The following is a 57,671-nucleotide window of genomic DNA, read 5'->3' as shown; positions in this document are numbered from 1 at the left end:
CCGGGCATGCGCATCTGTCTGGCGATCAAGGCGCCTGCGGCCAGTGAAGAGATTTCCCTGCGTAACGGCCCCGTGAGATTGGGCACATTCCGCTCGGTCGCCAACAACGATACGCCAGGCGAGTGGCCGCCCGAACTGCCGGCCAATCCGGTCGCCGAGCCTGACCTGGCCAACGCCGAGAAGCTCAATTTCAATTTCGAGTGGGTCGGTTCGGTGTCGGTGAATGTCGACAACGGCAAGCCGCCCAGCTTGTGGCAAATCAACGGCCAGGCGTGGGACATCACCGATAAGACCTGCGCGGACCGGCCGATCGCCAAGCTTGAACGCGGCAAGAGTTACATCTTCGAGCTAAAGAACATGACGCAGTATCAGCATCCCATTCACTTGCACGGGATGAGTTTCAAAGTCATCGCTTCCAATCGAAAGAAGGTGGTTCCGTATTTTACGGACACCTATCTGCTGGGGCGCAACGAGCGCGCGCGCGTTGCCTTGGTCGCGGATAATCCCGGCGTGTGGATGTTTCACTGCCATGTGATCGATCACATGGAAACCGGCCTCATGGCCGCTATCGAGGTCTCCTGATGCGTCAGCCGCCCATCATCGATCGCAGTCGCGATCAGCATTTCATGCGCGAAGCCCTGGCGCTGGCGGCGGAAGGTGCGTTGCTGGGCGAGGTGCCGGTCGGCGCGGTGGTGGTTCAGGACGGCGAAATCATCGGTCGCGGTTTCAACTGCCCCATCAGCGGCAGCGATCCCAGTGCCCACGCCGAGATGGTCGCCATTCGCGCGGCGGCGCAGTCACTCAGCAATTACCGTCTGCCAGGCAGCACGCTCTACGTGACGCTGGAACCCTGCAGCATGTGCGCGGGGTTGATCGTCCACTCACGTATCAGCCGCGTCGTGTATGGCGCGACTGAACCGAAAGCAGGAGTAGTGCAGAGTCAGGGGCAGTTCTTCACGCAGCCGTTTCTCAATCATCGCGTGCTATTCGAAGGCGGGGTGCTGGGGGAGGAGTGCGGGACGATGCTGAGCGAGTTTTTCAGGATGAGGCGGGCGAAGGGGTAGTTTAGTGCGACGGCGAGCGGATCCCTTGGCGCTGACTAAAGCGGCGCTTTCTCTTCCGACGGCTTGGTCTTGTCCACTCCGGGCACATGCAACGAGCCTTCCGCGACCTGACCGCCTTCCATCTGCGGCTGCGTCACCCACGTCAGGATGTCGTAATACCGGCGGATGTTGGCAACGAAGCTGACCGGTTCGCCGCCCCGGGCATAGCCGTAGCGGGTCTTGCTGTACCACTTCTTCTGCGCCAGACGCGGCAGCATCTTCTTCACATCCAGCCACTTGTTCGGGTTCAGGCCTTCGTTTTCCGCCAGCTTGCGCGCGTCATCCAGATGGCCGCTGCCGATGTTGTAGGACGCCAACGCCAGCCAGGTGCGATCAGGCTCCTGAATCGAGTCGTCGAGCTGTTCTTTGACGTAGGCAAAATACTTGGCGCCGCCCTGAATACTCTGTTTTGCGTCGAGCCTATTGGACACACCCATGGCCTGGGCCGTGCTCTGCGTCAGCATCATCAAGCCGCGCACGCCGGTCTTCGACGTCACCCCCGGCTGCCACAATGACTCCTGATAACCGATTGCGGCCAGCAGCCGCCAGTCGACCTGCTCAGACTTGGCAGCGGCCTGGAAGTGCTTTTCGTACTTGGGCAGGCGTTCCTGCAAATGCTGGGCGAAGGTGTAGGCGCCGACATAACCGAGAACGTCAACATGCCCGTAATAGCGGTCTTTGAGCCGCTGCAGCATGCCGTTCTTCTGCATCTTGTCGAGGTAGGCGTTGATCTCGTTGAGCAGGCTGTTGTCATCGCCTAACGCCACGGCCCAACGCTGGTCGCGGCCATCGCCGAGGTCGAAGCCGACGCGAACGTTGGGGAAATACACCTGATTCATCGCCAGTTCGTTGGAATCCACCAGGGTCAGGTCGATCTGCCCCTCATCCACCATGCGCAGCAGGTCGACGACTTCGACCTGATCGGATTCTTCGTAGTTAATGGCGGGGTACTTGACCTTCAGCGCCGCCAGTTGCTCGGCATGGCTGCTGCCTTTAAGCACGAGGATGCGCTTGCCGACCAGATCACCCGGATCGGTCGGCCGCGACTGGCCGTTGCGGTAAATGACCTGCGGGGTGACTTCCAGATAGGAGTGGGAAAAGCGTACCTGCTTCGCGCGGTTTTCGCTGCTCACCAGGCCCGCCGCCGCCAGCACCGGGCCGCCGGGCTTGCCCATCTGATCGAACAGGTCGTCCAGGTTGTCGGCGGTTTCTATTTTCAGTTCAACGCCCAGATCGTCGGCGAAACGCTTCACCAGTTCGTACTCGAAACCGGTTTCACCGTTGCGGTCCTGAAAATAGGTCGCCGGGCTGTTGCGGGTGACGACGCGCAGAACGCCATCCTCCTTGACTCGTTCAAGCGTGTTGGGTTTCTCCACACACGCGCCGAGCAGCAGGAAGATTCCGGTTGCGATGAGCCACTTGGCACAGCGTGGGCGGAAATCTGATTGGGAAAACATCGGTGCAGTATACGCAAAGGAGCCATACCGCCATATCTCGACAGCGCGGGTCGCGTCTGATAGAGCAGAGGATTTTTTACCTTCCGGCGCAGGCAAGCGCCCGGAGCCGACATTCGGGTGCATTCCGCGCCGTGGTTTCGGGTGCCGACGCAGACTGATTAGGCTAGAATGCACGGCCTCAAAGCACACCCCCTTCCCGAGGCTGTCCCGACGATGTTGATCCTGCGTGGTGCTCCCGCCCTTTCCGCCTTCCGCCACAAGAAATTACTTGCGCAGCTGAACGATAAAGTTCCGGCTGTCAGTGGCCTGTACGCTGAATTCGCCCACTTCGCTGAGGTCAATGGCGTTCTGACCGAAGACGAGCAGCAAGTCCTTGCCCGCCTGCTGAAATACGGTCCGAGCGTACCGGTTCAGGAGCCAGCGGGCCGCCTGTTCCTGGTCCTCCCGCGTTTCGGCACCATCTCGCCGTGGTCGAGCAAGGCCACCGACATCGCGCGCAATTGCAGCCTGACCAAAATTCAGCGCCTTGAGCGCGGCATCGCCTTTTATGTAGAAGGCCAGTTCAGCAACGCCGACGCACAGCTGATCGCCGACGCGCTGCACGACCGCATGACCCAGATCGTCCTGGGCGCGCTGGAAGAGGCCGCCAGCCTGTTCAGCCACGCCGAGCCCAAGCCGCTGATCGCCATCGACGTACTGGGTGGCGGCCGCGCTGCGCTGGAAAAGGCCAACGTCGAACTGGGTCTGGCCCTGGCCGAAGACGAAATCGATTACCTGGTGAACGCGTTCACCGGCCTCAAGCGCAACCCCCATGACATCGAACTGATGATGTTTGCGCAGGCAAACTCCGAGCACTGCCGTCACAAGATCTTCAACGCCAGTTGGGACATCGATGGCCAGAGCCAGGAAAAAAGCCTGTTCGGCATGATCAAGAACACCTACCAGATGCACAACGAAGGCGTGCTGTCCGCTTACAAGGACAACGCTTCGGTGATCGTCGGCAGCGTGGCCGGCCGCTTCTTCCCGAATCCTGAAAGCCGCGAGTACGGTGCGGTTCAGGAGCCGGTGCACATTCTGATGAAGGTCGAAACCCACAACCACCCGACGGCGATCGCTCCGTTCCCCGGCGCAGCCACCGGTTCCGGCGGCGAGATCCGCGACGAGGGCGCGACCGGCCGTGGTGCCAAGCCGAAAGCCGGCCTGACCGGTTTCACGGTGTCCAACCTGAACATTCCGGGTTTCGAGCAGCCGTGGGAGAAGCCGTACGGCAAACCCGAGCGCATCGTCACGCCGCTGGACATCATGATTGAAGGCCCGCTGGGTGGCGCGGCGTTCAACAACGAGTTCGGTCGCCCGGCGCTGACCGGCTACTTCCGTACCTTCGAGCAGTCGATCAGCACGCCCCACGGCGATGAAGTTCGCGGCTACCACAAGCCGATCATGCTCGCAGGCGGCATGGGCAACATCCGCGAAGGGCACGTACAGAAAGCCGAAATCACCGTCGGCGCCAAGCTCATCGTGCTCGGCGGCCCGGCGATGCTGATCGGTCTGGGTGGCGGCGCGGCTTCCTCCATGGCCACCGGCACCAGCTCGGCTGACCTGGACTTCGCTTCGGTACAACGTGAAAACCCGGAAATGGAACGCCGCTGCCAAGAGGTCATCGACCGCTGCTGGCAGCTGGGTGAAGCCAACCCGATCGCGTTCATCCATGACGTCGGCGCGGGTGGTCTGTCCAACGCTTTCCCTGAACTGGTCAACGACGGCGGTCGCGGCGGCCGCTTCGAGCTGCGCAACGTGCCGAACGACGAGCCAGGCATGGCCCCGCTGGAGATCTGGAGCAACGAGTCCCAGGAACGTTACGTTCTGGCGGTCAGCGCTCCGGATTTCGAACGCTTCAAAGCCATCTGCGAACGTGAGCGTTGCCCGTTCGCGGTGGTCGGTGAGGCGACTGAAGAGCCGCAACTGACCGTCACTGACAGCCACTTCGGCAACAACCCTGTCGACATGCCGCTGGAAGTGCTGCTGGGCAAGGCGCCGCGCATGCACCGTTCTGCCGAGCGTGAAACAGAGCTGGGCGACGACTTCGACCCGAGCGCGCTCGACATCGAAGAAAGCGTGCAGCGCGTGCTGCATCACCCGGCAGTGGCGAGCAAGAGCTTCCTTATTACCATTGGCGACCGCAGCATCACCGGTATGGTCAATCGCGATCAGATGGTCGGTCCGTGGCAAGTGCCCGTGGCAGACGTCGCCGTTACAGCAACCAGTTTCGACGTGTACACCGGCGAAGCCATGGCGATGGGCGAGCGCACGCCGCTGGCATTGCTGGATGCCCCGGCATCCGGCCGCATGGCCATTGGCGAGACCCTGACCAACATCGCAGCGTCGAGCATCGGCAAGCTTTCCGACATCAAGCTGTCCGCCAACTGGATGTCCGCAGCCGGTCATCCGGGCGAAGACGCGCGCCTGTACGACACCGTGAAAGCCGTCGGCATGGAGCTGTGCCCTGAGCTGGGCATTACCATTCCGGTGGGCAAGGACTCGATGTCCATGAAGACCCGCTGGAGCGACGAGGGCACCGAGAAAACCGTGACCTCGCCGCTGTCGCTGATCGTCACCGGTTTCGCACCTGTCACCGATATTCGCAAGACCCTGACCCCGCAACTGCGCATGGACAAGGGCCTGACCGATCTGATCCTGATCGATCTGGGCCGTGGCCAGAACCGCATGGGCGCGTCGATTCTCGCCCAGACCCACGGCAAGCTCGGCAGCGTTGCGCCGGACGTCGATGACGCTGAAGACCTGAAAGCTTTCTTCGCCGTGATCCAGGGCCTGAACGCCGACGACCACCTGCTGGCCTATCACGACCGTTCCGACGGTGGCTTGATGGCGACCGTGCTGGAAATGGCGTTCGCTGGGCACTGTGGCCTGAACCTCGAACTCGACACGCTGACCGGCACCCGCGAAAAAGTCGCGGCCATTCTGTTCAACGAAGAGCTGGGTGCAGTGATCCAGGTTCGCCAGGACGCCACGCCGCTCGTGCTCGCGCAGTTCAGCGCCGCCGGCCTGGGCGAGGACTGCGTCGCCGTGATAGGTAAGCCGATCAACAACAGCGATGTGATCATCAGCCTGAGCGGCGACACCGTGTTCAAAGGTGATCGCCGCCTGCTGCAGCGTCAGTGGAGCGAAACCAGCTATCAGATCCAGCGCCTGCGCGATAACGCCGATTGCGCCGATCAGGAATTCGATGCGCTGCTGGAAGAAGACAATCCAGGCCTGAACGTGAAGCTGGGCTATGACGTCAACGACGACATCGCTGCGCCTTACATCAAGAAGGGCGTTCGCCCACAAGTGGCGGTGCTGCGCGAGCAGGGCGTCAACGGTCAGGTCGAAATGGCGGCTGCGTTCGATCGCGCCGGTTTCGCCTCGGTTGACGTGCACATGAGCGACATCCTCGCCGGTCGCGTCGACCTCAACGACTTCAAAGGTCTGGTGGCGTGCGGTGGTTTCTCCTACGGCGACGTGTTGGGTGCCGGCGAAGGCTGGGCCAAGTCTGCGCTGTTCAACAGCCGCGCACGGGATGCGTTCCAGGGCTTCTTTGCCCGCAGCGACAGCTTCGCCCTGGGCGTTTGCAACGGTTGCCAGATGATGTCCAACCTCAGCGAGCTGATTCCGGGCAGCGAATTCTGGCCGCACTTCGTCCGCAACCGCTCGGAGCAGTTCGAAGCGCGCGTGGCGATGGTCGAAATCCAGAAGTCGGCGTCGATCTTCCTGCAAGGCATGGCCGGTTCGCACATGCCGATCGCCATCGCCCACGGGGAAGGTCACGCCGAGTTCAAGACCCCTGAGTCGCTGATTGAAACCGATCTGTCCGGCACCGTTGCTGTGCGTTTCGTCGACAATCACGGCAAGGTCACGGAAAACTATCCGGCCAACCCGAACGGTTCGCCACGAGGCATCGCCGGTCTCACCACGCTCGACGGTCGCGTCACCATCATGATGCCGCACCCCGAGCGCGTGTTCCGCGCCGTGACCAACTCGTGGCGTCCGGATGAGTGGGCTGAAGATGGCGCGTGGATGCGCATGTTCCGTAACGCGCGCGTCTGGGTTAACTGACCGTTGATGTACAAGCTGGCCTTCTTTGTGCCACCGAGCCATGTGGAGCAGGTCAAAAATGCGTTGTTCGCCGCCGGTGCGGGGCGAATCGGCGCGTATGACTGCTGCTCATGGCAGGTCCTTGGCCACGGCCAGTTTCGTCCGCTGGACGGCAGTCAGCCGTTCATCGGTCAAGCCGGCGAGGTCGAGCAGGTTCAGGAATGGAAGGTCGAGCTTGTGGTGTCAGACGAGCTGATCAGGCAGGCGGTTGCTGCGCTGAAGGACAGTCATCCCTACGAAGTGCCGGCTTATGACGTGTGGAAGCTGGAAGATATCTAGCCTCCCTTCAGCATTACTCGAAATTAAAGCGTTCTGCATCACCCGCAGAACCTTACGGCCGAATCTCTATCATCGTGCCGTCCTTCACGAGATCCCATACCTCCCGAATATCGCTGTTGCGCATGGCGATGCAGCCGTTCGTCCAGTCCAAGGTGTGGAAATACCACTCCGGGTAATCGTCATTGATCGGCGTACCGTGGATCATGATCATGCTGCCGGGCTTCACGCCTTCGCGTCGGGCGCGTGCGGCATCGGAGATGTTGGGGTAGGAAATGTGCATCGACAGGTTGTAGGCATCGCTGGTCTTGCGCCAGTCCAGCCAATAGAAACCCTCCGGTGTGCGCTGGTCTCCCTCTTGCAGCTTGGGTCCGTTGGGCGCCTTGCCCAGTGAGATCCGGTACGTCTTCAGCGCCTCGCCACGACTGATCAGCTGCAACTGATGCGCAGATTTGAGCACCAACACCTTATCGATGGTCCGGTCCGCGATGTTCTGGGTGTCGACGACCTTTCCGCCAACGAACTTCTGTTCGCTGCCTTTGGGCACGATGGTCTGCGTGAACGCAGCCTGGGACAACGGCACAACCGACAGGCATAAAACGGCGAGCAACCAACGCATGAAAAGGGTATCCCTGAAGCCTGCGCGGCAATCGCGCGCCGTCGTCTTGATCAAGTGGTTTTGAGAGGGGGTGTAACGGACAGGCAATCGGTGCGCACCTGGAAATCCTGATGCCGCCGGTCGCGGAAAAAGCATTCTAGGGTACGTCTGACGGTCTGGAAAGCCAGCTCCGACCACGGGATATCGGCTTCGTCGAACAACTTCACTTCCAGACTTTCGATGCCGGCCGCGAACTCCGGTTTGACCAGGTTCGAGCGGTAGAAGATATGCACCTGATTGATGTGCGGCACGTCGATCATCGAATACAACTGCAGGTCCTCGACTTCAGCGCAGGCCTCTTCGAACGTTTCCCTGCGGGCGGCCTGCTCGACGCTTTCGCCGTTTTCCATGAACCCGGCAGGCAGCGTCCAGTAGCCCAGTCGCGGCTCGATGGCTCGACGGCATAGCAACACCTTTTCGCCCCACACCGGCACGACGCCGGCGACGATGTTGGGGTTCTGGTAGTGGATGGTGTCGCAATGTTCACACACGTACCGCGGGCGGCTGTCGCCCTCGGGGATACGCTGGATGACCTGTTCGCCGCAGTTGCTGCAGAATTTCATGATCGAATCGGGTTCCTGTTGGCAGCGGCTATCTTGAGCCGTAGCGCGGGTGGACGGCAAGAGGCGTCTTGCACGGGTGGCTTGTCCTACAAGACTTGGGCGCGTCGCCGCTTTGGTGCATGATGCCGGGCAGGCAACCGATCGAGAATTCCCATGCTGGATGAGCTACTTCACCGTATGAGCAGCCACACGCCGGTGATGCTGGAAACGGACGCGCGCTTCCCCGAGGCCGCCGTGCTTCTCCCCATTACCCGCAATGCCGAGCCCGAACTGGTGCTGACCCTGCGCGCCAGCGGCCTGTCGACCCACGGCGGCGAAGTGGCCTTCCCGGGCGGCCGGCGTGACCCGGAAGACCCGGACCTGATCTTCACCGCACTGCGCGAAGCCCAGGAGGAAATTGGCTTGCCACCTGGTCTGGTGGAAGTGATCGGCCCGCTGAGTCCATTGATCTCCAAGCACGGTATAAGAGTGACGCCTTATGTCGGCATCATTCCCGATTTTGTTGAGTACACACCCAATGATGGCGAGATCGCGGCGGTCTTCAGCGTGCCGCTGGACTTCTTCCGTCAGGATGCCCGCGAACACACCCACCGCATCGACTATCAAGGGCGCAGCTGGTACGTGCCGAGTTACCGCTTCGGCGAGTACAAGATCTGGGGTCTGACGGCGATCATGATCGTTGAGCTGATGAACCTGTTGTTCGACAGCGCCATCGACCTCAACGAGCCGCCAAAGCGATCGATCATCCACACGCTGAAATCCTGACCCGCCGCCGCGTCGCAGCAAGGGGACCGAGCCATGAGGGCCGAACCATGAGGAGCAGACCATGAAATACCGCCTGGGTGATGCCCGCGTCGACGCGCACACCAGCAGCTGGATCGCGCCGACAGCCACTGTCATCGGCAATGTGCGCTTGCAGGCCAACGCCAGCGTCTGGTTTGGCGCCGTGTTGCGCGGCGACAACGAGCTCATCGATATCGGCGAGAACAGTAACGTGCAGGACGGCACCGTCATGCACACCGACATGGGTTCGCCGCTGACCATCGGCCGCAACGTGACCATCGGCCACAACGCGATGCTGCACGGTTGCAGCGTGGACGACAGCACACTCATCGGCATCAACGCGGTCATCCTCAACGGCGCGAAGATCGGCAAACACTGCATCATCGGCGCGAATTCACTGATCGGCGAAGGCAAAGTCATCCCTGATGGTTCCCTGGTCATGGGCTCGCCGGGCAAAATCGTCCGCGAACTCACCGATGCGCAGAAGCAGATGCTCGACGCCAGCGCCGCCCATTACGTCCACAACGCCCAACGCTACGCGCGTGACCTGGCCCCACAGGAAGACTGATGTCCAGCGCCATTCCCCCGATCCATGAAGCAACCATTCATGACAAGCCGATTCATGAAAAGCCCGTCCGCTCGCCCTGCGTGAGCATCTGCGCATTGAACGAGGCGGACATCTGCACCGGCTGCCAGCGCACCGTGGCCGAGATCACCGGCTGGAGCCGCATGGACAATCAGGCGCGCCGTGCCGTGTTGGTTGCCTGCGATGAGCGGGCGAGGACGAGCGGGATGATGTTTCAGGTGAGCGACAGCAGCCCTCGACGTTGAATCAACCCTGCGCCGCTGCATCCCATTCCTTGGCCTTCATGGTAAATTGCGCGCCTTTCTCCCCTGCGGTTGCTTGCACATCGCGAGCAACCCTCGACCTGCTCCACGAGGACCTGAGATGACTCAAATCGGAACTCCACTGTCGCCGACCGCGACCCGCGTTTTGCTCTGCGGTTGCGGCGAGCTTGGCAAGGAAGTCGTGATCGAGCTGCAACGGCTGGGCGTTGAAGTGATCGCCGTCGACCGTTACGCCAATGCTCCGGCGATGCAGGTCGCGCACCGCAGCCACGTGATCAATATGCTCGACGGCGCAGCGTTGCGTGCGGTGATCGAGTCCGAGAAGCCCCATTACATCGTCCCGGAAATCGAAGCGATCGCCACCGCGACCCTGGTGGAGCTGGAGTCCGAAGGCTTCACGGTCATTCCGACGGCCCGCGCTGCGCAGCTGACCATGAACCGCGAAGGCATTCGTCGTCTGGCCGCTGAAGAGCTGGACCTGCCGACCTCGCCGTATCACTTTGCCGACACCTTCGAAGATTACAAGAAAGCCGTCGAAGACCTCGGCTTCCCGTGCGTGGTCAAACCGGTGATGAGCTCGTCGGGCAAGGGCCAGAGCCTGCTGAAAACCGACGCGGACATCCAGAAGGCCTGGGACTATGCCCAAGAAGGCGGTCGTGCTGGCAAAGGTCGGGTGATCATTGAAGGCTTCATTGATTTCGATTACGAAATCACTTTGCTGACCGTGCGGCACGTCGGCGGCACCACCTTCTGCGCGCCGGTCGGCCATCGTCAGGAGAAGGGCGACTACCAGGAATCGTGGCAGCCCCAGGCCATGAGCCCGGTGGCATTGGCCGAGTCCGAGCGCGTCGCCAGAGCGGTAACTGAAGCGCTGGGTGGCCGTGGTCTGTTCGGCGTCGAGTTGTTCATCAAGGGCGATCAGGTCTGGTTCAGCGAAGTCTCGCCGCGCCCCCACGACACCGGTCTGGTTACGCTGATCTCCCAGGACCTGTCGCAGTTCGCGCTGCACGCCCGGGCCATTCTCGGTCTGCCGATCCCGCTGATTCGCCAGTTCGGCCCATCGGCGTCGGCAGTGATTCTGGTGGAAGGTCAATCAACCCAGACGGCGTTCGCCAATCTGGAGCAAGCCCTTAGCGAACCGGACACCGCGCTGCGTCTGTTCGGCAAGCCCGAGGTCAACGGTCAGCGCCGCATGGGCGTTGCCCTGGCCCGTGACGAGTCGATCGAAGCGGCCCGCCGCAAGGCTACCCGCGCGTCGATCGCGGTGAAGGTCCAGTTGTAAGCTTTACGCTGAATACAAAACGGCGCCCTCAGGGGCGCCGTTTTTGTTTGGCTGTCAGGCAATAGCCCTTTGTAGGAGCGCGCTTGCCCGCGATTGCTGTGTGTAAGGTTCGGATGCAGTGACTGACACACCGCATTCGCGCTCCTACAGGTTCCGGCGTGATCAGGCAATCGTATCCAGATCCGCGTGCCGGGTTTCTTTCAGGCACAGCATGGCGATCACGCTGATCAACGCTGCCGCCGAGACATACCCGCCGACCCAGCTCAGGCCGCCCATTTCCACCAGCTTCTGTGCGAAGAAAGGCGCGACCGAGGCACCGACAATACCGCCGATGTTGTAGGCCGCCGACGCGCCGGTATAACGCACCCGCGTAGGAAACAGCTCCGGCAACATCGCCCCCATCGGCGCGAACGTAACCCCCATCAGAAACAGCTCGATCGAGAGGAACAGCGTCACCGCCCAGGTCGTGCCGTGGGTCAGCAAGGGCTCCATCAGAAAGCCGGACAGGATCGCCAGCACTCCGCCGACGATCAGCACCGGCCTGCGGCCAAATCGGTCACTCGCCAGCGCGGACAGCGGCGTGGCGAGGGCCATGAACAGCACCGCAAAACACAGCATCGCCAGAAACGACTCGCGGCTGTAACCCAGCGTTTTCACCCCGTAGCTCAGCGAGAAGACTGTGGAGATATAGAACAGCGCGTAGCACACCACCATCGACGCTGCCCCCAGCAGCATCGGCTTCCAGTACTGCCCGAAGAGCTCGGCAATCGGCAGTTTTACCCGCTCGTGGCGGGCGATGGCCTTGGCGAAAACAGGCGTTTCCTCAAGCTTCAGGCGCACATACAGCCCGATGATGACCAGCACGGCACTGAGCAGAAACGGCACACGCCAGCCCCAGGAGCGGAATTGCTCGTCGTCCAGTGTCATGGCCAGCGTCAGAAACAGCCCGTTTGCTGCAAGGAAACCGATCGAAGGACCCAGCTGCGGGAACATGCCAAACCATGCTCGCTTGCCCTTGGGGGCGTTCTCGGTCGCCAGCAGCGCCGCGCCGCCCCATTCGCCGCCCAGTCCAAGGCCCTGGCCGAAGCGCAGCACGCAGAGCAGGATCGGCGCCCATGACCCGATGGCGTCGTAACCTGGTAACACGCCGATGAGCGTGGTGCAGACCCCCATGAGCAGGAGTGAGGCGACCAGTGTCGATTTGCGCCCGACGCGATCACCGAAGTGGCCGAACAACGCAGAGCCCAAGGGACGTGCGAGAAAAGCGATCCCGAACGTCAGAAACGCCGACAGCATCTGTGCGGTGCTGGAGGTTTGCGGGAAGAACACCGGCCCGATCACCAACGCGGCGGCGGTGGCGTACACGTAGAAATCGTAGAACTCGATGGCGGTGCCGATGAAACTGGCGGTGGCGACGCGTGCCGCAGAATTGGCGGGGCGGGCCTCGCTCTCGTCGCGGGTTGGAGAGGCAGAAGTCGTGGTCATGCGGATATCCCTGGCAGTCGCATCGCCTGTCAGCGGAATACGATGATTCGTACGCGCGCCGCGGCAATCGTTAATTGTTGTTTTGGTCCAGCGCTGAACAGACTAGCCCGGATGTGGGCAAAGGCGCGTGGCGTGCTCGGGATGGGAGCGAAGGCCAGGGTGTCGCGTGAGCGGTCAGGCTGTGTGACTGGCCGGATCGCGCATTGTGCGGGTAGCACGCGGATCGGCGGGGCTGGGTAAGCGGATCGATTATAGGAAGGTGGTCGGCGCGGAAACAAGTGTTTCAGGGCGCCGCCTGCCTTTTCAGATCACGTCTTTGGTGCGGGTGTTCAACCACATCAGCACCCGGCTGACGCGGTTGTCTTCAGTTTCGAGAATTTCCAGACGGTAGGGGCCGATCTTCAGGCAGACCGCGCTGTTGGGGATTGTCTCCAGCGCTTCGGTGATCAGGCCGTTGAGGGTTTTGGGTCCGTCGGAGGGCAGATGCCAGCCAAGGCTTTTATTCAGATCGCGAATCGACGCCGCGCCTTCGATCACCAGTCGCCCGTCAGGCTGCGGCTGAATGTGCGGGTTATCGAGGGCCTGCTCGCTTTCGAACTCGCCGACGATCTCTTCCAGAATGTCTTCGAGGCTGACGATGCCCAGCACTTCGCCGTACTCATCGACCACCACGCCCATGCGCCGCTGCTGTTTGTGGAAGTTGAGCAGCTGCATCTGCAGCGGGGTGCTTTCAGGCACGAAATACGGTTCGTAGCAGGCGGCTCGCAGCGCTTCTTTGGTCAGCTCGTTGCGCGGCAGCAGGTGGCTGATCATCCGCGTGTTGAGCACGCCTTCCACCTGATTGATGTCATTGTGGTAGACCGGCAGACGGGTGTGGCGGGAAATGATCAGCTTGTCGATGATCTCCTCGATGGTGTCGTCGAGGTTGATGCCGTCGACTTCGCTGCGCGGCACCAGGATGTCATTCACGGTCATGCGGTCCAGCGCGTAAATCCCGGAGATGACATGGGCGCGGCCATATTGGCTTTCATTGTCCTGATAGACCGTCGGGCGTGTGTCGTCTTCGTCATCGATGGTGTCTGGCCGACGCTTCGACAGAAAAGGGCGCAACAGCGTCTTGGCGATGTTCTTGTAGACCCAGGTCAGCGGCTGCAGCAGCCGGACCGGGATGCGCAGCACGTTGTTGCCCAGCAGCAGGATTGACTCGGGACGACGGGCGGCCAGCTTTCGCGGTATGAACTCGGTTACCACCACCAGCACGCTGGCGACGCCCAGCCAGGCAATCAGCGGGCCGTGAAAATACCAGTGCCCGATGGCCAGCAAGGTGGCGAGGATGGTAATCAGCGCCTTGAGCAGCGTGTTGCCGAGAATGAGGCTGTTGAGGTTGAACGCCAGAACCGGCTTCGGTGGCTCGTTGGAGCGGGGATTGACCGGCGTCGCCCGGAGATTGTGATGCGCCGCCTCGACCGCGCTGAACAGCGCAGACCACAACGTGAGCAGGGCAAGCAACGCAAGCATTGTGCCGACCGGCAGATTATCCATGATCAACGCCCGTCAGATGTGCAGGATGTATTCACGAACGAGCTTGCTGCCGAAGTAGGCCAGCATCAGGAGCACGAATCCGCCCAGCGTCCAGCGGATTGCCTTGTGGCCGCGCCAGCCCAAATGGTGGCGTCCCCACAGCAGCACACTGAAGACAATCCACGCGAGGATCGACAGCAGGGTTTTGTGCACCAGATGCTGGGCGAACAGGTTTTCGACGAACAGCCAGCCGGAGATCAGCGACATCGACAGCAAGACCCAGCCGGCCCAGAGAAAGCCAAAGAGCAGGCTTTCCATGGTCTGCAGTGGCGGAAAGCTTCTGATCAGGCCAAGTCGGTGCTTGTGCTTCAACTGGTGATCCTGCAGCAGCAGGAGCAAGGACTGGAACACCGCGATGGTGAACATTCCGTAGGCGAGGATCGACAGCAGGATATGGCTGATGATGCCGTGTTCTTCAATGATCGATTGCTGGGTACCGGAAGGCGCGAACTGCGCCATCAGGCTCGTGAGCAGCCCTAGCGGGAACAGGAGAATCAGCAGGATTTCGACGGGGAGGCGAATACACGCGAGCATGGTCACGATGATCACCGAAACAGCGATCAGGCTGGCGGCACTGAAAAAGTCCAGACCCAGGCCGATAGGGCGCACCAGTTGGCCGAACAGCGCACTGGCCTGGCAGGCGACGGCAAGGGTGCCGATCAGGCACAGCAACCATTTGTCGGCCTTTTGGCCCTGACGCAGGCGCATACCCTGGTAGACGGTCGCAGCGGCGTAAAAGACGGCGGCGGCGAGGCTGAAGAGCAAACTCGGTGACAAGGGGGACATAGATCCTGTTGGGCGTGCTCGGAAGCCGGTGAGTTTGGCATAAAAGGCGCATTTCACGAAAGACCACAGAAGCAGACGCCGTGGTGTCCGTGCGCGGGAGTCTTCGCTATAATCCGCGACCTGCTCAAGCCACAGGCTAGTCGATCGCTGTTTCAGCCGCCTTTATAGCGTCCCTATTATTAATAGCGATCCTGTGAAGAGCAGGCGTCGCGATTCGCCAGCCGACTGAAAAGGCCGCTACGGGCCGGGCCGCATCAATCGGGGTTCAGCACGAACCCAAAGGATCACGCATGTTTGAAAATCTGACAGATCGTCTCTCGCAGACGCTGCGCCAGGTCACTGGCAAAGCCAAGCTGACCGAGGACAACATCAAGGACACACTGCGTGAAGTGCGTATGGCGCTGCTTGAAGCCGACGTCGCCTTGCCGGTTGTCAAAGACTTCGTCAATCGCATCAAGGAGCGCGCCGTCGGCACCGAGGTGTCGCGCAGCCTGACGCCGGGCCAGGCGTTCGTGAAGATCGTCCAGGCCGAGCTGGAAGAGATGATGGGGGCGGCCAACGAAGAGCTTACCCTCAACGTCACGCCGCCGGCGGTCATCCTGATGGCGGGTCTGCAAGGTGCGGGCAAGACCACCACTGCCGGCAAGCTCGCCCGATTCCTGAAAGAACGAAAAAAGAAAACCGTGATGCTGGTCTCGGCGGACGTCTATCGTCCAGCAGCGATCAAGCAGCTGGAAACCCTGGCAAACGACATCGGCGTGACGTTCTTCCCGTCCGACATCAGCCAGAAGCCGGTGGACATCGCCGAAGCAGCTATTAAAGAAGCCAAGCTCAAGTTCATCGATGTCGTGATCCTCGACACCGCCGGTCGTCTGCACATCGACGCCGAGATGATGGGCGAGATCCAGGCGCTGCACGCAGCGGTCAAACCGGCCGAGACGTTGTTCGTGGTCGACGCCATGACCGGCCAGGATGCTGCGAACACCGCCAAGGCGTTTGGTGATGCACTGCCGCTGACCGGTGTGATCCTGACCAAGGTCGATGGCGACGCCCGTGGCGGTGCTGCGCTGTCGGTGCGCGCCATTACTGGCAAGCCGATCAAGTTCATCGGTATGGGCGAGAAGAGCGAGGCACTGGAGCCGTTCCACCCGGACCGTATCGCATCGCGCATCCTCGGCATGGGCGACGTGCTCAGCCTGATCGAGCAGGCCGAACAGACCCTCGACAAGGACAAGGCCGACAAACTCGCCAAGAAGCTGAAGAAAGGCAAGGGCTTCGACCTCGAAGACTTCCGCGATCAGTTGCAACAAATGAAGAACATGGGCGGCCTGGGCGGGCTCATGGACAAGCTGCCAAGCATCGGTGGCGTGAACCTGTCGCAGATGGGCAACGCACAAGGCGCGGCCGAAAAGCAGTTCAAGCAGATGGAAGCCATCATCAATTCGATGACCCCGGCCGAGCGTCGCGACCCTGAGCTGATCAGCGGTTCACGCAAGCGCCGTATCGCCATGGGTTCCGGCACCCAGGTGCAGGACATCGGTCGTCTGATCAAGCAGCACAAACAGATGCAGAAGATGATGAAAAAGTTTTCGACCAAGGGCGGCATGGCCAAAATGATGCGCGGCATGGGCGGAATGTTGCCCGGCGGCGGTATGCCCAAAATGTAAATTGCATCGCGCGGGCGTTATTCCCGCGCGTTCTTCATTGGGGCAACCGTCCCGGTGGCCTGCTCAGGCAGGCACTCAACGCCGTCATCCCTGACGGCTCCATGGCAGATCTAGGTGGCCCGACGGCGTACGCCGGAAAAAGTCATTTGCAAAAATCCGGATATTCCTTAGAATATGCGGCCTTTCGGGCACCCATGCCCGCTGTGCATCTTAGATTTGCAGCACCGACTACAGGAAAATTGTTCAATGCTAACAATCCGTCTTGCCCTTGGCGGCTCTAAAAAGCGCCCGTTCTACCACCTGACTGTCACCGACAGCCGCAACCCACGTGACGGTTCCCACAAGGAACAAATCGGTTTCTTCAACCCGGTTGCCCGTGGTCAGGAAATCCGTCTGTCCGTGAACCAAGAGCGTCTGGCCTACTGGCTGAGCGTTGGTGCACAACCTTCTGAGCGTGTTGCTTCGCTGTTGAAGGAATCTGCTAAGGCTGCGGCCTGAGCAATATGAACGCGACGCCAGCTTCCGCCGACGATCTGATCGTCATCGGCAAGATTTACTCGGTACACGGCGTTCGCGGCGAAGTGAAGGTGTATTCCTTTACTGATCCAACCGAAAACCTGTTGCAGTACAAAACCTGGACGCTCAAGCGCGAAGGCAATGTGAAACAGGTCGAGCTGGTCAGTGGACGCGGGAACGACAAGTTCCTGGTCGCCAAGCTCAAGGGTCTTGATGATCGTGAAGAAGCTCGTCTTCTGGCCGGTTATGAGATCTGCGTGCCACGCAACCTGTTCCCTGAATTGACCGACGGCGAGTACTACTGGTACCAGCTTGAAGGTCTGAAGGTCATTGACGGTCTTGGGCAATTGCTCGGGAAGGTCGATCATCTTCTGGAAACCGGCGCCAACGATGTAATGGTGGTCAAACCCTGCGCAGGCAGTTTGGATGATCGCGAACGCCTTTTGCCCTATACGGAGCAATGCGTGTTGGCAGTTGATCTGGTTGCAGGCGAGATGAAGGTGGAATGGGACGCGGATTTCTAAGCAATGGCCAGCCTGCGCATAGAAGTCATCACGCTGTTTCCCGAGATGTTTTCCGCCATCAGCGAATACGGCATTACCAGCCGTGCGGTGAAACAGGAGCTGTTGCAGCTCACCTGTTGGAATCCGCGGGATTACACCACTGATCGACATCACACTGTGGACGATCGCCCGTTTGGCGGTGGCCCTGGCATGGTGATGAAGATCAAGCCCCTCGAAGATGCTTTGGCTCAGGCCAGGCAGGCGGCGGGGGATGCGGCGAAGGTGATTTACCTGTCGCCACAAGGCCGCAAGCTGGATCAGTCTGCGGTACGCGAACTGGCGCAGGAAGAAGCACTTATCCTGATTGCCGGTCGTTATGAAGGCGTCGACGAGCGTTTTATTGAAGCTCATGTCGATGAAGAGTGGTCAATTGGCGACTATGTGTTATCTGGCGGTGAGCTGCCGGCCATGGTCCTGATAGATGCGGTTACGCGACTGCTGCCTGGAGCTTTAGGGCATGTAGATTCCGCGGAGGAAGATTCCTTCACGGATGGTCTGCTGGATTGCCCGCACTACACCCGACCGGAGGTGTATGCGGATCAGCGTGTTCCCGACGTATTGCTTAGTGGCAATCACGCACACATCCGGCGTTGGCGTTTACAGCAGTCCCTTGGGCGGACCTATGAACGACGCGCCGATCTTCTGGAAAGCCGCTCGCTTTCTGGAGAAGAGAAGAAGCTGCTGGCGGAATACCTCCGCGAGCGGGACGATAGTTAACGTATCGATGGTAAATCCAACCGGTTTACCTTAGGAGCACAGCATGACTAACAAAATCATCCTTGCACTCGAAGCAGAGCAGATGACCAAAGAGATCCCTCCCTTTGCCCCGGGCGACACCATTGTCGTTCAGGTGAAAGTGAAGGAAGGCGACCGCGCTCGTCTGCAGGCGTTCGAAGGCGTTGTTATCGCCAAGCGTAACCGTGGTGTGAACAGTGCTTTCACTGTTCGTAAAATCTCCAACGGTGTCGGCGTTGAACGTACTTTCCAGACCTACAGCCCGCAAATCGACAGCATGGCTGTGAAACGTCGCGGCGACGTTCGCAAGGCCAAGCTGTACTACCTGCGTGACCTGTCCGGTAAAGCAGCTCGCATCAAGGAAAAACTGGTTTAATCCCAGTCTTCCCATGCGAATGAAAAAGCAGCCTACGGGCTGCTTTTTTGCTTTCTGGCATTCGGGTTTTGTCCCGCCTTCGCAGGTATGAAAAACTGCCTCCGCTTTCCACCACTCAAGTCAGAACCCATGCCCGCCATTGACCATCCCATGATCGACCGCTTCCTCGACGCCCTGTGGCTGGAGAAAGGGCTGTCGGACAACACGCGCGACGCCTATCGCAGCGACCTGGCGCTATTCAACGGCTGGTTGCAGGAAAAGGGCGTGGACCTGATGAGTGTCAGTCGGGAAGCGATTCTCGACCACCTGGGGTGGCGGGTCGACAATGGCTACAAACCTCGCTCGACGGCGCGACTGCTTTCCGGGGTACGCGGCTTCTACCGCTATTTGCTCAGAGAAAAGCTGATCGCGGTCGACCCGACGTTGCAGGTCGACATGCCGCAGCTGGGTAAGCCGCTTCCCAAATCCTTGTCCGAAGCTGACGTCGAAGCGTTGCTCGCCGCGCCCGATCTGAGCGACGCCATCGGCCAGCGCGACCGGGCCATGCTCGAAGTGCTCTACGCCTGCGGACTGCGCGTGACCGAGCTGATCAGCCTGACACTGGAGCAGGTCAACTTGCGCCAGGGCGTGTTGCGCATCATGGGCAAAGGCAGCAAGGAGCGGCTGGTGCCGATGGGGGAGGAAGCCATCGTCTGGGTCGAGCGCTACATGCGCGACGCTCGCCACGAATTGCTCAATGGCCGGCCCAGCGACGTGCTGTTTCCCAGCCAGCGCGGCGAACAGATGACCCGCCAGACCTTCTGGCATCGCATCAAGCATCAGGCCAAAGTCGCCGGCATCGGCAAATCCCTGTCGCCTCACACCCTGCGTCACGCCTTTGCCACCCACCTGCTCAACCACGGCGCCGACCTGCGCGTCGTGCAGATGCTTCTCGGCCACAGCGACCTGTCGACCACGCAGATCTACACCCATGTCGCCCGCGCGCGGTTGCAGGAAATGCATGCGAAGCATCACCCGAGGGGATAGATGACCTCGGTAATTTACGATCTGTCTTACATCGGCGGGCGTCGGCCTCGGGAGCCTTATGTGATAGGCTTTGCCGGTTTCGCAGATCAAGGCCCTGAAAACCTGCCGGCGCTTTTTCGCCACCCGTTTTCAGCCCGGCCCGTCTGCTCACCGCTCGAGGAGTTTTCATGCGCGTCACTCGTTTTCTCGGTGCTGCCGTTGTAGCGCTGGCCAGCTCTTTCAGCCTGTTTGCCCACGCCGATGAGGCGTCCGACAAAGCCATTCGCAAGACCCTGGAATCGCTCAATCTGGAAATTCCCATCGAGAGCATTTCCAGCAGTCCATTGAACGGCCTCTATGAGGTCAATCTGAAAGGCGGCCGCGTGCTCTACGCCAGCGCCGACGGCCAGTTCGTCATGCAGGGCAACCTGTATCAGATGCAGGGCGGCAAGCCGGTCAACCTGACCGAGAAGGTTGAGCGTCAGGCGATTTCCAAGACCATCAATGGCATTCCCGCTGCTGAAATGGTTGTCTATCCAGCCGTTGGCGAAACCAAGTCACACATCACGGTGTTCACAGACACTACCTGCCCGTACTGCCACAAACTTCACGCCGAAGTGCCGGAGCTGAACAAGCGCGGCATCGAAGTGCGTTACGTGGCGTTCCCGCGCCAGGGCCTGGGTTCGCCGGGCGACGAGCAACTTCAGGCCGTGTGGTGCTCGAAAGACCGCCGCGCTGCCATGGACCGCATGGTCGACGGCAAGAATATTCAGGCGCCCAAGTGCGACAACCCGGTCACCAGGCAATTTGAAATCGGCCAGTCCATCGGCGTGAACGGTACACCGGCCATCGTGTTGGCCGACGGTCAGCTGATTCCGGGCTACCAGCCGGCGCCACAAGTCGCCAAACTGGCGCTGAGTGCCAAGTAATTTCGTTTATCGCAGCCTCCTGCGGTAGACATTGAAGCGGCCTGTGAGCAGCGCTTCATCAATAGCGAGCCGTGTTGAATGCGGCTGATTCCACGGCCGGCCTCGCGTCGGCCGTTTTATGGGGAGTTCATAGTGAAACCGGTCAAAGTAGGCATCTGTGGGCTGGGTACTGTCGGTGGCGGTACCTTCAATGTGCTAAAGCGTAACGCCGAGGAAATTGCCCGCCGTGCCGGGCGTGGAATCGAAGTGGCGCAGATTGCCATGCGTACACCAAACCCCAATTGCCAGATTACCGGTACCCCGACCACGACCGACGTATTCGACGTGGCGAGCAACCCTGAAATCGACATCGTCATCGAGCTGATCGGTGGTTACACCATCGCCCGCGAACTGGTGCTCAAGGCCATCGAAAACGGCAAGCACGTGGTCACCGCCAACAAGGCGCTGATCGCCGTGCACGGTAACGAGATTTTCGCCAAGGCCCGGGAGAAGGGCGTCATCGTTGCTTTCGAAGCGGCAGTGGCGGGCGGTATCCCGGTGATCAAGGCCATTCGTGAAGGCCTGTCGGCCAACCGCATCAACTGGGTCGCCGGCATCATCAACGGTACCGGCAATTTCATCCTCACCGAGATGCGTGAAAAGGGCCGTACCTTCCAGGACGTTCTTGCCGAAGCGCAGGCGCTGGGCTATGCAGAAGCCGATCCGACCTTCGACGTCGAGGGCATCGACGCCGCGCACAAGCTGACCATTCTGGCGTCCATCGCCTTTGGCATCCCGCTGCAATTCGACAAGGCCTACACCGAAGGCATCACCAAGCTGACCACCGCCGACGTCAATTACGCCGAAGCACTGGGTTACCGCATCAAGCACCTTGGCGTTGCCCGCAGCACGCCGAGCGGTATCGAACTGCGCGTTCACCCTACGCTGATCCCGGCGGATCGCCTGATCGCCAACGTCAATGGCGTGATGAACGCCGTGATGGTCAACGGCGACGCCGCCGGATCGACCCTCTTCTACGGCGCGGGTGCCGGCATGGAGCCGACCGCTTCATCCGTGGTGGCCGATCTGGTCGACGTGGTCCGTGCCCTGACCACCGACCCTGAAAACCGCGTCCCGCATCTGGCCTTCCAGCCCGATTCGCTGTCGGCCCACCCGATCCTGCCGATCGATGCGTGCGAAAGTGCGTACTACCTGCGCATCCAGGCCAAGGATCATCCGGGCGTGCTGGCGCAGGTGGCGAGCATTCTGTCCGAGCGCGGCATCAACATCGAATCGATCATGCAAAAAGAAGTCGAAGAGCACGACGGCCTGGTGCCAATGATTCTGCTGACCCACCGCGTGGTCGAGAAACGCATGAACGATGCGATCGAAGCGCTGGAAGCGCTGGAAGATGTTGCCGGGCCGGTTGTGCGCATCCGCGTCGAGCATCTGAACTGAAAGCAGCGATAAGTCCAAAGCGGCAAGCTGCAAGTGAGAGCAAAATCATATCGCGGTGAGCTTCGTGCTCCGGGCGGCAGGGGGAAGGCGAATCGTCTTGACCTGCAGCTCGCCACTTGAAGCTTGCCGCCCAAACCGAAGGTTTGAAAAATGCGCTATATCAGTACCCGCGGCCAGGCACCGGCCCTGAATTTCGAAGACGTGTTGCTGACCGGTCTGGCGAGCGACGGTGGTCTGTACGTTCCAGAGAACCTGCCGCGTTTCACTCAGGAAGAAATCGCGTCCTGGGCCGGTCTGCCTTACCACGAGCTGGCATTTCGCGTCATGCGCCCGTTCGTGACGGGCAGCATTCCCGACGCGGATTTCAAGAAGATTCTCGAAGAAACCTACGGCGTGTTTTCCCACGCGGCGGTCGCCCCACTGCGTCAGCTGAACGGCAACGAGTGGGTGCTGGAGCTGTTCCATGGCCCGACCCTTGCGTTCAAGGATTTCGCCCTGCAACTGCTGGGTCGTCTGCTGGATTACGTGCTCGAGAAGCGCGGCGAACGCGTGGTCATCATGGGCGCAACGTCGGGTGACACCGGCTCGGCCGCCATCGAAGGCTGCCGTCGCTGCGACAACGTCGACATCTTCATCCTGCACCCGAACAATCGCGTTTCCGATGTTCAGCGCCGCCAGATGACCACCATCTTCGGCGAGAACATTCACAACATCGCGATCGAAGGCAACTTCGACGACTGCCAGGAAATGGTCAAGAACAGCTTCGCCGACCAGAGCTTCCTCAAGGGCACGCGTCTGGTGGCAGTGAACTCGATCAACTGGGCGCGGATCATGGCCCAGATCGTTTACTACTTTCACGCGGCGCTGCAGTTGGGTGGCCCGGCGCGTTCGGTGGCGTTCTCCGTGCCGACCGGCAACTTCGGCGACATTTTCGCCGGCTACCTGGCCCGCAACATGGGCTTGCCGATCAGCCAGCTGGTGGTCGCGACCAACCGCAACGACATCCTGCACCGCTTCATGAGCGGCAATCAGTATGTCAAAGAGACCCTGCACGCAACGTTGACCCCGTCGATGGACATCATGGTGTCGTCCAACTTCGAGCGTCTGCTGTTCGACATGCACGGTCGCAACGGCGGCGCGATTGCCAAGCTGATGGACACCTTCAGGCAAGGCGGCGGTTTCAGCGTGGATGAAGAACGCTGGACCGAAACCCGCAAGCTGTTTGATTCCCTGGCGGTCAGTGACGAAGACACCTGCAAAACCATCGCCGAAGTCTTCGCCAGCACCGGCGAGCTGCTCGATCCGCACACCGCGATCGGCGTGAAGGCCGCGCGGGACTGCCGCCGCAGCCTGGACACGCCGATGGTGATTCTGGGAACGGCGCATCCGGTCAAGTTCCCGGACGCAGTGCTGAAGGCCGGTGTAGGAAAAGCGCTTGAGCTGCCTGCACATTTGTCTGATTTGTTTGAGCGAGACGAACGCTGCACCGTCCTGCCGAACGACCTCAAGGCCGTGCAGGCCTTTGTCAGCCAACACGGTAATCGTGGCAAACCCCTCTGACCGTATCGCCGTGTAACAACTAAGGCCCGCCTCGCAGCGGGCCTTGTTTTTTCTGCGTGCCACACTTCCGAAGAATTTCAATTTCTCGGATAAGCCTGTGGTTGTTAAACATTTTTACTCAGCGGCATTGAATGGCCGTCAGCTTGATATCGGACCGGCGCTGTGGGCACTCCTGCTGCTCGTGTGCCTCTACAGTCGCGCTGGTCACGCCGGTGAAAACCTGCCGTTCGCCTTGGGCGCACCTTTCCTCCCGCAGCAGCCCCTCGCCCTCGATGACGCGGACCGCCAGTGGCTGGACGCACGCAAGGCACTCCGTGTCGGCATTTCCGTCGCCGATCACGAGCCCGTCGACATCACCACCGACCGCAATCGCTATCAGGGCATCAGCGCGGATTACCTCAGCGTGGTCAGCGCCCGGTTGGCAATTCCCGTTCAATTGCGAGGGTTCGCCAAACGTGAGAAGGCCGTGGAGGCATTACTGGCGGGTGACATCGACGTGCTGACCAGCGCCAGCGGATTCGAGCGAAACAAAGCCGGGCTGGCGTTGACGCGCGAGTACGTGCCGGACCGGGCGGTGGTGTTCGGGCGGGCCAACGACACCAGCCTCAAGCCTACGCTGGAAGGTAAACGCGTGCTGCTGCTGGACGGCTATGCCGATGCTGCGGTTGTGCAGCGTATCTATCCCGAAAGCAATATCGTACTTGCCCCCACGCTCTACAGCGCCATGGAGGCGTTGGCCCACGACGACGCCGACGCGCTGATCGCCAACGAACTCGTGGTGCAGTCCTACAGCCTCTTGCGGCCCTACCTTCGGCTGCACAGAAAGTTCGACAGTCTGTTGCCAGCCGTTGGTTTTTCGTTCGCCCTTCGCGAGAAAGACTCCAGACTTAGCCTGCTGTTCGACCGCGTGCTGGCAGACATGGACGAGTCCTTGCATCGGGAAATTCTCGGGCGATGGACCGTCGGGCTTGGCGCTGACCCTGCTCGTCGGCAAGTCAGCCTTAATCCTGCTGAACAGTTATGGATTCGCAAGCATCCGCGGGTAGTGGTAGCGTCAACTCAGCACCCTCCCTACATTTACAAAGACGCTCGTGGTCAATGGGCCGGGTTGAATGTCGATCTGTTGGCGCGGATTTCGCGTCTGACCGGGTTGCAGTTTGTGTATCAGGAAACGCCTTCCACCCATTCGCTGCTTGAAACCTTGGCCCACGGCGGCGCGCACATGAACACCACCCTGGCGGAGAACCCCGAGCGCAAGAAACTGCTGTATTTCACCTATGCATTTGGAGGCAATAGCTGGGTGTTTCTGGAGCGCGCCGACAGCGACGCGTCCCTTCAGCTGGCGGACATGACCGGCAAGGTACTTGCGCTTCCGTCGCGACATGCGTTGCTGGAGTTTATTCAGACACGCTATCCGCAAATCCGTCTGCGGCTCGTGCCCACCTACGCCGAGGCCCGGCAGCTCGTGGAGGAGGGTGAGGCGCACGCCACTATTCAGAACGAGGCAGGCGCCTGGCTGTATCCGCCAGGCGAGCTGAAAGTGGGGCGCAGCGTCGAAGGGTTGTGGTCTCCCGACCGGTTTTCCGTGGTCAAGGGCCATCCTGAATTGCTCGGCATCTTGAACAAGGCCCTGGAAGAGTTTTCCGTGACGGAGATGCGTGCCATTCGCCTCAAATGGCTCGGTGCGGCAGCCGCTCCGCCTTCGGTCTGGAACCGCATTCCTTACTGGGTTTACTGGGTTACGAGCGCCTCACTGCTGCTGGGCCTGGTGTCGCTGCTCTGGAGTAGCCGCCTGAGGTATCAGATCCATCAACGGCAGCGAGCCGAAGCACAATTGGGTGATCAGCTCGCCTTCAAGCGAACCCTGCTTGATGCCTTCCCGAACCCTGTTTATGTGCGTGACCTGCAAGGCCGGCTCGTCGCCTGCAACCGCAGTTATGAGGAGAGCTTCGGGATCAGTTACGAACAGATGCAGGGCCGACGCCTGATCGATGTGGATCTCGTTGACCGTGAAATGGCCGAGCAAATGCACGCCGATTACATGCGTCTGCTGGAGACGCAGGAGCCCGTGTTTACCGAGCGCGCCCTTACGCTGGCCGGGCGAGTGGTCCACGCCTGGCAATGGGTGGTGCCCTACCATCGCGCCGACGGACAGATGCAGGGACTGCTCGGCGGCTGGATGGACATCAGCGAGCGCAAACGCCTGGAGAGCGAGTTGCGCGAAGCACGTCAAGCCGCGGAGCAGGCGGCAGGGCAGCTGAAGGGCCTGCTCGACGAATTGGGGCAAGCGAAGGCATCGGGGGTGTAAATTTTGCCTGTCACATTCGGCAGGCATGCTCCGGAGTCAAGCTGTTGCAGTCAGTGCGCATGTGTCAAAGCGCCACAGTGCTCAGAACTTTCCACTGCTGCCAATGGTCATTGGTTAGCACCTTTGCATTCAAACTGTTGAGTGGTGATCCGGATGGAAAATATCAGCTTGCTACTGAGCGAAGCGCTGTCCCCTTATCAGGTGAGCATTGGCCCTGCCGGTATTCTGGGTGAGCGTCTGGTGACGCTGAAAAACCCAGTGGGTGCGATTGTGATTGAACGTGTTTTTTCTGCATCGCAATTGGGCGACAAGCGTCAGCTGACTGACGTGGTAGATGGTCTTCACCGTGATTTGATGGTGGCAGAAGGGCGCATCGAGCCTTGTGTGATCGCCGCCATGCGCAATGTTTCTCAGTCTGCTGCTTACGCTGCCGCCCGACCTTTCGTCTGAGCCGCAGGGAACCTTCTCGATTCAGTAGGCTCCTATCAGTTACGGCAGGCGCAGGCATTGTGCTCCGGTGTTCATGCTGCCTGCCGTACGGGTCCAAGATGGGCCACGGTTGACCCCGAGTAGTCTCCCCGCTGCTCGGGGTTTCTTTTTGCCTGAAATTCAGCGCCTCAATGCCGGGCCTGGATTTGACTCGGCGTCAGTTCGGCACTTCATCGAAGAATGTCTGGGCGTCGCGCAGGTATTCCTCCTTCTTGACCATCCACTCCGCGTAAAACCCCACCAGCCGCGTCACTCGCAGCACACGCATTTCCCGGTTGATGATCTCCATCGCCGCGCGGCCCTTATCGGTCTTTGAACAGGCAATGTGAGCGAACTGGTATTTGGGCACGTCTTTGACCGGCAGGAACTCCAGCTCCGTTAGAGGAATGCCCTGTTGCTGCGCGTGAAAGCGCGCTTCCGGCCAGTAACTGATGATCGCCTGAAAGCGATCCAGCCGTTCCATCTCCAGCATGCTGCCCACCGCTGAATTGCCGTAGTGCAGGACCAGACGTTCGGGGTGAGGGGTCTCGCGCAGCACGTTATCGATGACCGGGCCGTAGCTGCGTTCGCCGACGATGCCGACATCGATACTGTCGCTGGCCAGCAAGGCGGCAAGGTCGAGGCGACCGTCAGCATCGATGAACGGCGCGAACAGTGCGTGTCGCCTGCTCTCGATCGTTACGCCGTTACTGGGGGTCGCATAGGAAGGGATGGAAAACAGAATGGTTTTGTCGCGCTCGGGCGTCCACAGCAGGGTCGGGTCGCAGGCGAACACGTCATGGTCATTGAGCATCTGCGTTCCGCGCGCGCGGTTGACGTGCATGATCTGGTGATCGTATTCCGGCATCCTGGCAGTCAGCTCAGGCATCAGCTTGTCGATGGCCCCCTGGCCCGCCAACGGTCCGGAAAATATGGTCAGGGGCGGGAAGTCGCGCAGCAGCCAGATCAGCGTTTCACGTGCCGACGCCTTACCGGGCAGGCAGGCGAACACACCTGCGATCAGCAAGGCGCGCATTCGGGAACCGGTGACATGCATGGAAGCGTTGAGCTTCATCGACAGCGTCTCGCAGCAAGGAATCGGTGATGTGCTTCATTTATTTAACACATGTCATGGGGGCATGAGTAACGCCTCGCGAACGTTGTGCCCCATCTCCCATTTGAGGGGCCAGCCGCATCGCTCATCGAGTTCGGTCGTTCAACGGTGCTGCATCGGGTAGACTTGTCGCCTTTCCCGTCTCTCTAGAAGCCCGTTCATGGCCCAGCCGTCCACGACCTACAAGTTCGAACTCAATCTCACCGACCTTGATCGCGGGGTCTATGAAACCGTCAAGCAGACCATCGCCCGTCATCCTTCGGAAACCGAAGAGCGCATGACCGTGCGCCTGCTGGCCTACGCCTTCTGGTACAACGAGCACCTGTCGTTTGGCCGGGGTCTGTCGGACGTCGACGAACCTGCTTTGTGGGAAAAGAGTCTGGACGATCGCGTTCTGCACTGGATCGAAGTGGGCCAGCCCGATGCCGATCGCCTGACCTGGTGCTCACGCCGCACCGAACGCACGAGCTTGCTGGCCTACGGCAGTCTGCGGGTGTGGGAAGGCAAGGTCATACCGGCGATCAAGACACTGAAGAACGTCAATATCGCTTCGGTCCCCCAGGAAGTGCTGGAAGTCCTGGCCAAGGACATGCCCCGGGTGATCAAGTGGGACGTGATGATCAGCGAAGGCACGATCTTCGTCACAGATGATCGCGGCCAGCACGAAGTGCAACTGCAGTGGCTGGCGGGCGAGCGGGGCTGATTCGGTCCGCACCACGACTGTCGCGCGACGCTACTGGAACATTACTGGTGTGGCATCGCGACGGCAGCGCCACTTCCCGCCAGTCCCAACGAGAACACCAGCGGAACCTGAATGCGCATCGAACCACGCGAGTTACCTGACACCCTGCCATTTCTTGGCGATCTGCCTCCCTTGCTCACCCGGCTGTACGCGGCCCGCGGCGTCGCGTCGGAGGCGGAACTCGACAAGGGCCTCGCCCGGTTGATTCCGTATCAACAGCTCAAGGGCATCGACGCCGCCGTCGATTTGCTGGTGACGGCGTTGCAGCAGCGCCAGCGCATCCTCATCGTCGGAGACTTCGATGCCGATGGTGCGACGGCCAGTACGGTTGGCGTGATGGGCCTGCGCTTGCTCGGTGCGGCGCATGTGGACTATCTGGTGCCGAACCGTTTTGAATTCGGCTACGGCCTGACGCCGGAAATCGTCCAGGTCGCCCTTGAGCGCCAGCCTGATTTGCTCATGACCGTGGACAACGGCATTTCCAGCGTCGAGGGCGTTGCGGCGGCGAAGGCGGCAGGCTTGCAGGTGTTGGTCACCGATCACCACTTGCCCGGGCACGAATTGCCGGCGGCTGATGCCATCGTCAATCCGAACCAGCCGGGCTGCACCTTCCCGAGCAAGTCGCTGGCCGGTGTCGGCGTGATCTTTTATGTGCTGATGGCTTTGCGCGCGCGACTGCGGGACATCGGCTGGTTCGAGGGCCGCGCTCAACCCAACCTGGGCGAATTGCTGGATCTGGTGGCCTTGGGCAGCGTCGCCGACGTGGTGCCGCTCGATGCCAACAACCGGATTCTGGTGCACCAGGGGCTGATGCGCATCCGCGCCGGACGTGCACGTCCAGGGTTGCGTGCCATTCTTGAGGTCGCCCGGCGCGAGGCGTCGCGTATCACCTCCACCGATCTGGGGTTCATCATCGGCCCGCGTCTGAATGCGGCCGGGCGTCTGGATGACATGAGCCTGGGTATCGAATGCCTGCTGTGCGATGACGAGACCGAGGCGCGGGAAATGGCCGTGCGTCTGGACGAACTCAATCAGGACCGCAAATCCATCGAGCAGGGCATGCAGCGCGAGGCGCTCGCTCAGCTCAAGGACCTGCCGCTGGAGTCGATGCCGTTCGGTCTGTGCCTGTTCGAACCTGAATGGCACCAGGGCGTGATCGGCATTCTGGCCTCGCGTCTGAAAGAGCGTTATCACCGTCCGACCATTGCGTTCGCCAGTGCAGGTGAAGGCGTGTTGAAGGGCTCAGCGCGTTCGGTACCGGGCTTTCACATCCGCGACGCACTCGATGCCGTGGCGGCGAAACATCCCGAGCTGATCAGCAAGTTCGGCGGTCACGCGATGGCGGCCGGGCTGTCGCTGCCTGAAGGTAATTTCCCGGCATTCGCCGAGGCCTTCGACGCCGAGGTCCGCCGTCAGCTCAAGGAAGAGGACCTGACCGGCCGGTTGCTTTCCGACGGCACCCTGGCGGTAGAAGAGTTTCACCTGGAGCTGGCCCGTGCGTTGCGCAACGCCGGCCCGTGGGGACAACACTTTCCCGAGCCGTTGTTCCATGGCGTGTTCCAGCTGGTTGAACAGCGAGTGGTCGGCGAGCGCCATCTGAAGATGGTACTCAAGACTGAATGCGGCAGCGTCAGGCTTGAAGGCATCGCCTTCAGCGTCGACCGCGATGTGTGGCCCAACCCGACCGTGCGCTGGGTCGAGCTGGCGTACAAGCTGGACCTGAACGAATTTCGCGGCAACGAAACCGTGCAACTGATGGTGGTTCACCTTTCAGCGCGTTGAGCCACGATCAATTCGCGGTGTGCCTACTGACGCCTTCCCGGCTAAAGCCGCTCCCACAGGGGGACGCGTTCTTTCAGTGGGGCCGGCTTTAGCCGGGAAGAGGCCCGCGTGGGCACCCTCAACCTGATCGTTCCCACGCTCCGCGTGGTAATGCATGCTACGACGCTCTGCGTCGCAGCGATGGACGCGGAGCGTCCAGGGCTGGCATCCCCACGCGGAGCGTGGGGACGATCATTCAAAGCGAGTCCTACAGGTGTATGCGGTGTTTCAGCTGGACCGGCTTCAGCCGGGAAATGACTGAACCCTCACTTCGCTCGGGTTGTCGACTAGGCTCAAGGTTCGCACGTAAGGAACCTGCCACACGATCTGAGAGGTCCCCCATGAGCCTGCTGCTTGAACCCTTTACCCTTAGCCAACTGACCCTGCGCAACCGCATTGTGGTTTCACCGATGTGTCAGTACTCCTGTGTCGACGGCCTGGCCAATGACTGGCATCTGGTCCACCTGGGCAGTCGCGCGGTCGGCGGTGCCGGGCTGATTTTCACCGAAGCGGCGGCAGTTACCCAGGACGGGCGTATCACCCCGGAAGACCTCGGCCTCTGGAACGACGAGCAAATCGAGCCGCTGCAACGCATCACTCGATTCATCAACGCCCAAGGCGCGGTCGCCGGCATTCAGCTGTCCCACGCTGGACGCAAGGCCAGCACATGGCGTCCGTGGGTGAGCCAGAGCGGCGCCATCCCTGCCGACCAGGGCGGCTGGGCCACCTGGGGCCCCTCGAAGATCGCTTTCGACCCGACCTACACCGTGCCTACGGCGCTGGACGAAGCCCAGATTCAGGACATCATCAAGGCGTTCGTCGATGCCGCCAAACGTGCCTTGACCGCCGGTTTCAAAGTGGTCGAAATCCACGCCGCCCACGGTTACCTGCTGCATCAATTCCTGTCGCCGCTGAGCAACCAGCGTCAGGATCAGTATGGTGGCTCGTTCGACAACCGCATCCGCCTGACCCTCGAAATCACTAAAGCCGTGCGCGAAGTCTGGCCCGCAGACTTGCCGTTGTTCGTGCGCGTCTCTGCCACCGACTGGGTGGAAGGTGGCTGGAACGCGGATGAAACCGTTGAACTGGCCAAGCGCTTGAAAGAGCTGGACGTCGACCTTGTTGACGTGTCTTCCGGCGGCACTGCGGCGAAAGCCGAGATCCCGGTGGGCCCGGGTTATCAAACCGAGTTTGCCGCTCGCGTGCGCAACGAGTCCGGCATCGCCGCCGGCACCGTAGGCATGATCACCGAGCCCACCCAGGCCGACACCATCCTGCGTACTGGCCAAGCGGACCTGATCTTCCTCGCCCGTGAACTGCTGCGCGATCCGTACTGGCCGCTGCAAGCGGACGAGACCCTCGGTGGACGTCAGGCCACATGGCCCGCGCAGTACCAGCGTGCCACGCACCGCGACCAGCCGATTCATGAGTCGGATCTGCGCGATTGATCACACCGCTGAATGGCTGATCTGCACTGCTCCAGCGTCTTTTGCTCTGTGATGCTGGCTCTACTGGAGAAGATCCATGTGGGAGTGAGCTTGCTCGCGAAGACGGTATTCCAGCCGCTGAAAATTTGGCGGATGTACCGACCCCTTCGCGAGCAAGCTCGCTCCCACACTTGTCCTGCGTCGGCCTCCGGAATGAAGATAGCCGCTCACTTCCCCCCACTCCCCGCCACGCTTTCCCCACCCCGAGTCAGGTAGTACGCGCCGAGTATCGGCAGCAGGGTCACCATCATCACGAGCATCGCGACGACATTGGTCACCGGCACGTCCCGTGGGCGGCTCAGTTGGTTGAGCAGCCAGATGGGCAGGGTGCGTTCGTGCCCGGCGGTGAAGGTGGTGACGATGATTTCGTCGAACGACAGGGCAAACGCCAGCATGCCGCCGGCCAGCAACGCCGAGCCCAGATTAGGCATGATGATGTAGCGAAAGGTCTGCCAGCCGTCGGCGCCAAGGTCCATCGACGCTTCGATCAGACTGTGGGAGGTGCGGCGCAGGCGGGCGATGACGTTGTTGTAGACGATCACCACGCAAAAGGTCGCGTGGCCGACGATGATGGTGAACATCCCCGGCTCGATCCCCAAGGTCTTGAACGCCGACAACAAGGCCAGTCCGGTGATGATGCCGGGCAGGGCGATGGGCAGAATCAGCATCAGCGAAATGCCGTCCTTGCCGAAGAAGTCTCGCCGGTACAGCGCCGCCGAGGCCAGCGTGCCGAGCACCAGTGCAATCAGCGTGGCAACGCAGGCGATTTGCAGCGACAGCTTGATCGACTCCAGCACGTCAGGCCGCGCAAATGCCACGCTGATCCACTTCAAGGTGAAGCCTTTCGGCGGGAAGCTGAAAGCGGCGTCTTCGGTGTTGAAGGCGTAGACGAAGATGATCAGGATCGGAAAGTGCAGAAACACCAGCCCGCCCCAGGCGGCGATCTTCAGGCCCCACGACGCTTTTTCAGAGTGCATCGAAAGCCCCCAGACGCTTGACGATAGCCAGATAGACCGCGATCAGCACGATCGGCACCAGCGTGAATGCCGCCGCCATGGGCATGTTGCCGATGGCGCCTTGCTGGGCGTACACCATGCTGCCGATGAAGTAGCCCGGCGGGCCGATCAGTTGCGGCACGATGAAATCCCCCAGCGTCAGCGAAAACGTGAAGATCGAGCCCGCCGCAATGCCCGGCACCGACAGCGGCAGAATCACTTGCATGAACGTCTGCCGGGGCGTGGCGCCGAGGTCGGCGGAGGCGTGCAGCAAAGAGGGCGGCAAGCGCTCGAGGGAGGCCTGAATCGGCAGGATCATGAACGGCAGCCAGATGTAGACGAACACCATGAAACGCCCAAGATGCGAGGTCGACAACGTGCTGCCGCCAATGCCGGGCACGCTCAACAGCCACTGCAACATCGGCCCCCATCCCAGATGCTGAACGAACCATTGCGCGACGCCGCCCTTGGCCAGCAGCAGCGTCCATGCGTAGGCCTTGACGATGTAGCTGGCCCACATTGGCATCATCACTGCGATGTAGAAGAACGCCTTGGTTTTGCCGGTGGTGTAGCGCGCCATGTAATACGCGATGGGAAAGGCGACGATGGCGCTGGCGATGGACACCGCGAGCGCCATGGTCAGGGTGCGGCGGATGACGTCGAAGTTTGCCGGGTTGAACAGCGCGCCGAAGTTCGCCAGGGTCAGGTCCGGCGTCACGGTCATGCTGAAGTCGTCGAAGGTATAGAAACCCTGCCACAACAGGCCCAGCAGCGAGCCGAGGTAAATCGCGCCGAACCACAGCAGCGGCGGGATCAGCAGCAGCGACACGTACAGATTCGGGCGGCGATACAGCAGGTTGGAAAAGCGTCGACGTGGCGATTGCCGTTGCGTCGGCGCCGAGGCATTGAACGTCTGACCCATCTCAATGCGCCTCAGCCGGCGCGTCCCGCAACACAATCATCGCTTCCCGCGCCCAGCATGCCGTCAGGCGTTGCCCCGGTTGATAGCGCGCGCCGGTGTCCAGCCACTGATCGTTGGCCTGGCTGACCGTGAGCGTCTGACCGTTGTCCAGTTTGACCTCGTAGCGGGTGGCGCTGCCCTGGTATTGAATGTCGTGCAGCACGCCGCTGACCTGAACTTCGTGGCTCGCCCCGACGCCCTCGGCAAAACGAATGTGCTCGGGTCGAATCGAGAAAGCGTCCGGGTTGCCGCTCAACGCGTGCGCCAGTTCGCCGCGCACCACGTTGGAGGTGCCCACGAATTCGGCCACAAAGGTCGTCGCCGGTTTCATGTACAGATTGCGTGGCGTATCGACCTGCTCAATGCGGCCCCTGTTGAACACCGCCACCCGGTCCGACATTGACAGCGCTTCGGTCTGGTCGTGGGTGACGAAGATGAAGGTGATGCCCAACTGGCGCTGCAGTTTCTTAAGTTCGCTCTGCATCTGCTCGCGCAGCTTCAGGTCGAGGGCGCCGAGGGGTTCGTCGAGCAGCAGCACGCGCGGGCGATTGACCAGTGCCCGCGCCAGGGCCACACGCTGGCGCTGGCCGCCGGACAGTTGCACGGGTTTGCGCGCGCCGTAGCCCTCGAGGGCGACCATGCTCAGGGCCTCGTCGGCCCGCTTGATCCGTTCGGCCTTGCCGACGCCTTTGACTTTCAGCCCGTAGGCGACGTTATCCTGCACGTTCATGTGCGGGAACAGCGCGTAGTCCTGGAACACCGTATTGACGTCACGCTGATACGGCGGCAGTCCGGCCGCTTCCTGACCATGAATGCGGATCGAGCCGGCGCTGGGTTGCTCGAAGCCTGCGATCAGGCGCAGGCAGGTGGTCTTGCCGGAACCCGAGGGGCCGAGCATGGAAAAGAACTCGCCGTCCTCGATGTCGATGGACACCCGGTCCACGGCTTTCACTTCGCCGAACAGCCGCGAAACCTGGGAGAACTGGACGGCGTGGGTCATGGTGGTTAATTCCCGAAATCAAGTCGACTGACAGCTGCTGCCCTTACAGCAACCGGGCTGGATGCATCTGAATGAACACGGTCTTTGTAGGAGCGTGGCTTGTCCCGCGATTGACTGCGCAGCAGTCATTGAATCGGGCGACGCGACTTTAATGACACACCGCATCCTCAGATCTTGCGACCGGTTCCCGGCCGATCGCGGGACAAGCCACGCTCCTACGGGTTATGTGGGGTGCCTGGGTCTAACGCCCACCCATGATCGCAATGTAATCCTGGGTCCAGCGGCTGTACGGCACGTACTTCCCGCCCTCGGCCTGGGGTGTTTTCCAGAAGGCGATCTTCTCGAACAGATCAAACCCGTTGGTTTCGCAGCCCTCGGCGCCGAGCAGTTCGTTACCCTTGCACGCTTCAGGCACCACCGGCAGAGAGCCGAACCAGGCGGCGACGTCGCCCTGAACCTTCGGTTGCAGCGACCAGTTCATCCATTTGTAGGCACAGTTCGGGTGTTTGGCCTCGGCGTGCAACATCGTGGTATCGGCCCAACCGGTGGCGCCTTCCTGAGGGATGGTCGAGGCGACGGGTTGTTTGTCGGCGACCAGCCCGTTGACCATGTAGCCCCACGAACTGGACGCTGCCACGCCTTCGTTTTTCACGTCACTCATCTGCACTGTCGCGTCATGCCAGTAGCGATGAACCAGCGGCTGCTGGGCGCGGAGCAGGTCGAGCACGGCCTTGTACTGGGTCTCGGTGAGCTGGTAAGGGTCGACGATGTCCAGCTCTGGCTTGGCGGTCTTCAAATACAGCGCGGCGTCGGCGATGTAGATCGGTCCGTCATAGGCCTGAACCCGACCCTTGTTCGGTTTGCCGTCGGGCAAATCCTGCGGCTCGAACACCACACTCCAGCTCACCGGCGGCGTCTTGAACACGTTGGTGTTGTACATCAGCACGTTCGGGCCCCACTGATACGGCGTACCGTAAGTTTTGTTTTCAACCGTGTACCAAGGGCCATCTTTCAAGCGTGGGTCGAGGGTTTTCCAGTTCGGGATCAACGTGGGCTCGATGGGCTGCACGCGCTTGCCGGCGATCAGACGCAGCGACGCGTCGCCCGATGCGGTGACCAGGTCATAGCCGCCCTTGGTCATCAGGCTGACCATTTCGTCGGACGTTGCGGCGGTCTTGACGTTGACCTTGCAGCCGGTTTCCTGCTCGAAGCCGGTTACCCAGTCGTAGGCCTTGTCGCTTTCGCCGCGCTCGATGTAGCCCGGCCACGCCACGATATCCAGCTGCCCCTCGCCATCGCCCACCGCCGTGAGTGCTTCAGCGGCCTGCACCGCGCCGCTGGTGAATAGTGCGGTGATCACGGCGCTCAGAATCGCGGTCTTGTGCACGGACATGTTGGGTTTGCCTTATGGTGGTGGTGTGGGCAGAGATCGGTGATGCAGAGCGTAGTGCCCAGTTCGATCCTCGACAAACTTGACGCAGCAAATACCGAGCCCATTCGTGGAGGCGGAGACGGGGGAGTGAAAACCTGTCGTCATCCGGCCCTCAGGACAACCCATCGCCGCAACATTCAGATGCAAACCTGCTCAACGGGTGCTGGTGCCTTCGCCTTAACCTGCGGGTCGAATCGTCTGTCCCCATTTCTGAAGGTGAAGTCATGAACACGCGCGGTTTGCTTGATCAATTGTTGAAATCCGGTCAGGACCTGCTGCAAAACAAGACCGGCGCTCACGAAAAGAGCGGCAAAAGCGGGCAAAACGGGCAGGGCGGGCTTGGCGATCTGCTTGGCAAGGTTGGTGGCAGCGGCTTGGGAGGCCAGCTGGGCGGCAGCCTTGGCGGGCTGCTTTCCGGTGCTGGCGGCGGTGCGCTTGCGGCGGGCGCGATGGGCTTGCTGATGGGCAACAAAGGCGCACGCAAAATGGGCGGCAAGGCGCTGACCTATGGCGGGCTCGCAGCCTTGGGCGTGCTGGCGTACAAGGCCTATGGCAACTGGCAGGCAAGTCAGGGTGTGGCGCAACCGGCTGAGCCGCAGACTGTGGACCGCGTGCCCCCGGCCCAGGTCGAACAGCACAGCGAGGCCATCCTGCGGGCCCTGGTGGCAGCAGCCAAGGCCGACGGCCACGTCGACGCGCGTGAACGCGAACTCATCGAAGGCGAATTCACCCGGATCACCGGCGACAACGAACTGCAGCAATGGCTGCACGCCGAGCTGAACAAACCGCTGGATCCTGTCGATGTCGCCCGCGCGGCGCATACGCCTGAAATCGCTGCCGAGATGTACCTGGCCAGCGTGATGATGGTCGACGAAGAACACTTCATGGAGCGCGCTTACCTGGACGAACTGGCCAAGCAACTGAAGCTCGACCCGGCGCTGAAGACCGAGCTTGAGCAACAGGTGCGTCAGGCGCAGCCGTAAACCAGGGGGCTTGCCCGCGATCCATAACAAGTAACCTGAAACCCGCGACGCTGCCGGATCAGGCCCAACACTCGTTGGGCCTGATCCGCATTCTTCTGCCCTGATCAACAAGCCCCATTCCAGACATCCGCCTTCAACGCATCCGTACCATCAAGCAACGCCACATCAAGCCGATAGCGTGTAAGACACTTCCGATCTGTCTGTGTGTTATGGCGTTTTCCTCGTCAGAAACAGCCCGAAGATCGGTAAGGCACTGGGCTATACTCCCGCTCGCTTTGGACCGTCTGTCGGTCCGCTTCTTGAACCCGGTCATGCCGGCGTTGAACCCTTGAGGGCTGACTGTGAAGAACTGGACGTTGCGTCAACGGATTTTGGCGAGCTTCGCTGTCATCATCGCCATCATGCTGTTGATGGTGGTTGCGGCATTCAATCGCCTGTTGGTGATTGAGAACAGCGGCGATGCGGTACGCCTGGACGCGCTCCCCGGCGTTTTTTACAGCAGTACTGTGCGCAGTGCATGGGTTGAAAGCTACGTAGCCACCCAGCATTTGCTGGTTGAAGGCGCGGGTCGCGACCTCACCGGCGCTGAAGAAGACCAGTACAAAGAATTCGAAGACCGCCTGCAGGCGCAGATCGCCAATTACCAGAAAAGCATTTTCGACGAATCCGATCGCAATGACTTCGCCCAGTTTCTGCAATTGCGCGAACGCTACCAGCTCTTGCTCAACGGTGTGCTTGCGGCTTACCAGGGCGATAACTACGCGCTGGCCCAGCGGATGTTTGCCGAACAACTCACGCCCGCGTGGATGGAGGGTCGCAAAGAGCTCAACGCACTCGGCGCCAAGAACAAGGTGGTCGCCGACAACGCATCCGACGCCATTCAGGCCGCCGTCTCCAGCGCCAAAATCACCCTCGGCATTTCGTTGATCATCGCCTTGCTGGCGGCGGCTGCGTGCGGCCTGTTGCTGATGCGCGCAATTCTTGCACCGATGAACCGCATCGTGCAGATCCTCGACACCATGCGCACCGGCGACCTGAGCACGCGTCTGAACCTGGACCGCAACGATGAGTTCGGATCGGTGCAGACCGGCTTCAACGACATGGTGGCCGAGCTGGCCGCATTGGTGTCCCAGGCCCAGCGCTCGTCGATTCAGGTGACCACCTCGGTCACCGAGATTGCCGCCACTTCCAAGCAGCAACAGGCCACGGCCACCGAAACCGCCGCAACGACAACAGAAATTGGCGCCACTTCCCGCGAGATTGCCGCGACGTCCCGGGATCTGGTGCGCACCATGACGGAAGTGACCTCGGCGGCGGATCAGGCTTCGGTCCTGGCGGGCTCCGGTCAGCAGGGCCTGGCGCGCATGGAAGAAACCATGCACTCGGTCATGGGCGCGGCCGATCTGGTCAATTCCAAGCTGGCGATCCTCAATGAGAAGGCCGGCAACATCAATCAGGTCGTGGTGACCATCGTCAAAGTCGCCGACCAGACCAACCTGCTGTCGCTCAACGCCGCCATCGAAGCCGAAAAAGCCGGCGAATACGGCCGTGGTTTCGCCGTGGTAGCGACCGAGGTCCGCCGTCTGGCCGACCAGACCGCCGTGGCCACCTACGACATCGAGCAGATGGTTCGCGAGATCCAGTCGGCAGTGTCGGCAGGCGTCATGGGCATGGACAAATTCTCCGAAGAAGTGCGTCGCGGCATGTACGAAGTGACCCAGGTCGGCGAGCAGCTTTCCCAGATCATCCATCAGGTGCAGGCCCTCGCGCCGCGTGTCTTGATGGTCAACGAAGGCATGCAGGCCCAGGCCACCGGCGCCGAACAGATCAACCAGGCGCTGGTGCAGTTGGGTGACGCCAGCAGCCAGACCGTTGAATCCCTGCGTCAGGCCAGCTTCGCCATCGATGAGCTGAGCCAGGTGGCGGTGGGGCTGCGTAGCGGCGTTTCGCGTTTCAAGGTCTGAGTCAGGCCCATGATCGAGCATTCAGCCAGGCGCAGCGCTGCGGTGTTGCCGAAGAACAAGCTGTTTCTGCTGTTCCGCATCGGCGCGGAACGCTATGCGCTGCAAGCGACAGAAGTCGCTGAAGTCCTGCCACGGCTGATGCTCAAACCCATCGCGCATGCGCCGCACTGGGTCGCGGGTGTATTTGCCCACCGCGGCGCGATCGTGCCGGTCATCGACCTCAGCGCGCTGACCTTCGGCCATCCTTCTCAACTGCGTACCAGCACACGGCTGGTGTTGGTGCATTACCGCCTCGGCGGCGATCGTCCCCCGCGGGAGCTGGGTTTGATCCTTGAGCAAGCGACCGACACGCTGCGCTGCTCACCCCATGAATTCAAAGCCTACGGCCTGGACAACGCACAGGCGCCGTATCTGGGCCCGGTGCGCGAGGACGAACACGGCCTGCTGCAATGGATCCGCGTGGAGGACTTGCTCAGCGACGCCGTGCGCGAACTGTTGTTTCCCGAGCAGCCCATGGGCCTTGATGCCTTCGAGGTCGCGCCATGAGCAGCGATGCGCGTTTCTTCGCTTTTCTAAAGGACCGCATCGGGCTGGACGTCGCCTCGGTGGGCGAGGCGATCATCGAGCGCGCCGTGCGTCAGCGCTGCACGCTGTCCAGGGCGCGGGACCACGACGATTACTGGCAGACCCTGCTGGTTTCGGCGGATGAGCAACAGGCGCTGATCGAAGCGGTGATCGTCCCCGAAACGTGGTTTTTCCGTTATCCGGAATCCTTCGCCACCCTCGGCAAGCTGGCCAATGCCCGGCTGGCTCAGCTTAACGGTGTGCGTCCGTTGCGGATTCTGAGCCTGCCATGCTCCACCGGCGAGGAGCCATACTCCATCGCCATGGCGCTGTTCGACGCAGGTTTGCGAGGCCCGCAGTTCAGCGTCGAAGCGGTGGACATCAGCCCGCTTTCAATCCAGCGCGCGCGCCAGGGCGTGTATGGCAAGAACTCGTTTCGCGGCGATCAGCTGGGTTTCCGTGAGCGTTTTTTCAATGCGGCGGACGACGGTTATCGCCTGGAAGAGCGAGTGCGTGATCAGGTGCGCTTCCAGTCCGGCAACCTGCTTGATCCCGCTATGCCAGTGGCACAGTCGGCCTACGATTTCGTGTTCTGCCGCAACCTGCTGATCTACTTTGACGTCGACACCCAGCGTCAGGGCTTCGAGGCGCTCAAACGCATGACCCGCGACGACGGCGTGCTGTTTATCGGCCCCGCCGAGGGCAGCCTGCTCGGGCGCATGGGCATGGAGTCGATCGGCATTGCCCAATCGTTTGCCTTTCGTCGGCGTGACGAGGCCGTTTCCGAACCCCACAGCGGCCTGACTGCCCCAGCCTTGCTGTCGCGAAACCATTCATTTTCTCCTCATTCAACGTCTGCTCACCCAACCTCGGCCCAGTCGCGCGTCACTCATAAACCGCAGCCCTTCGCGCCAAGGTTGTTGGGTGATCCTGCGCTGACTGAGGAGCGCAGGGCTGCGCTCAGGCCGGACATCAAGGCGGTGGTAGCGCCGGGTGCTGGCAATGGCGAAGCTGCCGAGTTGCTGCGCAGCATCGCGGCCCTTGCCAATGAAGGCCGCAGTGCCGAGGCGAAGGCCGCAGGCGAGCAGTACCTCAAGCGCTTTGAACCCGTTGCGCCGGTTTTTTACTGGCTGGGCCTGCTCAGCGAAGTGGCGGGGGAGGCGAGTGCGGCACAAGGGTTTTATCGCAAGGCGTTGTATTTGCAGCCGCAGCATCCGGAAACCCTCGCGCAACTGGCCGCGCTGCTTGCCGCCCAGGGCGACAGCGCAGGGGCCCGGCGGCTGCAGGAGCGCGCGGCACGGGGTGTCACTAAAGAAGGACGCAGTGGATGAGTCGCGTACACACAGAGCTGGTCAGCGACGACGCCGAGGCGATCGACGACTGCTGGAACCGCATCGGCATCCATGGCGACCGGTCCTGCCCGCTGCTTGCCGATCATATTCATTGCCGCAACTGCTCGGTGTACTCTGCCGCAGCAACGCGCTTGCTCGACCGTTACTCGCTGGCGCAGGAGCAGCGTGTGTCGATGCACAGCGATGCCCTCGCCGTCGAAGTCGAAACCCGCTCGACCGTGGTGTTTCGTCTGGGCGAAGAGTGGCTCGGCCTGCCGACCCGTTGTCTGGTGGAGGTGTCGCCGGTGCAAGCCATTCATTCGCTTCCGCACCAGCGCTCCCGCGCCTTGCTGGGCGTTGCCAATGTCCGTGGCGCCCTGGTGGCGTGCCTGTCGTTCGTTGAACTGCTCGGGCTGGACCCTTCAGTCGCGCCGGTCGGTGATGCACGAACATTGCCGCGCATGCTGATCGTTTCGGCAGACGGCGGTCCGGTGGTGGTGCCTGTGGACGAGGTCGACGGCATTCATGCCATCGAAGCGCGCCTGCTGGATACCGCCTCGGCGTCGGCGCAGAACAGCAACGCGCGCTTCACCCGAGGCGTCGTGCAATGGAAAAACCGCAGCCTGCGCCTGCTTGATGAAGACCAGCTGTTGTCGGCCGTAAACCGGAGCCTGACATGACGCCCGATCAAATGCGCGACGCGTCGCTGTTCGAACTCTTTACCCTTGAGGCGGAAGCGCAGACCCAGGTGCTGAGCGCGGGCCTGTTGGCCCTTGAGCGCAACCCGACCCAGGCCGATCAGCTGGAAGCGTGCATGCGCGCGGCCCATTCGCTGAAAGGCGCGGCGCGCATTGTCGGGGTCAACGCCGGCGTCAGTGTTTCCCACGTCATGGAAGATTGCCTGGTCAGTGCCCAGGAAGGGCGATTGCACCTGCTGCCCGAGCACATCGATGCCCTGCTGATGGGCACCGATTTGCTGATGCGCATCGCCACGCCTGGCGCCAGCGTGCCGCAGGCGGATGTGGACGGCTATGTGGCGCTGATGAACAACATGGTCAGCGACGATCCGGCCATGAAAGCCATGCTGGTGCCCACCGCGCTGCCTTCCCTTGAAGACATCTTGCTTGCCAACGCGCAGTCGCTGGTCACCTCGCTGCAGTCGGCGCAGGATTCGGCGGCCGAAGAACTGGCTGCCGCCATCGTCGAACCCGTTCCCGATCCGGCGCTTAAAGCAGATGGCCCCGGTGAGCGACGTGTGGTCGAGACCGGCGAACGGGTCCTGCGCGTCACCGCCGAACGCTTGAACAACCTGCTGGACCTGTCGAGCAAGTCACTGGTCGAGACTCAACGGCTCAAGCCGTACCTGGCCGCAATGCAGCGGGTCAAACGCACCCAGACCGGCGCAACCCGAGCGCTGGACAGTCTTGAAGCCTTGCTCGGCGCCAACACCGATCCCGACGCGCAAAAGGCGCTGGACGAAGCGCGGCGTCTGCTCGGCGAAGCGCAGCACTTGTTGATTCAGCAGACGGCTGACCTCGACGAGTTCGGCTGGCAGTCCTCCCAGCGCGCGCAACTGCTGTACGACACCGCGCTGGCCTGCCGCATGCGCCCGTTTGCCGATGTGCTGGTGGGGCAGGCGCGCATGGTCCGGGATCTGGGCCGCTCGCTGGGCAAGCAGGTTCGCCTGGAAATCGACGGCGAGAAAACCCAGGTCGATCGCGATGTCCTGGAAAAGCTCGAAGCGCCGCTGACCCATTTGCTGCGCAACGCCGTCGACCATGGCATCGAGCTGCCCGAGCAGCGCGTCGCCATCGGTAAGCCAGCCGAGGGGCTGATTAAGCTGAAGGCCTCGCACCAGGCCGGGCTGCTGGTGGTCGAGCTGATCGACGACGGCGCCGGTGTCGATCTCGAACGCCTGCGCCTGAACATCGTCGAGCGCAAACTTTCGCCTGCGGAAACCGCTGCGCAGTTGAGCGAGGAAGAGCTGCTGAGCTTCCTGTTCCTGCCCGGCTTCAGCATGCGTGACAAGGTCACTGAAGTGTCCGGCCGAGGCGTCGGCCTGGACGCGGTCCAGCATATGGTTCGGCAGCTGCGTGGCGGCGTCGAACTGGACCAGCGCGCGGGGAAGGGCAGCCGTTTCCATCTCGAGGTGCCGCTGACCTTGTCGGTGGTGCGCAGTCTGGTGGTGGACGTCGGCGGCGAAGCGTATGCCTTTCCGCTGGCGCACATTGAGCGCATGCGTGACGTGCGCGCCGACGAAATCGTGCAGCTGGAAGGGCGTCAGCATTTCTGGCATGAAGAGCGTCACGTCGGGCTGGTGGCCGCCACTCAGCTCCTCAACCGTCCGGCCAGCCAGCACAGTGAAGACGTGCTTAAAGTGGTGGTGATTCGCGAGCGCGATGCGGTGTATGGCGTCGCTGTGGAACGCTTCATCGGCGAACGCACGCTGGTGGTTCTGCCGCTGGATCCGCGTCTGGGCAAGGTGCAGGACATCTCCGCCGGCGCTTTGCTCGACGACGGCTCAGCGGTGTTGATCATCGACGTTGAGGACATGCTGCGTTCGGTGGAGAAACTCCTCAACACCGGGCGCCTGGAACGCATTGATCGCCGCAGTCGTCAGGCTGACACCCGGGTGCGCAAGCGTGTGCTGGTGGTCGATGACTCACTGACCGTGCGCGAACTGGAACGCAAATTGTTGCTCAGCCGTGGCTATGAAGTGGCGGTGGCCGTGGACGGCATGGACGGCTGGAACGCCCTGCGCGGCGAGGATTTCGATTTGCTCATCACCGACATCGACATGCCGCGCATGGACGGCATCGAACTGGTGACGCTGGTGCGTCGCGACAGCCGTCTGCAATCGCTGCCGGTGATGGTGGTGTCGTACAAGGACCGTGAAGAAGATCGCCGTCGCGGACTGGACGCCGGCGCCGATTATTATCTGGCCAAGGCCAGTTTCCATGACGATGCGCTGCTTGATGCGGTCGTTGAGTTGATAGGAGATGCGCAGGGATGAAGATTGCCATCGTCAACGACATGGCCATGGCGGTGGAGGCGTTGCGCCGCGTGCTGGCCTTCGAGCCGGCGCACCAGATCGTCTGGGTGGCCAGCAACGGCGCCGAGGCCGTCGAGCGTTGCGCCCAGCTAAAGCCCGATCTGATATTGATGGACCTGATCATGCCGGTGATGGACGGCGTGGAGGCGACTCGACGTATTATGGCGGCGACCCCGTGTGCCATCGTCATCGTCACCGTGGATCGCGAGCAGAATGTGAATCGGGTGTTCGAAGCCATGGGTCATGGCGCGCTGGACGTGGTCGACACGCCCGCGCTGGGGGCCGGCAATCCCAAGGATGCAGCCGCGCCTTTGTTGCGCAAGATACTTAATATAGGCTGGCTCATTGGCGAGCGGGACACGCGGGTCCGCCCCGCGCCGCCACCGGTGCGCGAGTCGGCACAGCGTCAGCGGTTGATCGCAATCGGATCATCGGCCGGCGGGCCCGCCGCGCTGGAAATCCTGCTCAAGGCGCTGCCGAGGGATTTTCCGGCCGCGATCGTGCTCGTGCAGCACGTGGATCAGGTATTCGCCGAAGGGATGGCGCAATGGCTGAGCGGCTCTTCGGGGCTTGAGGTCAGGCTGGCGCGCGATGGCGAGCCGCCGCAAGTGGGCACGGTGCTGCTGGCAGGCACCAACCACCATATTCGTCTGCTCAGGAACGGCACACTGGCGTACACCGCAGAGCCGGTTAACGAAATTTACAGGCCCTCCATCGACGTGTTTTTCGAAAGTGTGGCCAGCTATTGGAATGGTGACGCAGTGGGTGTTTTGTTGACCGGCATGGGCCGTGATGGTGCGCAGGGACTCAAGCTGATGCGTCAGCGGGGCTTTCTGACCATCGCCCAGAATCAGGAAAGCTGTGCGGTGTACGGCATGCCTAAAGCGGCTGCGGCGATTGACGCCGCCATGGAAATTCGCTCACTGGACTCGATCGCACCTCGCTTGAAGGAGGTATTCACCCAATGAATTTCCAGGTGATTTCACAGCCCGCCTGTGACCAGGAGACCCCGCATGCATGATTTGCAACTGGACGATCTGAACGCCACGGATGAAAACGCTGCGATGGTACTGCTGGTCGACGATCAAGCCATGATCGGCGAGGCCGTCCGACGCGGGCTGGCGCACGAGGACAACATCGACTTCCATTTCTGCGCCGATCCGCATCAGGCGATTGCACAGGCGATCCTCATCAAGCCGACCGTGATTCTTCAGGACCTGGTCATGCCCGGCCTGGACGGCCTGACCCTGGTGCGCGAGTACCGCGCCAATCCGAAGACCCGTGACATCCCGATCATCGTGCTTTCGACCAAGGAAGACCCGATGATCAAGAGTGCCGCCTTTGCCGCCGGGGCCAATGATTACCTGGTCAAACTGCCGGACAACATTGAACTGGTCGCGCGCATTCGCTACCACTCGCGCTCCTACATGACCCTGCTGCAGCGCGACGAAGCCTATCGAGCGTTGCGCGTTAGCCAGCAACAACTGCTCGACACCAACCTGGTGCTGCAGCGCCTGATGAACTCCGATGGCTTGACCGGCCTGTCCAATCGCCGCCACTTCGACGAGTACCTGGAGCTGGAATGGCGCCGGTCCACCCGGGAGCAGACGCAGATCTCGCTGTTGATGATCGACGTGGATTACTTCAAGGCCTACAACGACGCCTTCGGCCATCTCGAAGGTGACGAGGCGTTGCGTCAGGTCGCCAAAGCGATCCGCGCCAACTCCAGCCGTCCCTCCGACCTGCCGGCGCGTTACGGTGGCGAAGAATTTGCGCTGGTACTGCCCAGCACCTCACCGGGTGGCGCACGCCTGCTGGCGGAAAAACTGCGCCAGACCATCGCCGGCATGAACATCCCCCACGTCGCCCCGAGCCAGGGCTCGAGCCTGACCGTCAGCATCGGTCTGGCCACTGTCGTGCCGCAAGTTGGCAGCCACAGTCGCCAGCTGATTCAGAGTGCGGATCAGGGGTTGTATGCCGCCAAACACAATGGCCGCAATCAGGTGGCGGTGGGGTAGGGCGAGGATTTGCATTCCTGCGCGCTCTGGCCGTAACCGGGTCGGGTCCTTGGCAACAACAACGAACGCGGCGCACCCCTGCCCAACGGACTGCCATCCCGGGTTTGCCTGCGTTATACTCGCCGGCTTTGTGAAAATCGCCTGCGAGTGCTGCCCACCATGGAAATCAACCCGATCCTAAACAGCATCAAGGACCTGTCCGAGCGCTCCGAAACCATTCGGGGGTATCTTTGACTACGATCACAAACATGATCGTCTGACCGAAGTTAACCGCGAGCTCGAAGATCCAAACGTCTGGAACAACCCGTCGTACGCCCAGGAGCTGGGCCGCGAGCGTTCGCTGCTGGCGCAGATCGTCGACACCCTCGACGAAATGAGCACCGGCCTGGTGGATGCCAAGGACCTGTTGCTGATGTCCGCCGAAGAAGAAGACCAGGCCGCCGTCGACGACGTTGCCGCTGAAGTCGAGCGCCTGCGCGAGGCCCTGGAAAAACTGGAATTCCGTCGCATGTTCAGCGGCGAGATGGACCAGAACAACGCTTACCTGGACATCCAGGCCGGCTCCGGCGGCACCGAAGCCCAGGACTGGGCGAACATCCTTCTGCGCATGTACCTGCGCTGGGCCGACAAGCGCGGCTTCGACGCGACCATCATGGAACTGTCGGCCGGTGAAGTCGCCGGTATCAAAGGCGCCACGGTGCACATTAAGGGCGAGTACGCATTCGGCTGGCTGCGCACCGAAATCGGCGTACACCGGTTGGTCCGCAAGAGCCCGTTCGACTCCGGCAATCGCCGCCACACCTCGTTCTCTGCCGTGTTCGTGTCGCCGGAAATCGATGACAACATCGAAATCGACATCAACCCGTCGGACCTGCGTATCGACACCTACCGCTCCTCCGGCGCCGGTGGTCAGCACGTCAACACCACTGACTCGGCGGTCCGGATCACCCACGTTCCGACCAACACCGTGGTCAGTTGCCAGAACGAGCGTTCCCAGCACGCCAACAAAGACACCGCGATGAAGATGCTGCGGGCGCGCTTGTACGAGCAGGAAGTGCAGAAGCGCAATGCGGCCTCGCAAGCGCTGGAAGACACCAAGTCGGATATCGGCTGGGGTCACCAGATCCGCTCGTACGTACTCGATGCCTCGCGCATCAAGGACCTGCGCACCAGCGTCGAACGCAGCGATTGCGACAAGGTGCTCGATGGCGACATCGACGAATACCTGATCGCGAGCCTCAAACAGGGCCTGTAATCGCCACACCACTGTTGCGGGTTGGCACGTCACCATGACGCCGCCGCCCGCGATCCTTCGTCGCACTTCCCGGCCAGACGAAGGGCCACGAACCTGTGATGGATAATCAAGACATGAGCGACCAACAACTCGACCCGCAAGCCCAGCAACAGGAAGAAAACAGCCTGATCGCCCTGCGCAAGGAAAAACTTGCGGCCGAGCGCGCCAAGGGCAATGCCTTCCCGAACGACTTCCGTCGCGAAAACTACTGCAACGACCTGCAGAAACAGTACGCGGACAAGACCAAGGAAGAGCTGGCTGAAGCGGCGATTCCAGTCAAGGTTGCCGGGCGCATCATGCTCAACCGTGGCTCGTTCATGGTGATTCAGGACATGACAGGTCGCATCCAGGTCTACGTCAATCGCAAGACGCTGCCGGAAGAAACCCTGGCCTCGGTTAAAACCTGGGACATGGGCGATATTATTTCGGCCGAAGGCACCTTGGCCCGCTCCGGCAAAGGCGATCTGTATGTCGAAATGACCAACGTGCGCCTGCTGACCAAATCCCTGCGTCCGCTGCCCGACAAGCACCACGGTCTTGTCGACACCGAACAGCGTTATCGCCAGCGTTACGTCGACCTGATCGTCAACGATGAGGTCCGCGAAACCTTCCGTATTCGCTCGAAAGTCATCGCTCACATCCGCAGCTTCCTGATGCAGCGCGACTTCCTTGAAGTCGAAACGCCGATGTTGCAGACCATCCCGGGCGGCGCCGCGGCCAAGCCGTTCGAGACTCACCACAACGCGCTGGACCTGGAAATGTTCCTGCGCATCGCGCCTGAGCTGTACCTCAAGCGTCTGGTGGTTGGCGGGTTCGAGAAGGTGTTCGAGATCAACCGCAACTTCCGTAACGAAGGCGTTTCGACCCGGCACAACCCCGAGTTCACCATGCTCGAGTTTTACCAGGCCTACGCTGATTACGAAGACAACATGGACCTGACCGAAGAGCTGTTCCGTGAACTGGCCCAGCTGGTTCTTGGCAGCACTGACGTGCCGTACGGCGACAAGGTCTTCCACTTCGGCGAGCCGTTTGCGCGTCTGTCGGTGTTCGACTCGATCCTCAAGTACAACCCCGAGCTGACCGCCGATGACCTGAACGACATCGACAAGGCCCGCGCCATCGCCAAGAAAGCCGGCGCCAAGGTGCTGGGCTTCGAAGGTCTGGGCAAGCTGCAGGTGATGATTTTCGAAGAGTTGGTCGAGCACAAGCTGGAGCAGCCGCACTTCATCACCCAGTACCCGTTCGAAGTGTCGCCGCTGGCCCGTCGCAACGATGACAACCCGAACGTCACCGACCGCTTCGAGCTGTTCATCGGCGGCCGTGAAATCGCCAACGCCTATTCCGAGTTGAACGACGCGGAAGACCAGGCCGAGCGCTTCATGGCTCAGGTGGCGGACAAGGACGCGGGCGACGATGAGGCCATGCACTACGATGCAGACTTCGTCCGGGCCCTGGAGTACGGCATGCCGCCGACAGCGGGCGAGGGCATCGGCATCGACCGTCTGGTCATGCTGCTGACCAACTCGCCGTCCATACGTGATGTCATCTTGTTCCCGCACATGCGGCCGCAAGCCTAAGCGTCAAAACAAGCCGCCTGCGCAGGGCGGCTTTTTTTTGGCTGTTTGTTGAGTGCGCGGCTGCATTTGGAGATGCTATCGCGAGCAAGCTCACTCCTACACGGGCACTCCGCCGATTGTAGGAGTGAGCTTGCTCGCGATGACGTCGGCGCAGACACCGCCGCAAGCTGACGTTGCTGTGATGTGAATGACTCGAAAAAAGGAAATCCAGTTGTGAACCGCACGATCGCTCAAAAGGGAGCCGCTGGCCTGGCCACGGCAGTCGCACAGAGTGTTCAGTACCAGGGCCGCAAGGCGAGTCGACAGGGAAGTGAACAGCGTCGGCAACAGATTCTCGATGCGGCCATGCGCATCCTCATTCGTGACGGCGTTCGGGCCGTGCGTCATCGCGCGGTGGCCGCCGAAGCGCAAGTGCCGCTCTCTGCCACCACCTACTACTTCAAAGACATCGATGACCTGCTCACCGATGCCTTCGCGCAATACGTTGAACGCAGCGCGGCGTACATGGCCAAGCTGTGGACCAACACCGAGGCGCTGCTGCGCGAGATGGTCGCACGCAATGACGGCAGCGCCGAAGCCCGCGCCCGGCTGGCCGATGAGATCGCACGAATGACCATGGAGTACGTACGCCATCAACTGCTGACACGTCGCGACCAGCTCATTGCCGAGCACGCCTTCCACCTCGAAGCGCTGATCAACCCGCGGCTCGCGCCACTGGTGAGTGCCCACCAGCAGATTCTGTTGCAGGGCAGCGCCCAGTTTCTCGAAGTCGTGGGGTCGGCTCAGCCGCAACTGGACGCCCAAGTGTTGACGGGGCTCATCTGCCGGATGGAATATCAGGGGCTGCTCAACGGGCCTCGGCCCGGCACAGACGAAGAAATGCTCGCTATTCTTACTCGCCAGATGCATCTGGTACTGGGCACTGCCAAGCCGATGGCTGGCTGATACCTCAAGGAGAACCTGATGAAAGTCTGGCGCGTACTGCTCGCCCTGTCGTTCGCGCTGTTGAGCGGATGCCTGGTGACGTTCAAGGACCCGATTCCGGCCAGCAACACCGCCCCGCCCAAATTACTCGGCACCTGGAGCAGCAAAAATGCCTGGGGCGAGCCGCTCGAACTGGAAATCAGCCGCGCCGGCCCTGATCGCTACAAAGCCGTTAGCTACCGCAAAGGCGATCGCAAGAACCGTGACGAGTACGCCTTCACCGTGTCGCGCCATGGCAGTCGCTGGTACGTCTCCGCTGCGCTGCCTGACAAATACGGCGCCAATTACGTCATCGCCGGTTTCGACCTGATGGAAAACGAGAACGGTGCCGATGAACTGGTGGTCTATGACCTCGACCTGGAGCGGTTTCAGCAGTTGGTCGAGCAGAAGCTTCTCGACGGCGAGCGGGTCGATACGGTCAAGGGCGACGGCATGCTGATCTCAAGTCCCATGGACAAGGTCTTTGCCTACCTCGACGACCCGGCCAATTCCGACGTCTTTCTCAAAGCAGCTCAATATCAGCGCATGACCAAATAGCGCAACGGTTCAATAAGGGGTACCGGGTGGACGAATACCAGCAGACTATTCGCACGTTGTCCGATCGTATCGTGGTGGCGCAGACGCCGATTCGCATCCTGGATGCCGTGAAGTGGGATGACAACATCCGCAAGACATTCCTCGACGGCAAGGGCAAGCACCTGCCGGAAGTCGATCGCGCGTACTACGAGAATCGCCCGCTGGGATTCGATTCCGGCGCGGTGAAGCTGGAGTTTCAGAACATCGAGCGTGACATCACACGGCAGCTGGGCCAGTTCAACCCGGTCGGGCAGATCATGCGCCGCATGTGCAAGGAGTACCGGATGGTCATCCGCATGCTCGAAGCGCGCGGCACCCCGGACTTCGGTTTGATCTCTCAGGAGCTGTACGGCGCGGCGTCCGATGCTTTTCACGCCGGCGACCCGACGCTGTCCGACCTCGGCATGATGCTCTCCGATTATCTGAACAACATTGCCGGTCGCGGCGATCTCAAGGACGAGCCGAAAATCCTGACGGCCAAAGACGCCGTCGCCATGCTGCAAACCCGGCTCAATCGCACGTTCGGTGAGGCTGAAGAGACGATCCGGGTGTTTGAATCCGACGGCATCGTCGCGGACGCTGCGGCCGGCGCCGACTACATCAAGATACGCAGCGACGCGATGTTCAACGAGCGCGACGTGCGGGCGCTGGAAGTCCACGAAGGCCTGGTGCACGTCGGCACCACGCTCAATGGTCAGAATCAGCCGATCTGCACCTTCCTGTCCAAAGGCCCGCCCTCGTCAACGGTCACCCAGGAAGGCCTTGCGATTCTGATGGAGATCATCGGTTTTGCCTCCTACCCGAGCCGCCTGCGCAAGCTGACCAACCGCACCCGCGCCATTCACATGGCCGAGGAGGGCGCCGACTTCCTGCAGGTGTTCGACTTCTATCGTGAGCAAGGCTTTGGCATGTCCGAAAGCTACGGCAACGCCAGTCGGGTATTCCGGGGCTCGGTGCCGAATGGGCTGCCATTCACCAAGGATCTGTCCTACCTCAAGGGCTTCATCATGGTCTACAACTACATCCAGTTGGCCGTGAGAAAGGGCAAGCTGGAGCAGGTGCCGCTGCTGTTCTGCGGCAAGACCACCCTGGAAGACATGCGCACGTTGCGCCAGTTGGTGGACGAAGGTTTGGTTGTACCGCCCAAATACCTGCCCGATCAGTTCCGCGACATGAACGCACTGTCGGCGTGGATGTGTTTCTCCAACTTCCTCAACCACCTGAGCCTCGACCGGATCGAAGCGGATTATTCGAATATCCTCTGATACGTCCTCGTTTGACTGGGACTTGTAGGAGCCGGCTTGCTGGCGAACGCGTCAGTTCTGCCGCCATCTGGGCAGCGGCCCCGAGGCCTTCGCCAGCAAGCCGGCTCGTACGGTTTTGTATCGTGATCTATCGTGAATTGAAGGACATCGTGTGAAGCGTCTTCTTACATTGCTCCTGGTCATCTCCCTCAGTGGTTGCAGCGAATTCCTGTTCTACCCTGAACGCGGTTTGCCGCTGACGCCGGACAAAGCCCACCTCGCCTGGCGCGATGTCACCCTTACAGCGGCCGACGGCACCAGACTCAACGCGTGGTTTCTGCCAGCCAAGCCCGGCGTGCCGGTGAAGGGCACGGTGCTGCACCTGCATGGCAACGGCGGCAACATGGCCTGGCATCTCGCGGGGAGTTGGTGGTTGCCGGAGCAGGGCTATCAAGTGCTGCTGGTGGATTATCGCGGCTATGGCCGGTCCGAAGGTGAGCCTAGTCTCCCGGCCGTTTATCAGGACATCGACGCGGCGTTTGACTGGCTGAACGCGGCGCCTGAAGTGCAGAGCAAACCGCTGGTGGTCCTCGGCCAAAGCATCGGCGGGGCGCTGGCCGTGCATTACCTGTCCGAACATCCGCAGCAGCGCGCGCGGGTCAAGGCGCTGGTGCTCGATGGCGTGCCGGCGAGCTATCGTGAGATGGCGCGCTATACCCTCAGCACGTCGTGGCTGACGTGGCCCATCAAACGGCCGCTGTCGTGGGTAATCCCCGACGGCGACAGCGCCATCAACGGCATGCCGCAGCTCAAGGGCACGCCGATGCTGCTGTTCCAGAGTCTGGATGACACGCTAGTGCCGCTGCACAACGGCATCAGCCTGTATCAGGCCGCGCCACCGCCGCGCGTTCTGCAACTCACGCGCGGGCCTCACGTGCAGACTTTTAACGACCCCACATGGCGTGAGGTCATGATTCGTTATCTGGACGATCCGCAGCACTTCAACGGGCTGCGCAGGTTGGGGGAAATTCCTAATTATCCTGATCCTCAAACCGGCAAGGCGGCGCCGTCGTCCCAACCGCCAGCGCACGAGTGACGATGAGTAACGACGCTGATCGCATCCCGCAGATACTCACCGGAGTCGCCTGTGCATAAGGGTGCATAAGGGGACGGTGCATAAGGGGACAGATTTATTTACAACGCTTCACCGTAAATTAATCTGTCCCTGCTGGTGAGGTATTCGCCAGCTCCATGGGCAGCGCCCTGTCTCTTTTCATCCACAAGCGCGGAACTGAAAAATGGGGCGTTCCCTTAGCCCCTGCTGCACACGTATTACTTTTTTCTTGAAGCGAGGTTTCTCCGTGCGGCGTCAGCTACATCCTCATCTTCATCTAGAAACAGCTTTTCAAGAATGCCAAGGGGCGTTTTTCTGTTGCAGGCTATCCCGCATCTCACCACGGAGTCGGAATCTTCTGACAGACTTTCAAACAGATTCTGCGAGAGTTTTCTTTTGCTTGCTACGAATCGTTTACTTTCAGGGTCGGCTGAGCACAACTCTTCAAGAATCTCGAGCGGTACTTTTTTATTGTGTACTGCATAAGGGGACTGATTTATTTACAACGCTTCACCGTAAATTAATCTGTCCCTGCTGGTGAGGTATTCGCCAGGTCCATGGGCGCCTTCGCGTTTTCTTCTTCGCTCTCGCTTTCGATGTATTGCTTAAACTCTTCAGCGCTTGTGATCATAGTCAAACTCCTTTCGTATCCCTACATTTCATGCGCTTCATGACACTAAAGGGTGCCTTGCCCTCTGTTCCTAGCCTGTTTGCTCTCAAACTCTTAAATTCTACGCTGGTAGTTCTCCGCCGCCACACAAGCAACGTCTTCGTTCACATCCTGACGCAGTCGGTCAAGGATTTCCAACGGAGTCTTTAAATTGGTACATATTGCGACCCGGACGTCAGAATCTTCATCTTGTGAGAGGCGCTCGAACAATGTAGTAGAGAGTTTTCTTTTACGTGCCACGAACCATCTGGTGCTGGCATCGAACACACACAGCATTTCGAGAATCTCTACCGGCACGGTTTTATTGTGCGCGACCCACCGCCTGTGATCGGGAAATCTTTCTATTACCTCACGCCATATGGCAATTGGCGCTTCCTCCATGGCGGATCGGTCATATTCGGCTTTTATGTCACTGTCTCGCAGAGCTACAAATTCTTCAGCGGAACTTATCATTTCAAATTTGTACACTTTTGCGATTGGGTTTTATTTTTCTCGATGGTATTTCGCGATTCAAAGCGATCCGCCCCTTTAATGACGTCTCCGTTAACCATGGTCGAACCCGCTCGCCTTCTTTAGCCTGCTAACCTTTTCCTAGTTGCGTAGTTTCTTTTCGCAAGACGAGCAACGCCCTCATTGTCGTCCTGAATAAGCCGCTCAAGTATCGCGTCGGGAGTTTTTTTATTCGACGCTATTCCAATTCGCACCGAAGAATTTAAGTCTCGTGAAAGGCTTTCAAATAGAGCAAGCGATAGCTTCCTTTTTCTGGCAACGAACGGCCTGCTATCCGAGTCGACCGCGCACAGCTCCTCCAGAATCTCCAATGGGATTGTTTTATTGTGAACAACCCACCTCAGATAGTCAGGATATTTCTTAATCACTTCTCGCCAGACGGAACATGGAGCTTCTTCCATGGCCGCTCTGTCGTACTCAGCTTTTATCTCGCTACTTCGTAGCGCTACAAATTCTTCGGCGGACCTAATCATTTCACATTCTTGCACTTTGGGAGTTAAAGAGGACTTGTTCCATTCAACTCTCCGCCTTGCTTTTATTTTTTCTGATGTTGTAGTTATCCCTTGCGGCGCGGGGCGCCTCTTCGTTTGCGTCCTGAAAAAGGCTTTCGAGAATATCCATCGGCGTTTTTTATTAACGCTAATAAACTAAAGGGTCCGTCCCCACTAGTCAATTCTTCGCTTCATGATCACCGTGAATGTCCGCGTCAACGACCCACGCGCCAGTTATATGAAACTTAAGGGATCCGTCTCCTCTGGTCCACTTTACCCCTTTACCCCTTTTCTACTGTCGGAGGATGCTTAAGGCGAAAGGCTTTATATAACGGTACTTCATTATCCTGATCTCCATCCTCTAAGCATCTGTGTTGTTTGTTGCCAACTGCAGTTCTCAGCAATTCGTACAAGCTTGGGGATCGAAAGCCTACTTCGAGCCAGAGTGAATTGGACTCCTCTAGTGTTAGTCTCGCATCATAAGCTGCTTCACTTTTCACACTCAGTTCTTTTAAGTAAACACATTCGCCAGTCGCACCAATGTATGCCGTGCTGGATTTCACCAATTCAAGAACATTGCGAGCTGAAAGCGAGTCCGCGAATACTAATCTGAATTCATAGCTCATAATCCGTGTGGCCTCCCCCGGACGATAGGTAAATCTTTAGGGTTACGAATACCAATATGGTACTTATTTGGATCGGTTGTTATCCTCCCCTGATCGTCAAGCTGGTTTTCAGATGGGTCCTCCTTGTGTATGTGCGCGTTGTTACCTGACTTGTAGGGGCAAGGGTTCTGGTTCCCGTATTTGTGGACCCGCACCTCGGATCCGTCCTTATGAGTCCATATTTCATTCACACCGTTATCCTTTGTCTTTGAGAATCCGGCGCTTTCCAGCATTACTCCTGCTCTGACAACGCTCCGACCTTTCATTCTTGGTAGATCTGAGGAAGCTGAAAGTCCCAGCGGGTCGATCCAACCCGTGGGGTTTGGCACGTAGTGGTAGAGGTTAAGCCCGCCGTTGTAGCCAATCGGATCCTTGCTGATAAACGACCGACCGTTGGATCATAGTACCGATGCCGGTTTTAGCGCAGGCCGGTTTCGTGGTCGTGGTATTGGCCCTGGAAGCGGATTGGGTTGGTCAGGCCGACTTGCTCGGCGAACTCAGAGCGCTGTTCTCGCGCTTCACCCCACGCCTTGTATTGGGCGCTCCAGGCGGTGTTGCCGTTGTGGTCGGTGATTTCCTGCGGCGTGCCGAGGTGGTCGCATTGGTACCAGGCCAACGCATCAATTGGCAGTGAGAGCTAAAGGGGTGAGCTAAAGGGGTCCGTCCCCTTTAACTATTAGACACTCCAATGTTCACTGGTCGACTATTTGCCAGATTAGAGGCGGCCGTCCCTTTTACACTCATGTGTTACTGACGCTGGGATTGAGTCAGGCCCAGGCCGGGAGCAGGTTGGGTTTGACCTCGGGACGGTACACCAAGGTGGGTGACGTAGGAGTTAAAGGGGTCCGTCCTCTTGACTATTAAATGTGCACCACACTGAACATTTCTCTGTTTCGCAAGATTGCTAAGGTCATCTGCTTCCCCGCACTTAATATATGGATAACGGGGCTCCACCCCCTTTAACCTTTTTATTTACGTCAGCGCGTATTTGCCGACACGAAACTCATAAAGATCTTCACTGTAACTTTCCGTGTAGTCGATAGTGATTTCTGTACTAAGGTCAGTGCTTATCAGTCTGACTTCATCGCTTTGATGCTTGTTGAACTCGAACTTCATATTTAAATTGAAATTACGGACAATATATGCGCCACAATATCGCCAGTCCTCGTCCATGAAAAGATAATAGTCGCCACCAACTGCTTTTGATAAGCAATGCCTCAGGCATTCATGTAGAACGGAAAACTCAGTATTTTCCGAAAATGTATTTTCATTTTTTACTAGCTTATTAATTATATTATCTGTCTCAGCCAGGCTCAGAAAGAGTCGGTCTTCTGGGTCGATGCCTAGAAGGAATTTAAGCTTTTCTTTATATCTTTCACGCAGGCTGTTGCCGTGAGCTTTTCTGTACAGCAATTCTTTTTTATAAGGATTAATAGTCATTGGCAGCATCCTTCGGAGTAGAAAGCTTTCCCTTTTCCATTTCGAAGCTGTGGGCGACCATATTTACTCATTCTCGGATTTCCGATGCTATCAACTTTCACCCGTCCAGCTTCCCAGTGCGGTTTGTCTGGGTGGCTGACATCCATCGTTTGCTGTTGAACAGATGAAAATCCTGTGCCACCGCCAGTTCGGGGCGTGTCATACGTGAATTCTAATCCCGACGAGTTCCTAGATTGGCTAACTGGCTGTTGGCTAGTGGGAATGCGGGCTTGTCTCATCGCTTCCCGTCGCGCAGCCCTTGAGGTAAGGAACGGGTTGTATTCCCCGCCAAGAGGGTCATTGCTTAAACCGCTTGGATCTACCCATAGCACCGGGTTAGGTGCGTAGAGGTAAAAGTTTAGCCCACCACTGTATCCAATGGGATCCTTGCTGATGAACCGGCCGACCCTTGGATCATAGTATCGATGGCGGTTGTAGTGCAGGCCCGTTTCGTGGTCGTGGTATTGGCCCTGGAATCTGATCGGGTTGGCCAGACCGAGTTGTTGGGCGAATTCAGAACGCTGTTCCTGCGCTTCGCCCCAGGCTTTGTATTTCGCGCTCCAGGCGGTGTTGCCGTTGTGGTCGGTGATTTCCTGAGGCGTGCCGAGGTGGTCGCATTGGTACCAGGCCAACGCATCAATTGGTAGCGCGACGGGTTTGTAGTTCCAGAGCGGGTCTTCTTTGAAGTTGTAGCGACCTTCGTAGGCCGGCTGGCTGACGAGTCGGATGGTTTCGTGGCGGATGGCCTGGGCCACGGGAACGAAAGTGCCGGGCTCGTGGATGTAATGCACCGTGCGGCCGAGAGCTCCGGCGTAGGGCGGCGGGCTGCTTTCCCAGGCGAGGGTGTCGCCATCCCAGCCGTACAGGGTGAAGCCGCAGCCGAGCTCGCGCTCTTTACGGGCGTGTTCGTTTTCGTTCCAGCCGGTGCCGGCTTCGGGGCGTGGGCGGTAGTGGGCTTTGGAGAGTTTGTAGAGGCGTCTTCCGAGGGGGTCGTAGCCGAAGTCGACGGTAAGGCGCGGATCGCAGAAGTGCACCAGACGATCGAAGAGATCCCAGTGCAGTTC

The 57,671-nt window shown here is 60.3% G+C and carries 50 protein-coding genes and 2 pseudogenes (1 of these 52 running past the window's edge); 36 read left to right on the top strand and 16 right to left on the bottom strand.

The window, feature by feature from the left end; translation table 11 throughout:
* Together BMY98_RS20845 and tadA are read left to right on the top strand one after the other, a co-directional pair.
* Positions 1-582, top strand: the 3' end of a protein-coding gene (locus BMY98_RS20845) for a multicopper oxidase family protein (protein WP_074892293.1). Its footprint begins 792 nt before the window's first position; the window shows 582 of its 1,374 coding nt (coding positions 793-1,374); its start codon lies beyond the left edge, outside the window; it ends in the stop codon at positions 580-582.
* Positions 582-1,064 carry a tRNA adenosine(34) deaminase TadA gene (gene tadA / locus BMY98_RS20840; protein ID WP_074892292.1) on the top strand — a complete coding sequence of 161 codons (483 nt, stop codon included), beginning with the start codon at positions 582-584 and terminating at the stop codon, positions 1,062-1,064. Before BMY98_RS20845 ends, tadA begins: the two co-directional genes overlap by 1 nt.
* Positions 1,065-1,099: 35 nt before the next feature.
* Here tadA and mltF read toward each other — a convergent pair whose 3' ends face one another.
* Positions 1,100-2,560 carry a membrane-bound lytic murein transglycosylase MltF gene (gene mltF / locus BMY98_RS20835; RefSeq protein ID WP_074892291.1) on the bottom strand — a complete coding sequence of 487 codons (1,461 nt, stop codon included), beginning with the start codon at positions 2,558-2,560 and terminating at the stop codon, positions 1,100-1,102.
* A 213-nt stretch (positions 2,561-2,773) separates the two neighbouring features.
* On the opposite strand from mltF, the gene purL reads away from it, so the two are divergent.
* Entirely contained in the window at positions 2,774-6,673 is a 3,900-nt protein-coding gene (purL, locus tag BMY98_RS20830; protein ID WP_074892290.1) for a phosphoribosylformylglycinamidine synthase, read from the top strand.
* A gap of 6 nt (positions 6,674-6,679) precedes the next feature.
* Complete coding sequence (locus BMY98_RS20825) at positions 6,680-6,991, top strand: YqfO family protein (protein WP_074892289.1); 312 nt, start codon at positions 6,680-6,682, stop codon at positions 6,989-6,991.
* Between the two features lie 52 nt (positions 6,992-7,043).
* On the opposite strand, the gene BMY98_RS20820 is transcribed toward BMY98_RS20825, so the two are convergent.
* Both BMY98_RS20820 and BMY98_RS20815 read right to left on the bottom strand, forming a co-directional pair.
* Positions 7,044-7,607 carry a L,D-transpeptidase family protein gene (locus BMY98_RS20820; protein ID WP_074892288.1) on the bottom strand — a complete coding sequence of 188 codons (564 nt, stop codon included), beginning with the start codon at positions 7,605-7,607 and terminating at the stop codon, positions 7,044-7,046.
* Positions 7,608-7,657: 50 nt separating this feature from the next.
* Positions 7,658-8,209: an NUDIX hydrolase gene (locus BMY98_RS20815; RefSeq protein ID WP_074892287.1), complete on the bottom strand. Its 552-nt coding sequence runs from the start codon at positions 8,207-8,209 to the stop codon at positions 7,658-7,660.
* A gap of 153 nt (positions 8,210-8,362) precedes the next feature.
* On the opposite strand from BMY98_RS20815, the gene BMY98_RS20810 reads away from it, so the two are divergent.
* The 4 genes from BMY98_RS20810 (at position 8,363) to purT (ending at position 11,123) form a co-directional block, all read left to right on the top strand.
* Positions 8,363-8,974 (top strand): CoA pyrophosphatase, encoded by a 612-nt coding sequence (locus BMY98_RS20810; protein WP_074892286.1) that lies wholly within the window; start codon positions 8,363-8,365, stop codon positions 8,972-8,974.
* A 61-nt stretch (positions 8,975-9,035) separates the two neighbouring features.
* The gene (locus tag BMY98_RS20805; protein ID WP_074892285.1) at positions 9,036-9,560 is read left to right on the top strand and encodes a gamma carbonic anhydrase family protein; all 525 of its coding nucleotides are present in this window, start codon (positions 9,036-9,038) and stop codon (positions 9,558-9,560) included.
* Positions 9,560-9,823 carry a DUF1289 domain-containing protein gene (locus BMY98_RS20800; RefSeq protein WP_074892284.1) on the top strand — a complete coding sequence of 88 codons (264 nt, stop codon included), beginning with the start codon at positions 9,560-9,562 and terminating at the stop codon, positions 9,821-9,823. Before BMY98_RS20805 ends, BMY98_RS20800 begins: the two co-directional genes overlap by 1 nt.
* A gap of 118 nt (positions 9,824-9,941) precedes the next feature.
* Positions 9,942-11,123: a formate-dependent phosphoribosylglycinamide formyltransferase gene (purT, locus tag BMY98_RS20795; protein WP_074892283.1), complete on the top strand. Its 1,182-nt coding sequence runs from the start codon at positions 9,942-9,944 to the stop codon at positions 11,121-11,123.
* A 162-nt stretch (positions 11,124-11,285) separates the two neighbouring features.
* Here purT and BMY98_RS20790 read toward each other — a convergent pair whose 3' ends face one another.
* The 3 genes from BMY98_RS20790 to BMY98_RS20780 form a co-directional block, all read right to left on the bottom strand.
* Positions 11,286-12,608, bottom strand: coding sequence for an MFS transporter (locus BMY98_RS20790; protein WP_074892282.1), 1,323 nt, complete (start codon positions 12,606-12,608; stop codon positions 11,286-11,288).
* A gap of 303 nt (positions 12,609-12,911) precedes the next feature.
* Positions 12,912-14,150, bottom strand: a complete 1,239-nt coding sequence (locus BMY98_RS20785) for a transporter associated domain-containing protein (protein WP_074892281.1) — start codon at positions 14,148-14,150, stop codon at positions 12,912-12,914.
* A 12-nt stretch (positions 14,151-14,162) separates the two neighbouring features.
* Positions 14,163-14,975, bottom strand: coding sequence for a cytochrome C assembly family protein (locus tag BMY98_RS20780; protein ID WP_074892280.1), 813 nt, complete (start codon positions 14,973-14,975; stop codon positions 14,163-14,165).
* A gap of 290 nt (positions 14,976-15,265) precedes the next feature.
* Between BMY98_RS20780 and ffh the strand changes: the two genes are divergently transcribed.
* The 11 genes and pseudogenes from ffh to BMY98_RS20725 all read left to right on the top strand — a co-directional run bounded on the left by ffh (position 15,266) and on the right by BMY98_RS20725 (position 26,521).
* Positions 15,266-16,642 carry a signal recognition particle protein gene (gene ffh, locus BMY98_RS20775; RefSeq protein ID WP_065989960.1) on the top strand — a complete coding sequence of 459 codons (1,377 nt, stop codon included), beginning with the start codon at positions 15,266-15,268 and terminating at the stop codon, positions 16,640-16,642.
* A gap of 246 nt (positions 16,643-16,888) precedes the next feature.
* Positions 16,889-17,140: a 30S ribosomal protein S16 gene (rpsP, locus tag BMY98_RS20770; protein WP_037012442.1), complete on the top strand. Its 252-nt coding sequence runs from the start codon at positions 16,889-16,891 to the stop codon at positions 17,138-17,140.
* Between the two features lie 5 nt (positions 17,141-17,145).
* Positions 17,146-17,682, top strand: a complete 537-nt coding sequence (gene rimM / locus BMY98_RS20765) for a ribosome maturation factor RimM (protein WP_037012440.1) — start codon at positions 17,146-17,148, stop codon at positions 17,680-17,682.
* 3 nt (positions 17,683-17,685) lie between these two features.
* Positions 17,686-18,438 (top strand): tRNA (guanosine(37)-N1)-methyltransferase TrmD, encoded by a 753-nt coding sequence (gene trmD / locus BMY98_RS20760; RefSeq protein ID WP_065989956.1) that lies wholly within the window; start codon positions 17,686-17,688, stop codon positions 18,436-18,438.
* Positions 18,439-18,481: 43 nt separating this feature from the next.
* On the top strand, positions 18,482-18,832 hold the full coding sequence (gene rplS / locus BMY98_RS20755; protein WP_037012438.1) for a 50S ribosomal protein L19: 351 nt from the start codon (positions 18,482-18,484) through the stop codon (positions 18,830-18,832).
* A 129-nt stretch (positions 18,833-18,961) separates the two neighbouring features.
* A complete protein-coding gene (gene xerD, locus BMY98_RS20750) occupies positions 18,962-19,858 on the top strand; it encodes a site-specific tyrosine recombinase XerD (RefSeq protein ID WP_074892279.1) in 897 nt (298 codons plus the stop codon).
* 167 nt (positions 19,859-20,025) lie between these two features.
* Positions 20,026-20,766: a bifunctional protein-disulfide isomerase/oxidoreductase DsbC gene (gene dsbC / locus BMY98_RS20745; protein ID WP_074892278.1), complete on the top strand. Its 741-nt coding sequence runs from the start codon at positions 20,026-20,028 to the stop codon at positions 20,764-20,766.
* 132 nt (positions 20,767-20,898) lie between these two features.
* Positions 20,899-22,203, top strand: a complete 1,305-nt coding sequence (locus tag BMY98_RS20740; protein ID WP_074892277.1) for a homoserine dehydrogenase — start codon at positions 20,899-20,901, stop codon at positions 22,201-22,203.
* A gap of 150 nt (positions 22,204-22,353) precedes the next feature.
* Complete coding sequence (thrC, locus tag BMY98_RS20735) at positions 22,354-23,763, top strand: threonine synthase (RefSeq protein ID WP_074892276.1); 1,410 nt, start codon at positions 22,354-22,356, stop codon at positions 23,761-23,763.
* 172 nt (positions 23,764-23,935) lie between these two features.
* A pseudogene (locus tag BMY98_RS20730) lies at positions 23,936-26,011 on the top strand (transporter substrate-binding domain-containing protein); the annotation flags it as partial.
* A gap of 213 nt (positions 26,012-26,224) precedes the next feature.
* On the top strand, positions 26,225-26,521 hold the full coding sequence (locus BMY98_RS20725) for a DUF3509 domain-containing protein (RefSeq protein ID WP_074892274.1): 297 nt from the start codon (positions 26,225-26,227) through the stop codon (positions 26,519-26,521).
* Between the two features lie 196 nt (positions 26,522-26,717).
* Here the strand turns inward: BMY98_RS20725 and BMY98_RS20720 are convergent, their stop codons facing one another.
* On the bottom strand, positions 26,718-27,563 hold the full coding sequence (locus BMY98_RS20720; RefSeq protein ID WP_425438896.1) for a TIGR02285 family protein: 846 nt from the start codon (positions 27,561-27,563) through the stop codon (positions 26,718-26,720).
* Positions 27,564-27,813: 250 nt separating this feature from the next.
* Between BMY98_RS20720 and BMY98_RS20715 the strand changes: the two genes are divergently transcribed.
* From BMY98_RS20715 to BMY98_RS20705, 3 genes are all read left to right on the top strand, one after another.
* On the top strand, positions 27,814-28,356 hold the full coding sequence (locus tag BMY98_RS20715; protein WP_074892273.1) for a YaeQ family protein: 543 nt from the start codon (positions 27,814-27,816) through the stop codon (positions 28,354-28,356).
* 111 nt (positions 28,357-28,467) lie between these two features.
* Positions 28,468-30,177, top strand: coding sequence for a single-stranded-DNA-specific exonuclease RecJ (gene recJ / locus BMY98_RS20710; RefSeq protein WP_074892272.1), 1,710 nt, complete (start codon positions 28,468-28,470; stop codon positions 30,175-30,177).
* A gap of 380 nt (positions 30,178-30,557) precedes the next feature.
* Positions 30,558-31,664 (top strand): NADH:flavin oxidoreductase/NADH oxidase, encoded by a 1,107-nt coding sequence (locus tag BMY98_RS20705; protein WP_074892271.1) that lies wholly within the window; start codon positions 30,558-30,560, stop codon positions 31,662-31,664.
* Between the two features lie 206 nt (positions 31,665-31,870).
* On the opposite strand, the gene BMY98_RS20700 is transcribed toward BMY98_RS20705, so the two are convergent.
* The 4 genes from BMY98_RS20700 to ydcS form a co-directional block, all read right to left on the bottom strand.
* Entirely contained in the window at positions 31,871-32,680 is an 810-nt protein-coding gene (locus BMY98_RS20700) for an ABC transporter permease (protein ID WP_074892270.1), read from the bottom strand.
* Entirely contained in the window at positions 32,670-33,620 is a 951-nt protein-coding gene (locus BMY98_RS20695; RefSeq protein ID WP_074892269.1) for an ABC transporter permease, read from the bottom strand. Before BMY98_RS20695 ends, BMY98_RS20700 begins: the two co-directional genes overlap by 11 nt.
* A 1-nt stretch (position 33,621) precedes the next feature.
* Positions 33,622-34,659 carry an ABC transporter ATP-binding protein gene (locus BMY98_RS20690; protein WP_074892268.1) on the bottom strand — a complete coding sequence of 346 codons (1,038 nt, stop codon included), beginning with the start codon at positions 34,657-34,659 and terminating at the stop codon, positions 33,622-33,624.
* Between the two features lie 241 nt (positions 34,660-34,900).
* The gene (gene ydcS, locus BMY98_RS20685) at positions 34,901-36,052 is read right to left on the bottom strand and encodes a putative ABC transporter substrate-binding protein YdcS (protein ID WP_074892267.1); all 1,152 of its coding nucleotides are present in this window, start codon (positions 36,050-36,052) and stop codon (positions 34,901-34,903) included.
* A gap of 263 nt (positions 36,053-36,315) precedes the next feature.
* Between ydcS and BMY98_RS20680 the strand changes: the two genes are divergently transcribed.
* The 14 genes from BMY98_RS20680 (at position 36,316) to BMY98_RS20620 (ending at position 52,774) form a co-directional block, all read left to right on the top strand.
* Positions 36,316-37,074 carry a tellurite resistance TerB family protein gene (locus tag BMY98_RS20680; RefSeq protein WP_074892266.1) on the top strand — a complete coding sequence of 253 codons (759 nt, stop codon included), beginning with the start codon at positions 36,316-36,318 and terminating at the stop codon, positions 37,072-37,074.
* A gap of 401 nt (positions 37,075-37,475) precedes the next feature.
* Positions 37,476-39,038 (top strand): methyl-accepting chemotaxis protein, encoded by a 1,563-nt coding sequence (locus tag BMY98_RS20675; protein WP_425438895.1) that lies wholly within the window; start codon positions 37,476-37,478, stop codon positions 39,036-39,038.
* A 9-nt stretch (positions 39,039-39,047) separates the two neighbouring features.
* Complete coding sequence (locus BMY98_RS20670; protein WP_074892264.1) at positions 39,048-39,584, top strand: chemotaxis protein CheW; 537 nt, start codon at positions 39,048-39,050, stop codon at positions 39,582-39,584.
* On the top strand, positions 39,581-40,933 hold the full coding sequence (locus tag BMY98_RS20665) for a CheR family methyltransferase (RefSeq protein ID WP_074892263.1): 1,353 nt from the start codon (positions 39,581-39,583) through the stop codon (positions 40,931-40,933). Before BMY98_RS20670 ends, BMY98_RS20665 begins: the two co-directional genes overlap by 4 nt.
* Entirely contained in the window at positions 40,930-41,613 is a 684-nt protein-coding gene (locus BMY98_RS20660; RefSeq protein WP_074892262.1) for a chemotaxis protein CheW, read from the top strand. The genes BMY98_RS20665 and BMY98_RS20660 overlap by 4 nt, the downstream gene beginning before the upstream one ends.
* Entirely contained in the window at positions 41,610-43,946 is a 2,337-nt protein-coding gene (locus tag BMY98_RS20655; protein ID WP_074892261.1) for a hybrid sensor histidine kinase/response regulator, read from the top strand. Before BMY98_RS20660 ends, BMY98_RS20655 begins: the two co-directional genes overlap by 4 nt.
* Positions 43,943-44,953 (top strand): chemotaxis response regulator protein-glutamate methylesterase, encoded by a 1,011-nt coding sequence (gene cheB / locus BMY98_RS20650; RefSeq protein ID WP_074892259.1) that lies wholly within the window; start codon positions 43,943-43,945, stop codon positions 44,951-44,953. The genes BMY98_RS20655 and cheB overlap by 4 nt, the downstream gene beginning before the upstream one ends.
* 45 nt (positions 44,954-44,998) lie before the next feature.
* Complete coding sequence (locus BMY98_RS20645; protein WP_074892257.1) at positions 44,999-46,003, top strand: response regulator; 1,005 nt, start codon at positions 44,999-45,001, stop codon at positions 46,001-46,003.
* A gap of 159 nt (positions 46,004-46,162) precedes the next feature.
* A protein-coding gene (prfB, locus tag BMY98_RS27000; protein ID WP_108120905.1) for a peptide chain release factor 2 occupies positions 46,163-47,258 on the top strand; the annotation gives its coding sequence in 2 pieces (ribosomal slippage) (positions 46,163-46,234 and positions 46,236-47,258; 1,095 coding nt in all).
* A 113-nt stretch (positions 47,259-47,371) separates the two neighbouring features.
* Entirely contained in the window at positions 47,372-48,874 is a 1,503-nt protein-coding gene (gene lysS / locus BMY98_RS20640) for a lysine--tRNA ligase (protein ID WP_074892295.1), read from the top strand.
* Positions 48,875-49,087: 213 nt separating this feature from the next.
* Complete coding sequence (locus tag BMY98_RS20635) at positions 49,088-49,819, top strand: TetR/AcrR family transcriptional regulator (protein WP_083398846.1); 732 nt, start codon at positions 49,088-49,090, stop codon at positions 49,817-49,819.
* A gap of 18 nt (positions 49,820-49,837) precedes the next feature.
* Positions 49,838-50,395: a hypothetical protein gene (locus BMY98_RS20630; protein ID WP_074892253.1), complete on the top strand. Its 558-nt coding sequence runs from the start codon at positions 49,838-49,840 to the stop codon at positions 50,393-50,395.
* A 26-nt stretch (positions 50,396-50,421) separates the two neighbouring features.
* Positions 50,422-51,699 carry a flavohemoglobin expression-modulating QEGLA motif protein gene (locus tag BMY98_RS20625; RefSeq protein WP_074892251.1) on the top strand — a complete coding sequence of 426 codons (1,278 nt, stop codon included), beginning with the start codon at positions 50,422-50,424 and terminating at the stop codon, positions 51,697-51,699.
* 151 nt (positions 51,700-51,850) lie between these two features.
* Positions 51,851-52,774, top strand: a complete 924-nt coding sequence (locus tag BMY98_RS20620) for an alpha/beta hydrolase (protein WP_074892249.1) — start codon at positions 51,851-51,853, stop codon at positions 52,772-52,774.
* Between the two features lie 742 nt (positions 52,775-53,516).
* On the opposite strand, the gene BMY98_RS20615 is transcribed toward BMY98_RS20620, so the two are convergent.
* From BMY98_RS20615 to BMY98_RS20590, 5 genes and pseudogenes are all read right to left on the bottom strand, one after another.
* Positions 53,517-53,930 (bottom strand): hypothetical protein, encoded by a 414-nt coding sequence (locus BMY98_RS20615; RefSeq protein ID WP_175514196.1) that lies wholly within the window; start codon positions 53,928-53,930, stop codon positions 53,517-53,519.
* A 104-nt stretch (positions 53,931-54,034) separates the two neighbouring features.
* Positions 54,035-54,445 carry a hypothetical protein gene (locus BMY98_RS20610; RefSeq protein ID WP_074892245.1) on the bottom strand — a complete coding sequence of 137 codons (411 nt, stop codon included), beginning with the start codon at positions 54,443-54,445 and terminating at the stop codon, positions 54,035-54,037.
* A 970-nt stretch (positions 54,446-55,415) separates the two neighbouring features.
* Positions 55,416-55,756 (bottom strand): annotated as a pseudogene (locus tag BMY98_RS27695) (RHS repeat-associated core domain-containing protein); the annotation flags it as partial.
* A gap of 344 nt (positions 55,757-56,100) precedes the next feature.
* Positions 56,101-56,568: a hypothetical protein gene (locus tag BMY98_RS20595; RefSeq protein WP_074892242.1), complete on the bottom strand. Its 468-nt coding sequence runs from the start codon at positions 56,566-56,568 to the stop codon at positions 56,101-56,103.
* Positions 56,565-57,671, bottom strand: a 1,107-nt coding sequence (locus BMY98_RS20590; protein ID WP_139214549.1) for an RHS repeat-associated core domain-containing protein, incomplete at its 5' end; no start/stop codon positions are given. The genes BMY98_RS20590 and BMY98_RS20595, both read right to left, overlap by 4 nt.

The sequence above is a fragment of the Pseudomonas graminis genome, assembly GCF_900111735.1.
Taxonomy (GTDB): domain Bacteria; phylum Pseudomonadota; class Gammaproteobacteria; order Pseudomonadales; family Pseudomonadaceae; genus Aquipseudomonas; species Aquipseudomonas graminis.
This window is presented reverse-complemented; position numbering and strand designations above follow the sequence as displayed.

Excerpts from the sequence above, each read along its gene's own strand:
- BMY98_RS20630 (WP_074892253.1), top strand. The coding sequence starts at position 49,838 with ATGAAAGTCTGGCGCGTACTGCTCGCCCTGTCGTTCGCGCTGTTGAGC.
- purT (WP_074892283.1), top strand. The coding sequence starts at position 9,942 with ATGACTCAAATCGGAACTCCACTGTCGCCGACCGCGACCCGCGTTTTG.
- trmD (WP_065989956.1), top strand. The coding sequence starts at position 17,686 with ATGGCCAGCCTGCGCATAGAAGTCATCACGCTGTTTCCCGAGATGTTT.
- cheB (WP_074892259.1), top strand. The coding sequence starts at position 43,943 with ATGAAGATTGCCATCGTCAACGACATGGCCATGGCGGTGGAGGCGTTG.
- BMY98_RS20660 (WP_074892262.1), top strand. The coding sequence starts at position 40,930 with ATGAGTCGCGTACACACAGAGCTGGTCAGCGACGACGCCGAGGCGATC.
- recJ (WP_074892272.1), top strand. The coding sequence starts at position 28,468 with ATGCGCATCGAACCACGCGAGTTACCTGACACCCTGCCATTTCTTGGC.
- mltF (WP_074892291.1), bottom strand. The coding sequence starts at position 2,560 with ATGTTTTCCCAATCAGATTTCCGCCCACGCTGTGCCAAGTGGCTCATC.
- BMY98_RS20655 (WP_074892261.1), top strand. The coding sequence starts at position 41,610 with ATGACGCCCGATCAAATGCGCGACGCGTCGCTGTTCGAACTCTTTACC.
- BMY98_RS20805 (WP_074892285.1), top strand. The coding sequence starts at position 9,036 with ATGAAATACCGCCTGGGTGATGCCCGCGTCGACGCGCACACCAGCAGC.
- BMY98_RS20725 (WP_074892274.1), top strand. The coding sequence starts at position 26,225 with ATGGAAAATATCAGCTTGCTACTGAGCGAAGCGCTGTCCCCTTATCAG.
- rplS (WP_037012438.1), top strand. The coding sequence starts at position 18,482 with ATGACTAACAAAATCATCCTTGCACTCGAAGCAGAGCAGATGACCAAA.
- BMY98_RS20815 (WP_074892287.1), bottom strand. The coding sequence starts at position 8,209 with ATGAAATTCTGCAGCAACTGCGGCGAACAGGTCATCCAGCGTATCCCC.
- ffh (WP_065989960.1), top strand. The coding sequence starts at position 15,266 with ATGTTTGAAAATCTGACAGATCGTCTCTCGCAGACGCTGCGCCAGGTC.
- BMY98_RS20595 (WP_074892242.1), bottom strand. The coding sequence starts at position 56,568 with ATGACTATTAATCCTTATAAAAAAGAATTGCTGTACAGAAAAGCTCAC.
- xerD (WP_074892279.1), top strand. The coding sequence starts at position 18,962 with ATGCCCGCCATTGACCATCCCATGATCGACCGCTTCCTCGACGCCCTG.
- BMY98_RS20810 (WP_074892286.1), top strand. The coding sequence starts at position 8,363 with ATGCTGGATGAGCTACTTCACCGTATGAGCAGCCACACGCCGGTGATG.
- BMY98_RS20820 (WP_074892288.1), bottom strand. The coding sequence starts at position 7,607 with ATGCGTTGGTTGCTCGCCGTTTTATGCCTGTCGGTTGTGCCGTTGTCC.
- tadA (WP_074892292.1), top strand. The coding sequence starts at position 582 with ATGCGTCAGCCGCCCATCATCGATCGCAGTCGCGATCAGCATTTCATG.
- thrC (WP_074892276.1), top strand. The coding sequence starts at position 22,354 with ATGCGCTATATCAGTACCCGCGGCCAGGCACCGGCCCTGAATTTCGAA.
- BMY98_RS20705 (WP_074892271.1), top strand. The coding sequence starts at position 30,558 with ATGAGCCTGCTGCTTGAACCCTTTACCCTTAGCCAACTGACCCTGCGC.
- BMY98_RS20695 (WP_074892269.1), bottom strand. The coding sequence starts at position 33,620 with ATGGGTCAGACGTTCAATGCCTCGGCGCCGACGCAACGGCAATCGCCA.
- dsbC (WP_074892278.1), top strand. The coding sequence starts at position 20,026 with ATGCGCGTCACTCGTTTTCTCGGTGCTGCCGTTGTAGCGCTGGCCAGC.
- BMY98_RS20665 (WP_074892263.1), top strand. The coding sequence starts at position 39,581 with ATGAGCAGCGATGCGCGTTTCTTCGCTTTTCTAAAGGACCGCATCGGG.
- BMY98_RS20700 (WP_074892270.1), bottom strand. The coding sequence starts at position 32,680 with ATGCACTCTGAAAAAGCGTCGTGGGGCCTGAAGATCGCCGCCTGGGGC.
- BMY98_RS20790 (WP_074892282.1), bottom strand. The coding sequence starts at position 12,608 with ATGACCACGACTTCTGCCTCTCCAACCCGCGACGAGAGCGAGGCCCGC.
- BMY98_RS20645 (WP_074892257.1), top strand. The coding sequence starts at position 44,999 with ATGCATGATTTGCAACTGGACGATCTGAACGCCACGGATGAAAACGCT.
- ydcS (WP_074892267.1), bottom strand. The coding sequence starts at position 36,052 with ATGTCCGTGCACAAGACCGCGATTCTGAGCGCCGTGATCACCGCACTA.
- BMY98_RS20825 (WP_074892289.1), top strand. The coding sequence starts at position 6,680 with ATGTACAAGCTGGCCTTCTTTGTGCCACCGAGCCATGTGGAGCAGGTC.
- rimM (WP_037012440.1), top strand. The coding sequence starts at position 17,146 with ATGAACGCGACGCCAGCTTCCGCCGACGATCTGATCGTCATCGGCAAG.
- BMY98_RS20785 (WP_074892281.1), bottom strand. The coding sequence starts at position 14,150 with ATGGATAATCTGCCGGTCGGCACAATGCTTGCGTTGCTTGCCCTGCTC.
- BMY98_RS20670 (WP_074892264.1), top strand. The coding sequence starts at position 39,048 with ATGATCGAGCATTCAGCCAGGCGCAGCGCTGCGGTGTTGCCGAAGAAC.
- purL (WP_074892290.1), top strand. The coding sequence starts at position 2,774 with ATGTTGATCCTGCGTGGTGCTCCCGCCCTTTCCGCCTTCCGCCACAAG.
- BMY98_RS20690 (WP_074892268.1), bottom strand. The coding sequence starts at position 34,659 with ATGACCCACGCCGTCCAGTTCTCCCAGGTTTCGCGGCTGTTCGGCGAA.
- BMY98_RS20675 (WP_425438895.1), top strand. The coding sequence starts at position 37,476 with ATGCTGTTGATGGTGGTTGCGGCATTCAATCGCCTGTTGGTGATTGAG.
- lysS (WP_074892295.1), top strand. The coding sequence starts at position 47,372 with ATGAGCGACCAACAACTCGACCCGCAAGCCCAGCAACAGGAAGAAAAC.
- BMY98_RS20610 (WP_074892245.1), bottom strand. The coding sequence starts at position 54,445 with ATGATTAGGTCCGCCGAAGAATTTGTAGCGCTACGAAGTAGCGAGATA.
- BMY98_RS20715 (WP_074892273.1), top strand. The coding sequence starts at position 27,814 with ATGGCCCAGCCGTCCACGACCTACAAGTTCGAACTCAATCTCACCGAC.
- BMY98_RS20800 (WP_074892284.1), top strand. The coding sequence starts at position 9,560 with ATGTCCAGCGCCATTCCCCCGATCCATGAAGCAACCATTCATGACAAG.
- BMY98_RS20780 (WP_074892280.1), bottom strand. The coding sequence starts at position 14,975 with ATGTCCCCCTTGTCACCGAGTTTGCTCTTCAGCCTCGCCGCCGCCGTC.
- rpsP (WP_037012442.1), top strand. The coding sequence starts at position 16,889 with ATGCTAACAATCCGTCTTGCCCTTGGCGGCTCTAAAAAGCGCCCGTTC.
- BMY98_RS20680 (WP_074892266.1), top strand. The coding sequence starts at position 36,316 with ATGAACACGCGCGGTTTGCTTGATCAATTGTTGAAATCCGGTCAGGAC.